This window comes from Paenibacillus sp. MER 99-2 (assembly GCF_023714095.1).
GTDB lineage: Bacteria > Bacillota > Bacilli > Paenibacillales > Paenibacillaceae > Paenibacillus.
This window is the reverse complement of record NZ_JAMAUZ010000001.1, coordinates 1,211,103-1,268,773: the sequence shown is the minus strand read 5'-3', so window position 1 is coordinate 1,268,773 and position 57,671 is coordinate 1,211,103. Positions and strand designations below refer to the sequence as shown.

The following is a 57,671-nucleotide window of genomic DNA, read 5'->3' as shown; positions in this document are numbered from 1 at the left end:
CATGGTACAGGTTCAAGTGCTCCATGAAGAATACAGGATCGTTGTCGCGGATGGAAGCGATCATCAGACCTTTTGCATCGTAAGGGTTAGATGGAACTACTACTTTAATACCCGGAGTTTGCGTGAGCAAACCTTCCAGAGAATCTGTATGCAATTCTGCCGCTTTTACACCGCCACCGAATGGTGTACGGAATACGATTGGAGAGTTGTATTTTCCACCGGAGCGGAAACGCATACGAGCAGCTTGAACTACCATTTGGTCAAGTGCTTCGAAGATGAAACCAACGAATTGGATTTCAGCTACCGGACGAAAGCCTTGAATACCCAAACCTACAGCCAAACCACCAATAGCGGACTCAGCCAGCGGAGTATCAAATACACGCTCTTCGCCAAACTCTTTTTGCAGACCTTCCGTTACACGGAAAACGCCGCCTACATTACCTACGTCTTCACCGAAAAGCAGAACGTTAGGATCACGTTTCAACTCAACGCGAAGCGCATCACGGATTGCTTCTTTCATGTTCAATTGTGCCATTTGCTTCATTTCCTCCTTAAACATTGACAGTTCACATTTGAATTCATACATGTATACCGAGACACCACAACTGGCGCCGGATGTTTATGCTTTATCGGAAAAAACTTATTGGAAATCAGCTTTTTGCTCTTCCAAGTGCTTAGGCGTTTGTTCGAACATGCTGTCGATCAAGCCTGAAATCGTCATTTTCTCGGTTTTTTCCGCTTTTTTGATCTCTTCATTTACTTTAGCTTTTGCTTCTTCTTTCACACGAGCTGTATCTTCTTCAGTCCAAAGACCTTTTTTCTCCAGATACTTAGCAAAACGTGCGATTGGATCTTTAACGCTCCACTCAGCTTCTTCTTCTTTTGTACGATACTTGGAAGCATCGTCAGAAAGGGAGTGAGGACGGAAACGATAAGTTACCGCTTCGATCAATGTAGCGCCTTCTCCGTTACGTCCACGTTCAGCAGCTTCCTGAACAGCTTTGATAACAGCGAAAATGTCCATACCGTCAACTTTAACACCTTTGATTCCTGCTGCTACCGCTTTATGAGCGATCGACAGAGCTGCTGTTTGTTTAGCAAAAGGAGTTGTGATGGCATAACCATTGTTTTGTACGAAGAAGATCACTGGCAATTTGTATACACCAGCGTAGTTCAGACCTTCATAGAAGTCACCTTCAGAAGAACCGCCATCACCTGTGTACGTAATAACAACTTGCTTTTGTTTCTTCAATTTGTAACCCATAGCGATACCCATTGCGTGCAGAATTTGTGCACCAATGATGATTTGTGGCATCAATACGTTAACGCCATCTGGAATTTGTCCACCATGTTGGTGTCCACGGGAGTACAAGAACGCTTGATAAAGAGGAAGTCCGTGCCACACGAGTTGCGGAATGTCGCGATAGCCTGGAGCAACAAAATCTTCTTTTTCAAGTGCATATTCACTACCAACCATTGTAGCTTCTTGACCAGATACTGGAGCATAGAAACCAAGACGACCTTGACGGCCCAGGTTTACTGCACGGTCATCCCAAGTACGGGTAAATACCATGCGGTACATAATTTCTTTTAATTGATCGTCGGAAAGCTTAGGCATCATGTCTTTGTTAACAATTTCGCCGTCAGGAGACAGCACGGACAGAGCTTCTACATCCTCCGTATATACTTCATAAGGAACCTTGCTCATTTTTTTCTTCACCTCAACAAAAAATTTGAATATCAAGTTCCGCTGTTATAATATTATTATACACCTGTTTCACTGCATACGTCAAAGATATCCGTAATTTTTTTATATTTTCTTTCGGATTGTATGTATAACAGGGATCTAATATTGGTATAACAGCATAGTACATGTTTGCGTTTTTTACCTAAACCCGCATAAGGTTAATCTTACCGTATTGCGCGGTCGAATGCAAAAATAAAACCGAGAAAGGTGACGTTTTATGACGGATTCTCGCTATTTGAAACGTACAATTGTGAAGGAAGAGATTGAAAGTCGTTATCTTGGAGAGAAGCGGACTCTACGAATTTACCTTCCCCCAGGCTACAATGAACTGCTTAGTTATCCTGTCGTATATTGTCAGGATGGCGAAGAATTTTTTAACTTTGGACGAATCGCTACAACAGCGAACCGCATTATCCTTGACGAGGGCGCTGAACCTTTCATTATCGTTGGCGTTCAGGTTGACGTATCTGTTAGGACACAGGAATACGCTCCCTTCGGAGATCGGTTTAAAGCTTATACCGCTTGCTTCGCTGAAGAGATTATTCCCTATGTAGAAGAGAAATATCCTGTGCGCCGCTCACCACAAGAACGTGTTCTAGCTGGTGACTCACTCGGTGGCAGTGTATCGTTGCATCTTGCCCTACTCTATCCCGATCTGTTCCATCGCGTTATTAGCTTGTCCGGAGCCTTCTATTCAGCTTCTCAAGAGATTTATGCCGCAGAAGAAAATCTGTCCTGGCTTTCCATATGGATGATTGTTGGTTTGCAAGAGACGGCGTTTGAAGCAGACACAGGAACTTATGACTTTGTTCAATTGAACCGAGATACTCGTGATCTATTGGAGAAACGTGGTGCCACCGTCTCCTACCGGGAGAAGGAAGGAAACCACCAATGGGGATTTTGGCAAAAGGAACTGCCAGAAGCACTGCTATATTTTCTGCAAGAAAATTAAATGTGTATCGAAATGAAACAGGCGGCTGAAATGCCGCTTTTGTTTTATTTATTAATGTTACCGCTTACATATGTTCTCTGTAAAAAAGCTGGATGTTGTTCTTAACCCAGCTCTACTATCATTCGTTACTTTACTTCGCACATTCGCCTGTTCAACAACTTAAGCCAACGCTTGTTCTGTAGTGATCCGCTCCAATAACACATCGCAGCCTGCATCAACCAATTGATACACTTCTTCAAAGTTACCAGTATGGTACGGATCAGGAACTTCACGAAGTGTTTCATGAGGAAGCAAATCCATGAACTTGATGATATCGGCATCTGCACCACCTGTAACGTTGCGTACGTTCGCTTCATTAGAGTTGTCCATGCAGACAATATAATCGAATTGCTCAAAGTCATTACTTGCGAACTGTCTTGCTGCCATATTCGCATATGAAATCTGAACGCTATCTAACAGTTTACGAGTCCCTTCATGAGGTGGTTTACCTACATGCCAGTTTCCCGTGCCTGCTGAATCAACCTTAATCTGCTGTGCTAATCCGCGCGCTTGAATTTTGTGGCGCAGCACAGCTTCAGCCATAGGTGATCGGCAAATATTGCCGAGACAAACGAATAAAACATGAATCATTACAATTAATCCCCCTTGCTTAACGTACGACTTAACACAGTCTGTGTTGTCTGTGGTTGGATGGTATCGGATGCAACAAGTGAACGGCGAGGCAGTTTCCATTTATAGTGTACAGAGCACATACGGAAAAACACAACCCCTGCGAAGCAGATTAGCAGCCCCATGTTGCTTGTAAACCAACCCATTCCAATCGTAAATCCAGCGGCCATCGCCCACACAGCGTATATCTCGTCACGTAACACGAGCGGCTTCCGTCCTGCGAGCAAGTCTCGAATAATCCCTCCACCAATACCGGTCATCACCGCAGCTACGATTACTGCACTCACGGGATGTCCCATTTTGGCAGCGTACAAGCCACCTTGAATCGCAAATGCCGCAAGTCCGATCGCATCAAACAGTGCTTCCGTGCGCTTCCAATGGCTAATCCATTGCAATGGAAGAATAAATGCAATCGCAACAGATACAAGCGCCAACATAATAAGTCCGCCCTGACTCCATAAGGTCGTTACTGGTACTCCGATCAACACATTACGGATAATTCCGCCGCCAAAGGCTGTAACAAGACCCAGTACCAATACCCCGAGGATATCATACTCCTCTTCCATCGCCACGAACGCACCGGACATCGCAAACGCAATCGTCCCTATAATACTGAATACTTCAAAAATGTGTAAGTCCAACCTGTTCAAACCTCACTTTTCAAGTCATCTCCATGTCGCTCTACCCATTGTAGCCGCGAGGACTAAAATTAAGCAACAACATTTTGTCCAATGTACGTGTATTTTGTTGAATTTTAATCTTTCAACCTATAATTCAATAAAAAACAAGCTCAATCTGTTCACATTACTGTAATGAAAACTTATAAATATCCGCATTTCTTTACAAAGCTTTTCAAATATATTGTCATCCGTGTCCGTTGTCTAGTACTCTCATATAACACATGCTTCTATAGACAGATGTCCAAATGAGATGTTGCCACCATCTATAGTAGAGTTTCGAAGTAACATGAAAAAATGATATACTTTCTTCATTAGAAGGAAGGATGAATAGAATGGCTATGAAACGTATTGTCATTTTTACCGGTGGGGAGCTATTTCCTGAGTTCCTAGAAGTAATTCATAAGGATGACATCATTATTGCAGCAGACCGCGGGGCATTATTCCTAATTGAACATGGGGTTACGCCACATGTAGCCGTTGGGGATTTTGACTCCATATCGGAAGAAGAACAACAATTAGTGCACAAAAAAAGCGGACGAATGATTACAGTAGATCCTGTACTTAAAGACTGGACAGATACAGAGATGGCTTTTGAAACAGCCCTGGACTTCGAGCCAACTCATATTCTAATGTTAGGTGCTACAGGGACTCGTATGGATCACACCTTGGCAAATGTACATATCATGGTTCGGGCAATGCAACATCATATCATCTGTTCTTTGCAAGACAAAAATAATTACATGATGTTAACGACATCTGAAGCTGTGGTCGAAGATCGTGGTTATGAGTATGTCTCTTTGTTACCTTTGACGCCTGAAGTAACGGGGATTTGCTTGGAAGGATTCCAGTACCCTCTTGATCAAGCTACCATTCGAATGGGAATGTCATTAGGGATAAGCAATAAATTATTGGGTAAGTCTGGAACTGTCTCTATTGATAGTGGATTATTGTTAATTATCCAGAGCAAAGATTAACGTTAGATCTTAAAAAAGTTACGTTCTTGTAATCTATGATTCAAATATAAATGAATTGAAATCAACGCAAAGACCCTTGATAGACAAGGGTCTTTTTCATTTTCTCCATCGTATTTATCCGTCAATGATTAATTTTTTGACATTTTTAATTGTTTTTTAATAATGAATCCCAATCCATTGCGACACAAGGGATTATACGTATCTATCCAATTTCTAGGCTGTTACAAACCTGTTATAGTAGCTCTAGCAACTTAACGAAAACGAATTTTGGAGGTACTCACATGAAAACAAACATCTTAGTCCAAAAAGCCGTAACCGTGGGGTTGTGCGCTACACTAGGTTTTGGAGCAGTACTTATGACTAACGCACCTGTTGCACAAGCAGCGAGCGCATCGGTATCAACTGGACAGCAAATTGTAAACTACGGTAAACAGTTCACTGGAACTCCATATAAATTTGGCGCTTCGACCACAACAACAAAGTATTTTGATTGCTCTTCTTTTATGAAGTATATTTTCAAGAAATATGGCGTTGACTTGCCACGTACTTCCGTGAAGCAATCCAAAGAAGGTACAGCTGTGTCTAAAGCAAATCTGCGTGTAGGCGACCTTGTTTTCTTCTCCAGCGGCAGCCGCTCTACTGGTTCTAACATTACTCATGTCGGCGTTTATGCAGGAAATGGGCAGATTCTCCACACTTACGGTTCCCCGGGTGTGACTCTGTCAGATCTGAACTCTGGCACTTGGGAAAGAACTTACATCAAAGCTCGTCGCGTACTTTAGAGCTTTGATTGAAAGTGTACGTTTGATTGCTAATGCTACGAACAACTTTGAAAGAACCGAATCCATGGATTCGGTTCTTTATGTTTGCTTCTTTTAGCTACTCGATTGATATCAAAAGGCATTAATGTTTATTGAATACATATGTCATAACTCATACTTGAACACGGTACTCAGATGTGAAGCATGTAACCTATTCCACGTACGGTATGAATCAATTTCTCGGATCTGCCTTTGTCCACTTTTACGCGAAGATGTTTAATATATACGTCCACTACATTCGTATCCATTGCAAATTCGTATCCCCATACTTCACTTAAAATCATGCTACGCGTACAAGCCTCATTAACATGACGAGCCAAATACTCCAACAATTCGTACTCTTTAGGTGTTAACATCAAATATTCCCCTGCACGGCTCACCCGCCGAGACCGCAAATTCACTTTTAGATCATGTACTACTATGACCTCTTCATCCATCTGGCCAACACTCACAAATAGCCTTAACAAATTACGAATGCGTGCCAGTAGGACATTCCAGTGAACAGGTTCTACAATTACATCATTCGCCCCAAGATCGAGCCAGCGCACAACTTCTTCATCCGAAGCCTGGTAAGTGAGTACCACTATAGGAATAGGCTTACTCTTTCGAGCTAGATACTCAATGCCTTCCAATAGTTCTTTCCCAGAATCCGCATCGCGCAAGAGAATGATCATACGGATTGAATCCAGTTGGGTATCTTGCTCTTGCTGCAATTGTTGCCAACCAAGCTCTGCAACGGTATATGAATTATTCAGGAGTACTTCTTTCATAGGTGCAGTCCGATCTGTGCTCCCCACCAGAAGGATGGATATTTGCATGTAGTATTCACCCGGCTTATCTCAAACTTCGCCATGTTATTTCTGCACACTCAAAAGTTAATCACAAATAAACACAAGATGCAGAACAGCATTTCGTTATTTGTTTATCATGCCGCATAACCAAGAAGTCCATTCCTATAGGAATGGACTGTGGCTGACAACCCTTGTATTGAGGCAGGATACCGCGTGCTGGGTGCTGCATACGGTACAAACTTAGTATTAATTGAAATGTTTAGTTCATATCGTTTAATGTTCTTTGGGTAAATTGACCACTTAGCCAAAGTAACGATGTACAAGTGTTCGTGCTTCTGCCGTATCTTTCGTTCCATGCACAAGAATACGCCCGTCCTGGAAAATAACCATGCGTTGTGCTCCCGTTGTGAACGAAACTAGGAAGGGATTGGCCTCAACTTGACCTTCATTAAGTCCACGTAAACGCTCAGCTGTACGCTCTAGATCAAGTTTCGTTGGGCGTGCAGTGCGAATCTGTACTGTATCTCTGCCGCATAATACGTCCGTCTTCTCCAAATTCGAAGCAGAGAGATATGGATATGTAGCTGTTTCGCCACAGGAAGCACATTGCTGCTTTTTGGCACCATCCACGTTAATCGAAATATATTCATTACGCCATAGATCAAAGGATAATAACTTTCGTCTTAATGCCTCTGGATGACCACTTAACCATTTCAGCGCTTCGGCTGTCTGATTCGCTGTTACCATCTGGACAGCCTGAGGAATAATTCCAGAAGTATCACAAGTATCGCCACCAAGCGGAACCTCTCCTAGCAGACAATTCAAACAAGGTGTCTCACCTGGTACAAATGTATACGTAATCCCATAACTGCCGACACATCCGCCATAGATCCACGGGATACGATATTTCTGGCACATATCATTGATCAATAATCTGGTATCAAAATTATCTGTTGCATCCATAATTAGATCAACATGTGGGATCAGAGTCTCTAGCTCATCTGCCCTTACATCCATCACGATTCCCTCAACTGTAACAGTTGAATTAATCGCTCTGAGATGTTTTTGTGCCGCAATCGCTTTGGGCATTCTCTCCAATGCATCCTGTTCAATATATAATTGCTGTCGTTGCAGGTTACTCCACTCTACATAGTCCCGATCTACAATCGTGACATGCCCTACACCAGAACGTACCAGTGTCTCCGCAATTCCAGTGCCGAGTGCACCTGCACCAACGATCAAAACTTTACCGTTACTTAGTTTGCGCTGTCCTTCCTTGCCAAGGGGAGCATAACGCTCTTGTCTGGAGTATCGATCTCCTTGGTCAGGTGAACACGTCTCATTCATCATGTATGAATCATTCCTTCCGCCGGACTACTCGCTGCTGCATAACGCTTTACCGGAATCATTCCTGCCTCATATGCCAGCCTTCCTGCCTCCACTCCGAGTCTCATGGCCTTGGCCATATCCACAGGGTAACCGGATCCAGACACGGCTGTATTCAACAACACAGCGTCTGCCCCCATTTCCATCGCACGAGCAGCATCACTGGGTGAACGAAGTCCAGCATCTACAACCACAGGTACAACTGCCTGTTCAATAATAACCTCAAGGTTGTATGGATTAATGATTCCCTTGCCTGATCCAATTGGTGAAGCCCCAGGCATAATAGCGTGTACACCAAGTAACTGGAGTCGTTTGGCTAAGATAACATCATCAGAAATATAAGGAAGAACCGTAAAGCCCTTATGTAGCAGCATCTCACAGGCTTTATACGTTTCAATCGGGTCTGGTAACAATGTAATTCCATCGCCGATTACTTCTACTTTTATCATATCACAAAGTCCGGAAGCACGGGCGAGTTCAGCAATTCGAACAGCCTCTTCCGCGGTAGAAGCGCCCGCTGTGTTAGGCAGCAAGGTATAGCGATCAAGATCTACCCTATCGAGAAAGTGCTTTTTGTTACGCTCCTCAAGATTAAGACGTCTCACGGCAAACGTAAGCACCTCTGTGCCTGAGGCTTCAATGGCCTGAGACTGTACCTCTAAATCGTCAAACTTACCTGTACCCAACAATAATCTAGACTGAAAGACATGCTCACCAATTTTCAACATCACTTAGCCCCCTCCTACAAAATGTACAATTTCGACCCGATCCCCATCTTTTAAATGGGTCGTCTCATGATGTTCGCGAGTAAGAATCTGGCGATTCAACTCAACAACGACAGTTTTCACATGAAGATCGAATGAGTGCAGCAGTTTATCTACACGGTTCAAGCGGTCTTCTATCTCCATCCGTTGACCATTGACGATAATATTCAATGCAGGATCCCCCTTTTATTGAAGCGTTCTGGACGACAACCTTGCACATTCAGCTCCTCTGAAGATTTACCTCCAATAAAATCTGCTAGTAGGCTACCCGTTACAGCACTTAACAGGATTCCATTGCGATGATGTCCAAAGGCTGCATATAAACCAGGCATGCTCTCACATGCGCCGAGGTATGGTAATCCATCGGGTGTTGAAGGCCTTACTCCGGCCCATGCCCGTACAAACTGAGCTTCTGCAATGCCAGGTACCCAGCTGGCAGCACGTTCAAGCAGTTTTTGTAACCCGGCAGCTGAAACATGTAGATCAGATTCCCCCTGTAAAACGGTCGCACCAATCCATACTTCTCCATTGGCCTTAGGTACGATATAAATGTCCTCTGCGTATACCGTTTTGTCTGGGGCAAGTTGTCCAGAATGATCTGAGAACTGCACTGCTGCAATTTCGCCTTTGACCGGCATAGTCGGCAATTGAAGCCCAGCCTGCTTCATTAACACTTCCCCTTGCAAACCATTAGCAACAATGACATTGCGACATGTCATCGTTCCAATTGAAGTTTCCACGCCTTGTACTCCGTTTGCATCCACTCGAAGATTAACATGATGCACGCCTTCAATAATCCGTGCTCCGAGTGCCTGAGCTGATTTTGCATAAGCTTGAGTCAAATTAACAGGTAGAACGTCACATTCCAGCGGTCGATAGTAGGCACCATAAATATTTTTGCTTAACCATGGAGCCTTTTGTTGTGCCTTGATAACATCCCACCAAATTTCAGACGTGATTGATCGTGGTGCTGTAGCAGTGGAATCGCTGTTTAAATCTTTTTCCAAACGCACAGGAGTAATAAAACCATTTTGTTGAAACCCAATATGCATCCCACTCAGGGAGCTCAGTTGTTCGCACTGCTCATGCAGAAGTTGTCTGCTCATGGTTGCCAAGTTCGCCATCATAGGTGAAGAAAAATGCTCACTATCTGCTGCAATCATTCCAGCCGCTGCACAAGATGCACCCTCTGCAATCCGCGCACGTTCAAGCAGAAGAACATCTTGTCCTCGTGCTGCAAGCTCATAAGCAATTGCACAACCAATCACGCCCCCACCAATCACAATTGTTTCTGCATGAAGCTTTCCGTGGATTCCAGCATTGGTTCTACTGCGAGACAATGTTTTACGTAAATCTCGGTTAATGCTTCGTCTCCGAACTCTCGCTCCATCGTTCACCATCTCATCTCCTTGCTCAAGATTAACCTTCCGATTCTACGATCGCCTGTCTTAGTACACGAATCGCATGCTTTGGATTCTCACTCGCCCAGATATGTGATATGACAGCAATGCCTCTTGCTCCAGCTCTGCGAAGGTCACGAACGTGCTCAACCCCAATGCCACCGATTGCAATTACTGGAATAGTTACATTAGTGCACACTTCAGCTAGCTGCTTCAGCCCTCTAGGCTGAATATCTGGTTTGCTATTGGAGTCATAGATATGACCGAAAAAAACATAGTCTACACCCCGTTGCTCAGCAGCCTTGGCTTCAGCTACAGAATGAACGGATACACCGATGCGAATCCGTTTTCGAATGTCACTAATAGATAACGCGCTTTTAGAGAAATCTTCCTGACCCCAATGCACACCTGCCAACCCTTCACCTTGACCCACTTCATGCACACCATTAATCACAATCCGATCAGACGGAACGCCTGATTGATGCAGTTGGTTTGTCCACTCCCTACGCTGTTTAGGTGGCTGTTGTTTTTCTCGAATATGAATATAGTCGACCCATGGCCATATATCCTTCGATACACTTACAAAGTTGTGCAAATTCCCTACGCCTTGAGAGATAACATGCAGCTCAAAAGAAGCTGTGACATTGGAGTCATGTTCTTCAGTAATTACCAAAAGATAACCTCCTCTCTTAAACAATGACATAACAAAAAGGCCACTCCCGTAGGGGAGTGGCTGCGAAATATATGCTTTGATTCGTTTAATAAGTGTTGAACAACACACAGAGGTTCTATTCATGCAATGAATACCCCATTGCAAAATCTCATAGAAACAACATGCTGTTCTCTTAGCTACAGGCATTCTCTCATTCATGCTGAGTGCTGTTCCTAATAAACGAAAACGCGCCACTTCCCTACGCTGGTATGATCCAGATCAGGTGCAAAGGGTCCGGAATCGCATTCTTCCATCTCAGCCGCATCGTGCGGCCCCCCTAGTGTTGATATGAAGTTGTAGCCTATATTACCATAGAGTCCTTTTTTTGTCACCGAGGATTTCAGATTCCCGTTTGACTACGTAGACTAATTTTGCTCAGACCAAGCTTCAACATCCCAGGTCTTCGTAACCCAATCCTCGTAGAAATCAGGTTCGTGAGATACGAGAAGCACTGTGCCCTTGAATTCTTGCAGGGCGCGCTTCAGTTCAGCTTTGGCTGTTACATCAAGGTGATTGGTCGGCTCATCAAACAAAATCCAGTTGCTTTCGCGCATTAACAATTTGCACAAGCGCACTTTCGCTTGTTCTCCACCACTGAGCATGTTAAGCGGACGAGTAATATGTTCGTTTTTTAATCCACAACGTGCCAGATGTCCCCTAACCTCATTCTGCGTCAGATGCGAAAATTCATTCCATACATCCTCGATTGGAGTGATATTCCCCGCTCGTACCTCCTGCTCAAAATAAGCGGTTTCCAGATAATCTCCCAAAAATGTTTTGCCACTGATTGGCGGAATTTTACCCAGAATCGTTTTGAGTAGTGTGGATTTACCCACACCGTTACAACCCACGATGGCGATCTTTTCGCCACGTTCAATGGTCATTGTCATTTTAGGTAATAAGGCATGAGAATATCCAATTTCAAAATCAACGCCCTCAAACACCGTTTTACTGCTGGCACGAGCATCTTTGAATTTGAAAGTAGGTTTGGCTGCCTCATCCGGACGATCAATCCGTTCAATTTTGCCCAATTGCTTCTCACGGCTCTTCGCACGACCTGATGTAGATGCACGTGCTTTATTCCGCTGGATGAAGTCTTCCTGCTTTTTGATATACTCCTGTTGCTTCTCATAAGCATCAATATGCTGAGCCTTCTGCATATCTGCCATCTCAAGAAACTTGTTGTAGTTCGCAGCATATCTTGTCAACTTGGCAAATTCCAAGTGATAGATCACGTTAACTACTTCATTCATGAACTCTGTATCATGGGAGATCAAGATAAAAGCATACGGGTAATCCTTCAAATACCGGGTCAGCCATTCGATATGCTCTACATCCAGGTAGTTCGTAGGTTCATCCAGCAGAAGCGCTGTCGGCTTCTCCAAGAGAAGCTTAGCCAGAAGTACCTTGGTACGCTGACCCCCACTAAGTGAAGCAACGTCACGATCAAGCCCGATAACGGACAGCCCCAGACCATTTGCCATCTCTTCTACCTTTACATCGATCAAATAAAAATCGCCCTGCTCCAACTGCTCTTGGATGTCGCCCATTTCCTCAAGCAACTGTTCCAATTGCTCAGGGTCAGCATCGGCCATCTGATCGGTAATTGCCATCATTTCTTTTTCCAACTCAAGCAGTGGCAAGAATGCATCCTTCAGCACATCCCGGATCGTTTTACCTGGCGTAAGCTTGGTATGCTGATCCAAATATCCATAACGAACTTTAGGTGTCCATTCTACTTTCCCACTATCTTTAAGCAATTTCCCAGTCAAAATATTCATTAGCGTGGATTTGCCTACACCATTTGCTCCAACAAGACCTACTCGCTCACCTGACAGTAAACGAAAAGATACATTTTTAAATAACGTGCGATCTCCAAAATTGTGACTCACGTTCTCAACTGACAATAAACTCATAAGATGAGGTTGCTCCTATCTATTTGACATTACTTAATCACTAATTTAGACATTGTACCAAAGACCTATTCTAGCACGTACCTGTCTTTTCTGAAAGTAATGTCTTCTTGCAAACTTTTTCACTTATGGAGCTTGTTCACTGACATAACAATTACGCTCAAAATAACCTTGCGCTGCAGCTTGTTTTCCGTCGCCAAAGACCTCTTCTGCTCTATAGCCATAGTTACATGTAGAAGGATAGTAATATTTGACTCCAGTTGATGGATCTACTCCTCCGACCACTGCCGTCTTCTTCACAAGTCTGCCTCCACCAATAGCATAATTATTAACTTTTTGATCCCCTACAGGTATACCTTGGATAAATGCCATAATACCTGTATCGTTAATCGAATTATACCAATCCTCCTGCGGGATTAACGGTAACGTAAACGTATAAGATATGCCATTTCTACGCGCGAATTCGTTATGACGATTAATAACATCAGCAAGATCTTCCTGAACACTGGTCACAATCCAACTTCGTCTCACTTGCTCAAATGTGTCGGTATCCTGTAACAATGGGATTTGCGTGTTAGATGCCAGTTCCTTCTGAAAACCTTCAATCCATTTCCCTTGGATAGCATCATAAGCGTATACATATCCATCCAATGTAAAGTTAATGCTGCTGCCGTTTGGATCTGCATATGTATATGGTTTCTTGGGACTCCAGACTTGCTTGTATGTAAGCTCGGTATTTCCTGTCATTTCCGCTTCCTTAGCCAAAATGTAGTATCCATCATAATCCAGTACAACAATTGCCGGTATGTAATCAAATAATGATCGAATAGCAGCCGGATCATCCTGAATTCCCATATTCAAGGCCATCGTTTGTGTAAATGTAAGCAAGGCTAATTCCTTATCCGCCTTCACAAATTTCGTAGAATCATAGCCTGCTTCATTATTTTGCTTTTCATTTTGATGCATTACTGCTCCTGCATCGAGCACAGCAGTCTGCAATGCAGACCTATACTTTTGGCTTAAAAGCTGTGCTTCCTCAGCATCCCGCGTATGAAGGGATACAATCCAGAATAGTGGCAAGAAGATAATTACAAATAAAATTGAAAAATCAGTAATCTTCATTTAAAACCATACCTCCATAGGTGGTGAGCACAGCAGGTGCAGTGGGTGTTCCATTCAACCATTCCCGGATCAACATACTGGATGTCCGATTGGTGCTTTGGACGGTTATCGTAATAAAATCGCCCATGACTAGCGTATATCTACGTCCGGGGTCGTCAGCAGTTAACCCACTTGCAGCAGGGAATAACCGATCTTTAATCTGTCGATTGTAATACCCATCCTCAACGGTTTCATACGTACCTGTGAACGTATTTTGATTCATTGGGTCGGTATAATGTGGTACATATTTTTTGTGTAAATGTTCAATCAGAATCTCATACGCATTACCTGTTCGCGCCAATTGTTCTTCCAATTCGCTGTACATAGCTGGTGAGATATACCCTTTGGTTCTAACCGCATCTACAAAATGTATAACGCTCTGATTCACGGTCATTCTCGCCAGATCATCCTGTCGGTCAGCCGTCTCAGCCGTTGGATAGATGTACAGCAGGATTACAGCTAACATAACTGCGAGTAGCTTGGATGCAGCATTAATCAATGAACGCTGACCTCCTTCCAGAATTGGATTTTCAACAGCACTCCCTGTTCATCTCTGACGAACTCTGGTCTATATGTGCTGCTGAGCTGAACGGGAATGGTCTTCTTTCTATTTATTAAGGGGTCTATCATATGTGCCTGTCCGTCCACTTCCACCATAATGGATGTCCCGGTCATTTGCCTTACGGTATGTAACACTTCAACACCGCTATATCTCTTTGGACTCGTTGTATGGAGCGTTGTGTTCATTCTTCCTTCCATCTCTACTGTAATTTGTGTCGTGTTGATAAGAGCATCAGTCATCGTTCTAATTAGTTGTTGCCCGTACAGGCAGGCTGTCACAAAAAGGACAGCTGCCGTACTGAACAACATAAGCTGTTGAGCGTTTCTGAACATCTATAACCCACTCCTGTTAGGATTGCTGGAAAATGAGTCCTCTGACCACATTCGATTTATCCTTCACGATAAGTGCTTTGAACTTCCCACTTGGATTCACATACTGATTCTCTTTTTCACTCATCGTTTGATTAATATTTCCTACCTTTTCATTCGTTTTGATCACTGAGCCATAACTCTCATTATTGAGGTCTTGGGAGATATTCAACTCATTACCATACCATTGTCCACCTTTGTTTTTACCTGTAATCACCTGAATGCCGAATTGGTCTTTGTCTGCGTATTTCCGCAATGCATTGGTAACCTGTGATCCACTAATTGTAGTACCGTCATATACTGTAAAGGCAGCCTGAGACAATTCTGTCTGGATATCGGCGAAATTGTTCTGTGCAGTCTTGGTAGCTTCCTGTGCTGAGATAAAGAGCAAAACTACGATAGTAATGAGCGCAATGGTCAAAAAGATCCCTGCTGCCACCTTTAAAGCGCTTGATGCATTATTCATGATAAATCCTCCAATTAATATAGAATTTGATTATAACGAAAGCCGTTTTAATGCTAATTCAGTTTTACTTTTTGAACACTTTATTGATCACAGCTTCTGAATCTGTTCATAATACATGTTCATTTGTAAGAAACTCATTCCAACAAGTGGGATGACAAGATATAGGAAAATTAGAGCATACATCGGAGTAAATCCGATCATTCGTCCCCAAGCTGCTTTGGCATCAATCATTTTGGTATATTCCTGCTTACGCTGTTCGAAATAGAAAGCCATCATACTATCCAAATCATCGAACGCTTCACGAATCGAAATTCTACCAAGAGCAAGTTGTAATTTATCAACCAGCCGCTGAAACTCAGGCAATCCGGCATCTGTCTTTAATTGCTCCAGTGCATCCTCTGGCCCATGTTCAAAATGCAGTAGACACTTTTGGAGCGGACGTTTGAAAATGACAGCAAATCGATTTAACCATTCCAGAATCTCCTCGACAGACATTCGATCCATCTCACGTAATATGGATATGACCGTCTGGAATTGATAAATCTCATGTCGCATATCCATACTGCGCATTTTACGCTGAAACAGCATTAACCAGATTGGTAGATAAAATCCTGCTATCCCGATGACAACAGCAATAATAACTTCCCACCAGTGCAAGAACTGCTTGTTATACGAATCCATCTTTTTCATAATTCTCGCAATGACCTCAGTCTGTGTATCATGATCTAGTTGAACAGGTGAGCTCTGTTGTAAGGTGCTAGCGATATCATCATAACTAGCCCAACGGTTCATTTTAATCTTCTGCATGACAGATCGATCCAGGGCTGCTTTTTCTTTGGCCTGCTCCAGCTCGGCTTCAGCCATCGCTCCAAACATCCGATCGTCTCGCACCGGGTCATACATAATGTGATTTCGTTCAACCTGATGCAACAATAACACGCACATTATACTTAGAATGAAACAGGTCACAAACAAAACTAACCTTCGAATGGCTAACCATTCATACTTTAACTCTGAGCTGCTCTCCCGCATAAGTCTTACCGTCTGGCTGTACTGAGTGCTTCCTGGTTTGGGGGCGAATAACATCGCCAATTTACGAATGAATATCTGGTTATACAACATGCGTGCAAACAAAGTTTGCTTTCTACCAGCTCGAAAGCGCGTTTCATCATACTGCTGTAACCTTTGTAATAACAAGTAAGCCAGGATGATGATGATGTATATTGATATTTTGGTGATAAACCCAAGCTTGCTGCGATAAAATTCATCCATCGTTGGAAAGCTGCCTCTCGCCCAACGTTCAATGGGAGCTGTGAACAACACAGGAGCAAGAGCAATGATGTTTAGACCTTTTAACAGATAATCTAACTTATCCCGGCGCAGTATTTCTAAATGAATTTCCTGGGTAAGATTGCTTAATCCCTTCAGATAGATGGAACCCTGTGCTCGATCCTTATCCCCAAACTCCATGACCATGTAGGATATCCCCGCAAAACCCTTAAGAAAACGATTCGGCGCAACTTCATAGTATCGTTCTAATGCTTCACTCGGATCAGGCGACGTCAGCGCTTCGTATATAAGCATCACTTGCTCAGCAGCTTCTCCGTTACCTAACTCGCCTGCTTCATAGAGTGCTTCCTCAATCATTCCATGCTGGTGATACCGATGACGAACATCTGCAAACAATTCAAGCATCTGTACCAATAGTCGTTTTTCGATTCGATTCAGATACATATCCAGGATTAGACTGTTTAATACAACACCGCAGAGCACAGACAAGATAATAAAAGCAACGCCTGGCTGCATGAGGAACAAAATTAGACTGACACTTCCGTACCCTCCGGCAATAATCAGAACAACCGTCATCGTCCTTCTTCTGAGAGCAGGTTCATCACCAACATGTCGGAATGAAATCCGCTTTTTTACTTGGACGATGTACGAGGATAGAAGTGGAACCTTCATCCCCCATCGATACAGTCGCAATAGGAATGATGTGAGCTTTAATGATCGATTACTAACAGGTGCCAACCCTGCGGCTACATTTTTATTGGATCCACCTCCTCTCTGTCGAAGTAAACTAAGGATAAGAAAAGTGACAATCATACCTGTGACACATATCCCTAATACGATGGTTAGTATGGATTTAATGGTCATAGTGGTCACCCCAATATTGTGCGATAAATCGGTCGAATTCCGCAGCATCCTGTAACGTCATCTGATCTCGCATATCCATAATGCTTCCGTCCGAAATGGGAGCTGTTACGACATAGCCGCCATTTTGATACTCCACGACATTTCGAAACGTAAATCCATTGCGTTCTTCAACGCTATCGCTCTGCTCTGCCCGAGGCAAACACTCCGTAATTCGTTCTATATATCGTCGTCCCTCGGCATCTTTTTTCATATGTACATCAAAATTAATGACACTTACTACCTGTTCCTCAGCAATATGCTCATGTTGAAACATCCCTGTTTTGAGCAGTGAATTTCGAAGTGAAAACACCAGATCGCGAAATGTCTTAGCATGATGCGTAAACAACGTGAACAAACTGGCTACCTGCGACATCTGAATCATCCATGCAGCAACCTCATCACTGGCAACCTCACCTAATATGTTGACTGTACCATCCGTTTTTTTCTGTAGATCGAGCCCTTGTTGACCTGAAATATGCTCAGTTTCACGGAAACTCAAAATGTTACGGCGGCTATAAATCCGTCTAAGCTGCAATTCAAACGCCATTTCCTGTACACGCAACGTATACGATGCATAGATATGTTTCACCATAGCCATCAACAAGGTTGTTTTACCCGAACCCTGTGCTCCGGTCACTGCAGTAATTCGGCTTCCTTTCATCAGATACTGCAGTATAGTTATAGGAAGCTCTGCATTCGTACCTGTGATCAGTTGTTCCAGCGAGGCATTAGGAATATCAAATTTCCTTACAAAGAATGCCCATGACTCTGCAAATGGCGGACGTACCACGACGACACGAGAACCATCCTTCATTTCGTTCACCTTGTAACCATTTGCCTCAGATAGCTGACCCGGATAATTATATTTATAAATATTTTGACATACCCTTTTCAGTTCACGGATGCTGCCAAAGGACAGAAAGGCTAGATGAATCGACTTCCCTTTATAGAAAATCCACACACTTTGCATACCGTTCAATGGAGCTTCCGTCTGAGGATCTTCAAGCCCGCCTTCCAACAAATCATTCCACGAACTAGGCTGGCGAAGTCGTACATCCTGCAGCGCATCAAGCATGCCACTAACTCCACCACTCACGCCGTCAATACGTTGATCTCGAATTTCATCTACAACCGAGAATCCTTTGTAGTGTTGGTAGATACGTTGCACAATGATATCTGTTTTCTCTCTGAATCCAAGCTCCCGATACTCGCATTCAAACACATATTGAATATCTTCCTCAGAGATATAAAATCCTCCCCCATCCTGGATGCCTTCTTCCATTCGCAGTTTACCCAGATCATACGTATCAATCAGACGGGATAACGCATCGATGCCGAATTGCTGCTGGTAGAGATAAAATACAATTTCGAATTGATCCTGACTTGTTAGAAGTTCAGGTTCTGCAAAAGGAATGACCTCATCCACATTCGACTTATTCAGCCCTATGCTTCGTGTTAACAGATCACTTATTAGATTTTTAACATAAGTTTTGTCACTGATACTACCGGAGACACACCCTTTCAGTGCCTTCCGCATTTCAGCTCGTTGATTGATCCTTCTCCGATACTCCTCTTCATGCAATCCAGCGTCAGCAAGCTGACCATGGCTTAGTTCATGAAGTGAGTTTTTCACCTTTTCGGTTAAACTTTCGATCGTGAAGCTGCCCGCTTCAGTCACGTCTGTACGTTGTTCTCGATGATACGCCCGGTATCTGAACCCTACATAACCAAGACCCGCAACGATAATTAAACCTATACCGATTATGTTCCAGAACATTTAGGGTCAGGCACCCCTTTCTAGCCTCTTCAGAGCCGTGCGCATCCCTGCGGCGTCCATTATTAGGCGAGCAAGTTCAGCCATACTTGCCGTAAAGCTTCCTTTTCGTACGTTTTTATTGTCACTTAGACCTTCCAAAAGTAAATATGTTGCTGCATCACGCCGGTTGACGGCATCCAAAAATCCGGTTGTATAAGGGAGAATAGAGATCGAGCCCTTGTAACGAAAACGTCTGCGGATGTTGCTTATCGAGGCTTTAGCGTTCGGATCATATTTGTTTAACACCAGGTGAACCTTCTGACCACTCAAGTAGTTCGGCAAAATATGTTCAAAAAACACCTCTAACTCTCTCATATTCTGAGATAGATTTACCACAACATAGTCGGTTTGCTCCAGCAATAAAGATTCGTTCACAGCTGAGCTACCCGCGTCCATGAGCACCAGATCATAATATTCATTTGCAACCTGAAGTAGGGTCTTTAACGTTTCTCTGTACTCCTTAGGCGACCTTTCCATCTGATTAATTCTACCGGTTAAGAGATCCAAACGCTCCTTAAGCAAGGGCTTAGTATAATCACACAGATTATGCTTATTCAGACTACCGCTGATGTACAAACGTTCAATTGCATCCCAACCCCCTTCCTCAAACCTAAATAGTGAATCAGCATCCTCAATCTCAGTTGGTGGAAGTGCAGCTTCAATACTGCTTCCAGTCGCGCCTGTGTTAACTAACAATATTCTTGTTCTATAGTGGAGTGCCATAGCATACGCACTTATTAAAGCATTTGAAGTCGTGCCAGTGCCCGCAAAAGGGCTCCAAAACGAAATGATACTCATGCCCTCATCCTTTCCGCTTCCTTCATCGTCCGACGGCTAAGGACACTTTCCCAACCCGTCAGCTGCTCTACCAGTCGGCATAATGATTTCTTGTAATTTCTCGATAATGGCGCAAGTAACACCCGGCGATGATGTTCGTTCTCTAATTTCACTGCTGCCGTCAATTCATCCCAAGGAAGAAGTAACGCATCCCCTGTCCAGACAAACGGACTTCCGTCCAGATACGCCCATAAATAACGCTCTTCAAGCTTACAGTCAACCGCATTGATTAAAATACGTTGAAATGAAAGCTCTGCTGGCAAAGACTGCTCCTCAAGAAGCTGCTTTAACCACAACTTGCCCCGTTCCAGATTGTATCGTTCGTAGTTGCTCACCCAGACACGGATGTCAGCATTTAACCACAGATCTCTGGATGCAAAATGAGAGGTTTCGATATCATAAATAATGTAATCATACGAATCCATCTTCTCTCCATTTGCTTCAAGATGAGTCTCGACCGCATTAGATGTCACAAAATGACTGGCGATATCGAACCCTTCGAACTCGGTAATTCGTAATGAATGCTGGACTTCCCCTGTCCAGTAGCCATACTTTTGCTGCAATGTCCCGTCCACTAGCAAGACACGCTTTCCTGAAGCAGCCAAAATTTTAGATAAATACAATAACAAGTCGTTTTTCTCGCATAGTCCTGCGAATATCCATGTTTGCAAATGAAACCACGGCTCCTTTCATAACTCTATAATTCGTTGTTAGGAGAAACATGTTTCTGATATGGCTTTTGATTTCTACTTTTGGTTCAGATTCCACTACTTATTCTCCGCCTGTCAGCAGACTCTTCTGTTCATCGTATTCTGTTACACCAGAAGTATAATTATTGTTTGTGGACGAGTTCGACGAATTGTCATTCCCTACACTACCTGATCCATCATTCCAGATGACATCATTAGCCGTACTGTTGGTTCCCGGTCTACTGTTATAAGAGACTGATGACTGAGCTACATCCTGTTCAACACCTTGCGAAGGTGCTGTCATCGAAGCTGCTAGAGAGCTCTCTAGCGAATTCCTAACCTGTCTTGATAACTCCTGTTCGGCTCGACGAACAATATTCGGATCACTTTCTAATAACTTCAACACCTCACTATTGGCGGGATATGTTGGGATCGCTGCTGTCTGGAACTGAGGTTCGACATACGTCAGCGCGTATATTGAAGCTTTATGTAAATAGGCATCCACGATTGCACTAGACAAGGTCAATATCTCCTCTTCTGTCATCGTGATCCATAACGTTGCTGCATTTAGACGCTCTACTTTCTTCTTGGATAATAGGATGTAATCCTGACCTGTCGGAAACTGGATCCGGATATCAATATTATCTCCTTTAGCCAGTGATGAAGGTAAGAGAACAACTTGCAGTTCACGGTTTCTCAAGTCGGGAGGTGCCGGTGTATCCTCATACACCATTTCCGTTGTAATGGCTGTTCCTTTTTTCAGTTCTATTTTGGCAACCTGACCATTCATCTGCTTTGTACTAGACCACAAGTTACGTGGAGCCTGTGCATCAGGAACGGCAATGAGCTTAATGTCCTCAGACATAATTTTCTCTCCGGCCTCCACATCACGAACCGTCACCCATCCCTGTGCCCCAGAATTCCATTGCTGTAATAATTCAGCTTCCTTTTGTTCATAAGCGGATAAATAATGGGACTCCATCTGAGTCCTCGTGTCACTCATCGTCTTCATGTTGTAGATTACGTATCCCCCGAACAACAAACCTACCACACCGGCTCCAGTAAGACTGGCATAGATGAGTTGACGACTTTGCTTTCTTAATTTAGACAAAAAGGGCTCTCCTCTCATAATCTCCTCGTAATTCTAACTTCAAATGGCCTTCAAATATCTACTCTCAAACTCCAGTTCTTCTTCGTGCAAAAAACGAGCGCTTCTTCGGCAACTGTCCAAGCATATGAGTAAAAAGATGAGCAAATACTTTATCCATATGTGGTTCTCGATCAAATGGATCAATGTTTAAGGGCAAACTGTATACACTGGACGTATCCAGTGATTTGCGAATACGCTGGACAGCATCCGCTGAAGCGAGTGGCAGACAGTATATCCATTTGTCTCTAGGAAAACGGTGATTCGAACGGACAAAGGCATTAATCTCGGCTTGTCTCCACTCTGCGCCTGAACCAATCACAATGGGTAGATCAGCTCTAAGAAATTCCTCAAGGCGATTCTGATCCTGACCACTTCCGAGATCCATAATGATGAATTGATAACTTCCACCCAGCAAAGACAAAATATCAGCTCGTCCGGATTGTTTCCAATAGTGCACACCATCAACTTCAAACTGTCTACCAGATGATGATGGCTTACCTGATTGAATAATCTGTTGAATTCGAGAAAAAGATTGAGAGCGTGGAGACATTTCAATCACAGCAACTTTGAAGTTTTGCCGTTCCAAGTAATGACTAATGGCGATAGCTGTATGGGTAACTCCAACGCCAGATGAAGCTCCGGTCAGAGCAATAACCCTTGTTCCTCCACTCATCGTCAGCGTTGTTTCTCCCCCCGTAGTTGCTATTCCGGGTCTACGAAGTAACTCTTTACGCACTTCCTCCGCAGACTGAAATCGTTCATCCGGGCTCAGCCTAAGCAATCGCCTCACGACAGGGATATATGTACGAGGAACATCGCTCCGAATCGCACTTTCAACGCCTTGAATCCACTCTGTATATGCACCAGAAGTCATTAAATATAACATTAATGCTCCTAAACCATATAAATCTGAGCGGGCATCCGTCTGTCCTGATCCGTATTGTTCAGGAGCAGCAAAACCAGCCGTTCCCAGCTTGACGGTATCCTCTACATGGTTAGACTTATAGCTCCGCGCAATGCCAAAGTCAATCAGCTTTACTTCATCATCCGAGATGATCATAATGTTCGATGGTTTCAGATCCCGATAAATTACAGCCGGATTCAGTCCATGTAGATAACTCAACACATCCAGAAGCTGTAATATGAATTCAGTCAATTGTTCCATCGGGATTTTGCCTTTGCACTTCTTAAAATACTCACTAAGCGTCTCACCCTCGATGTATTCCATGACCAGATACGTATATCCCTCTTCATCCGGAACGAAAAAATCAACAATTTGCGGAAGTCTAGGGTGACGAAGAGACGTTAACAGCGCCGCTTCAGCCTCCATACTTCCTTCATAGGACACGCTTGTTATGCTCTCTTTGATCGCCCAGAACTTACCTGGCAACTTCAAGTCTTCAGCCTTATATACATGACTCATCCCGCCTATACCCAAAACAGACACGATTCGGTATCTTCCGCCCAGCAGGCTTCCATGCTCCAGTCTGGCCGGATGTCTCATATGCCACACTCCTTTCTTACACAACAAAAAAGGGAAAGCTTCACCGAAGCTACGAACCAAAATCATTGGTTCATTCACTTCGGGATGCTTTCCCTTCAATTCGTTATGGTTAATATTGGTATCATTATAGTACATGCAATAATAGATTGTAAAGCAATAAATTTTAAGTTCGTTCACGTACTGGATCGTTTAAACTTAAAGTGCGTGTCCAAAAAGGACGGTTTTCAGTACCGAGAAGATGGAATGAAGATAGAAATGGAGTAGCGGAGCGTAGGCAAACTACGTGAGCAACGGACATTTCGGCTGAATTCCAACTTCGACGCAGAGATGCCGGCAGGCATCCCTCGTAATCAAAAGTGGACTTTTTGAACAACCTCTTAAATTCAAATTAACGCTCTAACGTTCAAGTTAATACTTAATCATGTAAAGTGTAATCTCTTCCCGATTGTGGAACAACTGTTTGGAGCGTTGAATCTGCATGCGTGAGCGCTCAAACGTATCTATTACTTCCTTAATGAGAGCAAGTGGCTTCTTATGCAGTAACTTCACTGTAACAACAGCAGTTCCGCCGGATTGTAGACTATACAGAAGATCAGATACGAGCCGGCTCATCAACTTGGGACTCCAACTCATATCACATACAAGCAGGTCAAATTCTCCATCACGGAAACGAACATCCCCTGCATTCTTCTTCAAAAATGTCAATCGAGGTGACTGCAGCAGGGTTGCATCCATTTTGGCAGGGTCAACAGCGGTTACTTCTAACCCACGTTCCAACAAAAAAGACGTCCAACCACCAGGTGCTGCTCCAATATCCAACGCTTTATGGAAGGATGTAAAGTCAATTCCAAACGTCTGCTCTGCTTCAAGTAGCTTAAACTTCGCACGGGAGATCTGCCCTTCTTCCTTCTGGAAGCGGATCGCTCCGCCACTCCAATCAGAGAGATTCTGTTCAGGCTTAGAAATTCCAGCATATAACGTGTCATTTGAAACAAACACAGAAATAACAAAATCCGCATCGCGAATTACCCATTCGCAGTTGAGCTCTTCCAGCTTATCGCTTAACAGTTGCTTCAACGAAGCAGCATTTTCCTCCCAGAAGGCTGACTCCGTTTTGCGAACCTGCAATACAACACGCTCACCCGTCAATTCGGATCGATTCAGTACAAAAGCAACGAACTTATCTACTGCCTGCTCTGCATTCTCTGTACTTTCCTGGAATTGAACAGGTTGAATATGCCGCAAAAACGTAGGGGACTCCTCTAGCAGCTTCTGTGAAACTTCTTCTTCAGCGACAGGCAGACCCGCCAGCAAAATTTCACCTGGTACAACGACTGTGCTCTTAACTGCACCAAAAGCACGGCGCAGCTCCTCCTGGGCATATGGAGCAAATCCATGATTGGCAGTGCATATAAATCGGGAAAAGTTTCCTTCTCCCCAAGACGACTGTGTACTCAAATTGTGTTACCCTCCAGAACGTACGTGTATCCAAGGACGTCCAGCATCCCACTGGATCTCGACCGGAATAACGTACGTATGCTTAATTGTTTCTTCTGTTAATACATCGTGTTTAGGTCCCGCTGCAGCGATACGGCCATCACGAATCAATGCCACATGTGTAAACAAGGGTACGATTTCTTCGACATGATGGGTCACATACACGACCGTTATATTACGCTTGCGTAGACGATCAATCTCTGCCAGCATTTTCTCTCTTTCGTAGAGATCCAAGCCTGCGCAGGGCTCGTCCATAATAAGTAATTTGGGATCTGCCATTAAAGATCGCGCCAGCATGACTTTTTTTCGTTCTCCCTGTGAGAGTGTTCCCAGTGCATGATTGGCTAGTTTAGCAAATCCCATCTCATCAAGAAGTTTCAGCGCTTTCTCTTTGACTTCATCTGGAATGGTCTGATAAAAACGTAAAAATGCATACGCACCTGTAGCCACGACTTCCCATACTGGATCTCGCGGCGTGAGCTTTTCAATCAAAGTTTGACTGATATAACCTATTTCCTTACGCACTTCTCTAACATCACATTGTCCGTATAGATTACCGAGCACTTCTATTCGTCCATGACTCGGGAACATATATCCATTCATCATTTCAAGCAGCGTTGTCTTGCCAGAGCCATTTCGACCTAGAATGACCCAATGCTCACCTTCTTGGATATGTAGATCTACGTTATCAAGAATCTGAAGATCTTCCCGTTTAAGTGAGACATGCTGCATCTTGATTATACTCATTTTAACACCGCCTTCCGAATTTCATTCAGCAAATGCTCTACTGAACTCATTCGATAGACCATTTTGGGCACATCCTGCTGTCCATCGAAGATCATTACGGCAGGCACACTCGAAATCTGAAATTGTTGCACAAGTTCAGGAATATCATGAATGTTCATCTCGAACAGAATATCAGCCGGTAACAGATGCTCGGCGATCTCCAGCATACGACGCGCAGCAGCACATGTACCGCACAGAGGCGTATATATGAATACAGCCTGTGGCATTCCTTCCCATACACCGCGCATTAACATTTTGGACGTAATAGGCTTCATACGCGATCGCCCTCTGAAGCCACTCGAAGCATAACCTCTCCTGTCATTGGCCCGTTATGAATGGTTACAGATTCCGGTTTGTTACTATATAACATTTCGTACATCTGCCTTTTGCCATACATGCTCGATGTGTGCAAATAGATCTCACGAGGATACAATCCTTCTCTCACAATAGAAGCCGCTACCTCTCCGCCGTTCGGTGAATCAGGACCCAACTCATAATCGAGAGATAGTATATCCACATCACCTTCTCGAAGAAGCATCAGACACTCTTCAGCATTCGTAGCTAATACAAAACCTTTCGGACAGGCTCTGTAATCATCCAAAAAAACATGCATACAATCGCTCCTCTCCCCTGATTATAACCAGGAACGCATGAGCGAAAGATCATCACGGTGCGTTCCATCTTCGCCTGATTCCGTCTCCAGAACAACAACAGCCTGTTGAAATTCAGACGAGCCTAGCAGCTCCTGCATCCCTTGTAGACCTATATATCCTTGCCCTATTCTGGCATGCCTATCTTTACAGGATGCAGATGCATACTTCGAATCATTAAAATGAACTGCCGCAAGCCATTCCCAGTATCCAAGCTGTCTGCCTTTTTCCAACATCGCCTCTTCATTTCCTCGCTCCCACATGCCTGAAGCAAAAGCATGGCAAGTGTCAAAACAAAAAGCAATATGTTCAGGAAATTGGCTAAGCTTGCGAATTTGTACTAATTCCTCCATCGTGGTTCCCATGGAACCGTGGTCACCTGCTTGATTCTCAAGCAGTATTTTAGCCTGCCCCTCCCAGCTTTGCAGAACTGTATCCAGGCATTGAATGAGATTTTGATAACCCTCTAAAGGGTTAGTACTCTTCATGTGACCAAAATGAACGACCGTTCCAACCGACCCACAGGCCTCGGCAATCTGCAGATCGTTACGGATCGATGAAATTATGGCATGAAACGCCGCCTCTCCACGGGTCATGCCTATTGCTGGATTCGTAGGATAAGGTGAATGCGCTATGGAGGCTATCCCCTGCTGCTCACACCATTCCCTGCACTGTTTCGCATCACTCTGGTCGAAATCCTTCAGGACAAGACTTCGAGGGTTTTTCGGAAAATATTGAAAAGCTGTCGCTCCAATCCGATGCGCCCTCTTGGCTGCTTGAAGAAACCCTCCCCGCGTGCTCACATGTGCACCGATTCCTTGTTTAGGCCTCATGCTGGCAATTCGGACAGAAAAATGCCTTCTTGCCCGTAATTTCTACTCGCTCAATTGTTCCCCCACAGCGCGGACAAGCTTCCCCTTCACGATCATATACTCGGCATTGTTCATCATAACTACCTGTCTTTGTATCTCCGTTCATTAAGGGCATTTCCATATAACCACCCTCTGAAGCAGCTTCCCTTAAAACGGATTGCATCGCGCGATACAAACGCTCCGTTAGTTCAGGCGAAGAAGAAATATTTTGCGTTTTGGAACTTGGTCTGAGCCCGGCTGCAAATGCAATTTCATCAGAGTAACAATTACCGATGCCTGCGATAATATGCTGATTAACCAAGGTAGTTTTGAGTGTACCCCTTCTTCCTTTCAGCAAATTCGCAAAACGCTCTGCATTCATACGGCGATCCAGTGGCTCTGGGCCAAGATCCGACATCGCTTCTTCTGTTTCTTTCGAAGTCATCAGGTGCAGATAACCTAAACGAAGGCCAATAAAGAACAACGTATATTCTCCAAATTGAATTTCGACTTGTGTAGAACGATCTGGACGCTCCGATTCCGTGCCCCAGTAGATCATTCCACCTAACATAAGATGAAGAACAAGCCGCTTCCCATTAGCTAAATGGAAGATGAGGTGCTTCGCTCTACGCTCGACAAAAATAACTCGATTTCCTACAAGCTCTTGTGAGAAAGTCTGAATTTCTTTATTAATGGATTTATCCCGATTAACAATCACACCTGTTATCGGTAGATCCAATATCTTTTCAGATAGTAATACTCTGTAATTTTCCATTTCCGGCAGTTCTGGCATGATAATATCTACCCCTTCTTGGATGCTTGGCCTGTCGTCTGCGACAGCCACTCAATCAGTTTATGCAAATCTTCAAACACATGATCAGGACGCGCCTTCGCCGCCTGAATATGTCCATCCATATTTTCACGTGTTGTAACACCGGTGAGTACCAGTAACGTTTCACACCCCGCTGCCACTCCTGCTGCAATATCTGTTCGCATATTGTCTCCAATTACAGCAACATCTTCCGCTCTTAGATTCAGGCGGTGAATGGCAGATCTCATAATAATGCTGGATGGTTTTCCGATCACCGTTGGCTGAACGCCGGTTGCTGCTTCAATGGCAGCGCCAATCGTTCCTGCGCCTGGCGTTAATCCATCGTCAGAAGGGAGCTGAAGATCCGGGTTGGTCATGATAAATTGAGCCCCAGCGTTAATCCACCGTAAGGCTTTCGTTAATTTAGCATAGGTAAACTCACGATCAATTCCCTGAATAACGTATTGTGGATCAACATCAGTAAGCTCAAGTCCTGCTCCATCAATAGCTCTTAACAATCCGTCTTCCCCAATACAAGCCACCTTGGCACCTGGAGATTCTTGGGCAACATACTCAGCTGCAGCCACCGCAGATGTACACACCTGAGAAGCTTTTGCAGGAATACCCATACCATTCAAGTGCTCCGCTACTCCCTCGGGTGTTCGTGAAGAGTTATTGGTCACATATAAATAAGGAATACCCTGTTCGTCTAATGTTCGAATGAGCTTGTCAGCTCCTTCGATACGATGCTTCCCATGATAGAGTGTGCCGTCCAGGTCAATTAAATAGGCCTTAACCACACATAACACGCCCTTTCTTTTATTCCATTAACATTTCATGTCCTTAACTATTGAACCTTAAATCCAACGTGAAGCTATGTATGCAGACCTAAACAGAGTGTTTTCCCACTGAGTCACAACACGTCGAACTGAATCGAACACGGACATATGACATCGCGCACCTTCTGTACAAGCTTGTCAATTCCTGCGCTTTCCCGGAAAATAATTTGATTTATTTCCCTGCTTATATTGCACATCCTACACGCTTTCTCGCCAGATTGCAAAAGGGACCTTGGGAGTAACTTTCCCGCAGTCCCGGTTGTTCAAGAATTCCTCATTCAGGCTTGATCAGTAGTGGATCAATCTGCTACAGAATTATAGTCCTTCCTTCCACGATGCAAGGGGAATCAGTTGATGCTCAATCGCAAGTAACGTATTCGGAAATAATGCCTGCGCCTCTTCCAAAAGTGGTCGTAGTTGTTCTTCATCTTTATAGCGAGAGCTAAAATGAGTCAAAATCAACTGCCCTACATTGGATGCTTTTGCCGCTTCAGCCGCTTCCTGAGCTGTGCTGTGATAGTACTCGTGGGCAGTATCGGCCAGATCATGCATAAATGTAGCTTCATGAACGAGCACATCCGCATTTTGAGCAAGTGTTCGCACATTAGCACACGGACGTGTATCTCCCAGAATTGTAATGACTTTCCCGCGTTTAGGCGCTCCCAGAACATCCTCCGGACGTACTAAGGTGTCATCTTCCAACGTAATCGTCTCACCACGTTTAAGCCGTCCAAAGAGCGGGCCTGGTTTCAATCCGTATTCCGCTAGCTTCGCAGAATCCAGGCTGCCCGGACGATCTTTTTCCGTTATTCGATACCCGTAGCTATCAATGCGGTGCTCCAGCAGCTCAGATTCAACAATGAAGCTGTCGTCTTCAAAAATCTGACCACCCATATGCTCCACGATCGTGAGCTCATAGTTGATACGAGATTGGCTTAACTCCATAGCGGTTGATACCATACGCTCTGTTCCTGGTGGTCCGTACAACGTCAGTGGCGTTGTCCCACCCTGATATGCTCTGCTCGACAATAAACCCGGAAGACCAAATACATGATCTCCGTGCAGATGCGTAATAAAAATTTTCTCCAATTTGCTCAATTTAAGCGGAGAGCTTAATATCTGGTGTTGTGTTCCTTCCCCGCAGTCAAACAACCATAGCGCTCTTCGCTCGTCTAACATTCGAAGTCCTATGGAAGTTACATTCCGCTGCAGCGTAGGTACACCAGCGTTAGTTCCCAGGAAATATAGTTCCACTCTGGATCGCACCTCTTTCTGCTGCCAGCAAAAAGCCTCCGACAATGCGGAGGGCTTTGCCTGACCATTTTATTATACTATGCCTTTTCTACATTAAAATACTTCGCTTGTGGATGACTGAATACCATTGCTGATACAGATGCTTCAGGTTCCATCATGAAACCTTCTGTCAGCTCCACACCAATATCCTCAGGCTGCATTAGCTTAAACAGCGGGCCTTGATCTTCCAAGTCTGGGCACGCAGGATATCCGAATGAAACCCGAATGCCTTGATAGCGAGCACCGTGACGTTGCTTCATAGTCATGGTTGCTGGATCTGGGAAGCCCCATATATCCCGCATCATATGGTGAACCCGTTCAGCTAAACCTTCAGCAACTTCAAGCGCTACGGATTGCAGAGCATGGGAGCGGAGATATTCTCCTTCTTCCTTCCACTTCGTTGACAATTCACGTACGCCATGTCCGGCAGTCACTACCAAGAAACCTACGTAATCCATTTGACCAGATTCCACGGGCTTCAAGAAGTCTGCGAGACACAAGTAAGGTTCTACTTTTTGACGTGGGAACGTAAATGTATGCAAGATATTACTTGTATCCTCAGGATCATAGATGATGACGCTGTTTCCACTCGATTGAGCAGGGAAGAATCGATACATCGCATGTGCCTGAATAATGCCGTCACGAACAGCTTCTTGCATAATTTCATCGACGACAGATTTCAGATCGGTTGCTTTCTGATCACCTGACGCAAGTAGTTGCTCTACCGAACCACGAAGGCCTAGATGGTGACCTAACAGCATCTGCATATTCACATAAGGCAGAATATGAGATAGCGGATAGTTACGAAGCGTATGTCTCTCCAGGTCTGGAGGTACTAACACGGGATGATCAATTGAAATATCAGAACGTTCTACCCGGGTAAGCTCTGGTAGTTGCTGAGTATTATCTGAATTCGCAGCATCTGCTTCTTTTTCAGCATCCATCTCCAACTGCATTACTTCACGCGTCTGAGGATTCATCAGCTTGTTCGCCAGATCCAGACCATCCATCGCGTCCTTCGCATACACAACCATTCCATTATACTCTGGACGGATACGGTTCTTCGTGAATTTACGAGTTAAGGCAGCTCCACCTACCATGATAGGTACATCGATACCTGCTGTACGTAAATCCTGAGCCGTGACGATCATCTGCTGTGCTGATTTAACCAGTAGACCGGACAATCCAATTGCATCGACTTTTTCCTCACGATACGCCTCGATTATACGTTCAGGTGGTACTTTTATACCCAAATTAATGATCCGGTAACCGTTGTTGGATAGAATGATCTCTACCAAGTTTTTACCGATATCGTGAACATCACCTTTAACGGTTGCCAAAATAATTTTACCTTTAACTGATGTCTCATTCTTCTCCATGAACTGCTCCAGATAGGCTACGGAAGCTTTCATTACCTCAGCACTTTGAAGTACTTCGGCTACAATGAGTTCATTATTGTTAAACAGTCGCCCTACTTCCTCCATACCCCGCATAAGCGGACCATTGATCACTTCGAGAGCAGAGTATTTGCCTAGAGCTTGTTCCAGATCAGGAATCAGCCCCTCCTTACTTCCTTCAACAACGTAAGAAGCTAGTCGTTCCTCAAGTGAGAGATTGGATATTTTCTCTTTTTTCTCTACCTTTTTATTACGGAACGCTGCAACGAAGGCTGCCAATGTGTCGTCATTCGTATTATATAGAAGCTCTTCGGAGAGTTTGCGCTCATGCTCTGGGATCGACGCATACCGTTCGAGCTTTTCTGTATTTACAATCGCATAATCAAGGCCTGCTTTCGTACATTCATACAGGAATACGGAGTTCAATACTTCACGACCAGCTTCTGGAAGTCCAAAGGAAATGTTACTAATCCCCAGAATCGTGTGAACCTCAGGCATTGCTTCCTTAATTACGCGAATCCCTTCAATCGTTTCCTTAGCCGACCCGATATACTGCTCATCCCCCGTACCAACAGGGAACACCAGTGTATCAAAAATCAAGTCTTCTGGATTAAGACCGTATTTGTTCACCAAGAGGTCGTAGGAACGTTTGGCTACACCAAGTTTATCTTCTCTGCTGATCGCTTGACCGCGCTCATCAATGGTGCCGACAACAACTGCTCCACCATACTTGTGGATGAGAGGTGTAACCAGTTCGAACTTTTCTTCGCCATCCTCAAGGTTAATGGAGTTAATTATCGCTTTACCCTGGGAGTACTGAAGCGCAAGATCGATTACTTGAGCATCCGTTGTGTCGATCATCAATGGTACTTTAACTTTCTTCACGACCAGTTCAAGGAACTTCTCCATATCTTCCGCTTCTTCACGATCCGGGTCTTGAACGCAGACATCGACGATATGAGCGCCGCTTTTCACTTGAGCCCGGGCAATCTCGGAAGCTTCTTCATACTTCCCTTCAACGATCAGTCGCTTGAATTTCCGTGATCCAAGCACGTTCGTTCGTTCACCCACCATGTAAGGACGATTGTCTTGTTCAACATAGACAGGATCGATGCCTGATAGTGCAGGCGGATGAGTTCCGTTCATTTGTCTTGGAGGATATTGGTCTAGCGTGTCTCGCATTGCTCGAATATGAGCAGGGGTTGTCCCACAACACCCACCAGCAATATTCAACCAGCCTTGTTCGGCAAAAGCCCCTATTTTTTGCGCAAGCGATTCAGGCGATTCATGGTAGTTACCATTCTCATCTGGAAGGCCGGCGTTAGGGTAACAACTTACAGCTACAGAAGCCATACCTGAAAGTGAACGAATATGGTCACGCATGAATTCCGGTCCAGTTGCACAGTTTAGTCCAACCGAAATTGGGTTAAGGTGTTCTAAGGATATATAAAAGGCTTCAATGTTCTGACCAGCAAGAGTTGTGCCCATAGGTTCAATCGTTCCCGAGATCATAAGAGGCAGTTTTACACCACTCTGATCAAAAGCCAGCTGAATTCCAATGCTGCCTGCTTTTACATTCAACGTATCCTGAGAAGTTTCAAGCAGTAGCGCATCAACGCCTCCCTCAATTAAAGCGAGAGCTTGCTCGAAATAGCTATCGATAAGTTCTTGGAACGTAGTACCACCTGTAACGGATAGCGTTTTGGTTGTCGGTCCCATTGCTCCCACAACATAACGTGGAGACTCAGGCGTTGAGAATTTGTCAACCGCAGCTTTGGCAATTCTTGCGGCTTCCAAGTTAATCTCGCGGGCACGATCCTGAATATCGTATTCAGCCAATACGACAGAGGTAGCTCCGAACGTATTGGTCTCAATCAAATCGGCTCCCGCCTCCAGATATTCTTCATGAATACGCTGGATAATGTCAGGTCTTGTAAGTACGAGCATCTCGTTACACCCGTCCAGATCTTCACCGCCAAAATCTGCGCCGGTAAGATCAACCTGTTGAATCATGGTCCCCATTGCACCGTCGAGGATTAATATTCGTTGTTTTATTGCATCGTGTAGACTAAGCTTATCCAATATCTTCACCCCCGCAAAACGTTAAATCTTAGTTTAACAGAAACTAACTTATTGTGAAAGATCGGTTTTAAACCGTGTTAAAGCGGTTTTTAGGCACACTGTGACAAAATGTGAATCGACAAAATTCGTTACAGCCGATATAATATCAATTAAACCAAGTGGAAAAGAGGGAAAGAACATGGCTGAAATTGTAATCCGAAATACGAACGAACGTATCACTGGAGACGAGAATGTTCGAAATTTCTTAGACAAATATGAAGTATTGTACGAAAAATGGGATGCGTCTAAATTGGACTCCGAGCTGCAAAACAACTTTGCACTTACGGATGATCAAAAAAGCGCCGTTCTCGAAACCTTTGACCATGAGATCAAGGACTTGGCTGCACGCCGCGGGTACCAGATTTGGGATGTAATCACATTATCTGAACAAACTCCAGACATTGAGGAGAAACTCGCTAAATTCGAAGAAATTCACACTCATGCTGAAGATGAGATCCGTGCAATCGTAGCGGGTAAAGGGATCTTTGTTATTAAAGCCACTGACGATGTAGGTTATTTTAATGTTGAGTTGTCTCCTGGAGACGTTATTTCTGTACCAGAAAGCACACCGCACTTCTTCACATTAATGGAGAACAAACAAATTATTGCCGTTCGTCTCTTTATCGAGAAAAATGGTTGGATTGCTGATCCGTATCCGGATCCTACATTCATTAAACAAGCTCAAAATTAATCACATACGAGATTGTGTGTGCTCAACAAACCCCCTGTTCCGCGGAACAGGGGGTTTTGTGTATGACGTCATTATACACCATTTGAATTTTTATATGAAATAGTGCGGATATTTGCTCTTAATCGTTTCCTGCTCCACCACAACGAGACGAAGATGTTGCTCCATCACTTCAACTGCTTGATCTGTTTTGCGTTCCGCAATAAGTTGATAAATTTCCTTATGCTGCGAAATGATATTGCTGGCGTTGGAGACCTCAGAGAGACGCAAAATCCGTAATCGATTAAAAGGAATGTTAAGCTGCTGAAGCATTTTCCAGGTTCTCATTTTCCCAGTAGCTTGAAATAGAATCTGATGAAATTCTTCGTCTAACTCAAACAATCTATAAAAATTGTTTTTGTCCGCGCTCACTTCCTGCATCGCAATATTGGTTTCCATTTTGAATTTGTATTCATCATCAAAGGAGGAACAAGCGAGCGTAACGATTTCTTTCTCAATCTTTTCTCTCATGAAACGCCCTTCTTCAACATGCTCCAAATTAATTTTGGAAACAATGGTTCCGCTCTGAGGAATGATATCCAGCAACTCCTCTTCGGCAAGCTTCATAAATGCTTCTCGTACTGGGGTTCTACTAACCTGCAATTCATCAGCAATTTCTTTCTCCGAAATCTTCGTTCCAGGCTCAAGCTCTAGATGAAAGATGCGTTCTTTGATGAGGTTGTATGAATAAGCTCGGGTCGAGCCTCTAATCTTCTGGTGAAGTGACATCGCTTAACCTCTTTCTATCAGCCGTATCCAACCATACTACCACAAATTGCCGTCCCACTAAAACTAGGTCAGTGTAACGGCAATCGGGTACATTATAGATTACATACTATTACTGATTATTTTCTTTGTACTTCTTGTACGTTTCATTAGAGATCTGAATATATTGCGACAAACCTTGTTTCTCTAATTCTTGTACAAACGTATCGAATTCTGAAATATCACGATCGCCAAGAATGAATTTCAGCGTATTCTGATCCGAGTAATCCTTCAAAGGCGTGCTTAACAATGTAACCTGTTCACGGTCAATGTCAGAGTATGGAATAGGTGGTTCTGCCGGAATGACTTCCTTCGTATCTTTCATAGCCTGTTGGAACTTCAACTCATCCTCGCTAAACATGGAATGAAGCAGATCTGTCGTTCCACCATAGGCAAATACACCACCTGAGAAGCCATAATCAATACGTAAATCCTTCGTTCCTTTTGGATTCAATCCGTTATAATTCACGTCGTCTGCCAATTTACGGACACCATCTTGTTTGGTATACGTCTCTCCTTCAACACCCCATTTAGCAAATTCCTGACCTTCGTCACTGTAATATAACCAGTCTATAAATTGCATTGTTGCTTTAAAGTAATCATTATCTTTAATTTTGCCTGAAATCATAACCCCGTTCTCAAGTCTAGAACCAGACATCAGTTGACCCTTCGGACCACCAGGCACGGTAATTTTGGCAATGGAGAAGTTCCCTTCACCTAATGTTTTATTCATGTCATTGCGATGTAGTACAAGGGTTTGCGAGTTACCGTTAATCATAAACGATTTACCAGAGACAAATTTTTGCGTAGCCTGATCATCATCTTGTGTAAAACTTTCTTTGTCCAAAAGTCCCTCAGACACCAACTTGTTAAAGTACGTCAGCATCTCCTTGTACTCTGGTGTTGTTGCAGTATACACAAACTCATCCTGATCTGCCTTATACGTCAAGCCGTTACCAAATCCCCATCCACCTTTTGTTCCAAAACCAGTGGCAGCGATGTTCAATGTGCTGTTGAATTCAAAACGATCGGAGAACGGAACGGAATCCGGATAAATTTCTTTAAGCTTTTTAGCTGCATCATATAACTCTTCCCATGTCGTAGGGATCGCAATATTATTTTTCTCAAACAGATCCGTTCTGACAATCAGTGTATAATCAGGCCAGACTTCTTCATGAAGACCTGGGAGTACATAATATTTTCCATCCTCTTGTCGCAATCCTTCAAGCTCATCTTCCAGTCCCCACTTCTCCACCTTATCCTTAAAGTTAGGCATCATATCAACATAATCACTCACAGGCAGAATCGCACCTGAGGATACAAAGGCTGACTCTTCACCAGGGTATGTTTTTGGAATTACCAAAGGCGCGTCACCAGAACTGATCAGAAGGGATCTTTTCTGAGGATAATCACTCATGGGAACAATCGTTGGATCCAATGTTACGCCCGTTAGCTCCGTTATTTTCTTGATTAATAGCCAATCCTTATTGTACGGATACGATGGATGATCACTATACAGAATTGGAAGTTTGAATGGTTCCGTGGCTTTAAATGTATCGCCGACATTATACGATTCCATCGCGCCTAACGTCTCAGCTTCTACTTTCCCTTCACTGCCACCTCCGCTACTACAGGCTGCCAGTACAACACTCATCATTGTTGCCAAAACCATCTTGCCTACAAGCTTACGTGGTCTGTGTTTCATTTCGTTACCCCCTGCGTGTGGTTTAAGTTCGGCCTTACAATCCAAATGAGAACTATATGCAATTGGGATTATTGTTTAACGGATCCCAACATGATACCGGTTACAAAATATCGCTGAACAAATGGATATATCGTGAGAATCGGTAAGATGGTAAGAACCATCGTAACGGATTTAATGTTTGCGGCAATTTGAGTTAAGTTATCGGCCGAGGCACCCGCTGAAGCGCCACCAGTTGCACCGGCAATCATATTACGCAAATAAATCGTGACGGGAAACAGTTCCTTTTTGTCGAGGTACAAGAATGCGGGAAACCAGGAATTCCAATGACCTACTGCATAAAATAGAACCATTGTTGCCATTACCGCTTTACTCAGCGGCAGTATGATTCTAAGCAAGATGCCATACGTATTCAGTCCATCAATGGCTGCGGCTTCCTCTAACTCCTCCGGCATATTTTCAAAGAATGATTTCATAATTAACATGTTATAGATACTAATTGCACCAGGAACCACAATCGCCCACATCGTGTTGTTGAAACCAAGATAATTGATCAACACATAGTTCGGGATCAACCCTCCGCTAAAGAACATGGTGAACACCGCAAACATGGTTAGAAATTTTCGTCCCATGAGTCTCTTTTTGGAGAGGGCATAGGCAAAGATCGTTGTCATGAACATTGAAATCAGCGTACCAACAACGGTGTAAATGATCGTATTTTTATAATTAGTCCAGAACATGCTGTCTGCGGAAATGGTTTTGTACGTTTCTACATTAAAGCCTCTAGGGAACAAGCTTACCTTGCCTGAGTTAATGTATGACTCACTGCTGAATGATTGCGCTACAACATTAAGGAACGGATATAGCGTAATGAATACAACAAAGATCAGAAAGATGGCGTTAAACACTTTGAACACTTTATAGGATTTAGATTCAATCATGCTGCCCCTCCTCTACCACAAGCTTCGCTGTGTCAGTCTGCGTGAGATTGCGTTAACCGAGAATACCAGTATCAATCCAATGATGGATTCAAATAGTCCAATCGCCGTTGCATAGCTGAAGTTACCTGTTCCCATGCCGACGCGGTATAGATAGGTAGAAATGACATCAGAAGTTTCATATATAAGCGGGTTATACAAGAGCAAAATCTTCTCAAAACCAACAGCTAAGAAATTACCCATGTTCAATATCAGCAAGGTAACAATTGTTGGTAAAATACCTGGGATTGTCACGTGAATCGTTTGTTTCCAACGGTTTGCGCCATCAATGCGTGCTGCTTCGTATAAGGAATCATCAATCGTTGTTAATGCCGCAAGATACAAAATCGCTCCCCAGCCCATGCCCTGCCAGATTTCAGAGGTAATATAGATCGTTCTAAACCACTCAGCTCTCTGCATGAACGGAATGCTCTCACCTGTAAAAAATGAGACTAGACTATTAATAGAACCATTCACTGAGGTCAATTGTAGAATCATACCTGCTACGATTACGATGGACAGAAAATGTGGAAGGTAGGAAGCCGTTTGCACAAATTTTTTGAAACGTTTGCTTTTCACTTCATTCAGCAAAAGAGCAAAAATGATTGGAACCGGAAAAGTAAATAGCAACGCGAGTCCACCTAACATTAACGTATTGCTAAACACTTTCCAGAAGGTTGGATCTTGTATGAACATTTGAAAGTACCTTAGGCCAACCCAAGTTTCTCCAAAGATACTCCCCCCTGGTACAAAACGTCTAAATGCAATAATATTGCCGATCATCGGTCCATATTTGAAAATGATAAGGTAAATAATGGGCAGAATTAACAATGAGTACAACTGCCAGTCCTTGCGGAACATTGCTCCCATTGTTCTAAGCTTGCTCTCTTTACGTAAAGATGTCATCGTTAGTGTGGCTTTAGCTGTTTCAGACTCCATGTGTCATTCACTCCGATCCCTATCTTGATAATGTAACTGAGAACTAATACTTCAATTGCAACTCCCACCTCTTCTTCCTGTTGAAGACATCTTACAGACCAACTTCACCCCCACTACGGAATAAACAAATCACGAATGTAAGCGATATCATTTTGTTGGATAAACGTTGCATCATTTAGACATTTTACCTGGAGAAGATCTGGTACTTTTCAGTTCTACACTCCTATTTGACTGAATCAAAATTATGTAAAGCGCTTACAAAATAAATGAAAATTAATACGGTATATTCAAACTTCACATTAAGACCAAAATTTGAAATAACCATACATTCAGTTTCCATATACTAGTCATACTAGTATGTTAGTTATATTCTAATGCAGGTAAAATATTATTTCAATAACTTTTACAAAAAAAATAAACATTGACTACGCTCTCCATAGCTGCTATTTTCTCCGAAAATATAAAAACATCAATGACCATGCTGGATGGGCTGCCATCTCAACATAAGTCATTGATGTTTGTAAATTACACCACACTGCAAATTTCTTTAAAATGTAGCAATGATCCGTTCCAATTCCGAAAGATGCTTAATCTCATGATCCGGTGTATAGGTTTCTGAGTTCTCTTTGTTCTCACGATTAATCCATACTGACTTAATCCCAGTAGATAGAGCACCTCGGATATCTGTCGTGAGCTTGTCTCCAACCATCATACTCTCTTCAGGTTGAACACCTAATTTGTCCAAAGCATGCTGGAAGATTGAAGGGTCAGGTTTACCTTTACCAAAAGAACCAGAAATAATGATTTCATCAAAGAAAGGCACGATCTCAGGAACGCCATCTAACTTCTCTTGTTGAAGAGCTGGACAACCATTCGTTAAAAGCAAAAGTTTGAACTTTCCTTTAAGATGACTTAACGTATCGATCGTTTCCTCATAGATATGAGGTCTAGATCTACGCTCTGCCCCAAACTGGGATGCCAATCTGTCCGCAAGATCTTGACGGTCTACACCCATTTTCAAGAGACCACGATACCATGAATCTCTACGATACGCAGGCGCAAGCTGCTCTAACTGACGGAACTCAGGTTGATCTCCACCTGTGAAGTTAGCCCATAGACCCTCAAATGGATTAATTCCAATCATCTTGGTGAACGCAAATGTCTCGTAGGATTCATACAGATTCCGTGCTTCATTACGAACAGCTTCTTCAAGTGCAGCCGGATCAACACCCGTCTCTGCCGCAGCTACAAGACAAGTTTCATGGAAAGCTTCTCTGACACTGCGCTCATCCCATAACAATGTATCATCTAGATCGAACAAAATTGCTTTTAACGTCATTACGGTCATCTTCCCCTTTATGCAGTAATTACTTTTTCTCGTAAGTTTCCACAGTAATCTGATGCGACTTGGCAAATCTCAGAAGACGCTCGGTAATCGCATCTGTATCGTAACGATTCAACAATTTAGTGAATACCCATCTCTTACCACGACCGTTGTGCTCAATGACAACTGTACCAGGCTCAATTCGGAACTTCACGATATCGTCAACACCGATTGACCGCTCACGGTTACCTTTAATCGTCGCAATCGTGCTGTTTCCAATCTTAAGGTAAGGACGACGGAGAAGAAAGATTACAGCCAAAAATACGTAAAGCAGCATGGTAACCCAATCCCAAGTTGTCATTGGAGCTTTAACAAGAAATGTACTCATAAATAGATACAGAAACGCAAGTCCAATCAAGAATATAGGGAACAACAGGCTGCGACCTTTAAAAATATCGACACCTGGTGTACCTGAAACTTGTTGACCATTCTTTTTGCGTTGATGATTCAACTGCTTAGAATTTTTGCGAACCGTTCTCTCGAACGAACGAGCCATGAGAATCCCCCTTATTTTGTCTTTGTATCGGCTTACATGACTGTAAACCAAAAGTTCCCCCTTATCTAAAAAAACAGCATTCTCAAAATAACAGTAAGAAACCTAAATATCGTAATGATATCATTAGGTTTCTCTAGTGTTTGAGTTTGCCTTGGCGGCCTTGATGTTTCTCATCATCCACAATTTCAATGGAATCTAACTGTTGTCTGAAATTGCTTCGGATGTTGTTCAAATAAATCTCTCTAAGTTTTGCACGCTCAGCAAGCTCTTCCTCTGATAAACCAGTAGATTTTTGTTTGCGAGCCAATTCGTTAATACGTGCTACTAGGCTATCTATATCCAATCTTGTCCCCTCCAAAATTACAAAGTCATATTAACTTTGACATGATCGGGACGGGTTGTCAAGGTCGGGGGCTGCTGGCTAGTTAGAATCTACTCTTTATTGGGAAATCTGGGGCAAAACCAACACTTGTCCAGCTTGAATTGTAGTCGATTGAAGTTGATTCACTTGTTTAATTGCTTCTATATATACACGCGTATCCATGCTTTCCGGTTTGTAATCTACAGAAATACTCCATAACGTATCTCCCTCAGAAACTGCGATTTTGCCACCGGGCAACAAATCGTTCTCATTCCCAGCAAATACTGTAAGCACTGTACTGCATCCAACAATTATAATGAAAGCCACCAAAGACAGTTTCAAAATCCAGGTTGGCATCTTCAGCTGTGCGAATGATTTCTGGAGATTACCTATGTTAGTCTTAACCGCTTCGGAATTTACTGGTTCATAAATACTTTGATAAGTTGAATATCTCATTAAAAATCGACCTCCAAACGTTTGTTCCTATCTGTTGAAAACAATATAACACGAACATTTGTTTTGTTCAACAACTTTTTCGGAACAATTGTTCGCTTTTTTCTCGCTTTATTTCCGACTTAAATCTTCCCTAGGTTATTCCCTAAGTCACAGGATTTATTATCTATGCTCGAAATTCCATCTTTTTGTAGCAAATTTCTTGATTTTATCCCATTTTATTTAGAACTTATGTTTGTACGAACGGAGGTTCTATGTTATAATTTTCCCAAACGTTACTAAATGGGGTTGATACGGTATGTCGAAGATATCCAGCAGGCAACAGGCTATTCTGGAGTTTATACGCAATGAAGTCCGGTTGAAGGGGTATCCTCCTTCCGTACGGGAAATTGGAGAAGCGGTTGGACTAGCTTCCAGCTCTACGGTTCACGGACATTTGGATCGTTTGGAGAAGAAAGGTCTCATTAGAAGAGACCCAACGAAACCAAGAGCTATCGAATTGTTAAGCCAAGAGGAATCAGAGCACTCCCACCAGTTCGCACACAGCGTTGCTCGCATTCCTGTTGTGGGTAAAGTAACTGCCGGTGTTCCAATCACAGCAACCGAGAACATTGAGGACTACTTCCCTCTTCCTACTCATTATGTAGGCGAACAAAAGGTATTTATGCTTTCTGTTGTTGGGGATAGTATGATTGAAGCAGGTATTGTTAATGGGGACTACGTGATTGTACGTCAGCAGCAAACTGCTGATAACGGTGATATCGTTGTTGCCATGACTGAGGACGACGAAGCTACAGTGAAAACCTTCTATAAGGAGAAGGATCATATTCGTCTTCAGCCGGAGAACGCCACATTTGAACCGCTTCGTTTGAAACATGTTAGCATCTTAGGTAAAGTTATAGGTCTTTTCCGCGATCTTCATTAATAAGATTTGATTTTCAGATTTCAATAATCACACATGAAATGAAATACACAAAGAGGTTGTCCTAATATTTAGGACAACCTCTTTTTTACGTTGCAACTTCCAAGATTATTACTGGGTACGTTTCATAATACTTTTGTGATGGGAGAACACATCAAAACTTTGCTGTCCATGGTACGAACCCATACCACTCTCCCCCACGCCCCCAAATGGCAGGTAATGTGAAGTCATATGCGATAACGTATCATTAATACAGCCTCCACCAAAGGACACTTGGTTCAGAACTTGCTCCTGTAATTGCTCATCTTGTGTGAAGAGATATAGTGCCAATGGTTTAGGCCGACGGACAATCTCATCTAACACGGGGTTAAGATCTTGATAAGTCATAACCGGAAGAATCGGACCAAAAATCTCCTCCTGCATTATGGCTGAACTCCAGTCCACATCACCCAATACAGTAGGCTCAATAAGCAGTTTATCACGCTCAGAACGACCACCAATCAACGCTTTACCATCCTCAAGGAATTTCGACACTCGATCAAAGTTACGGGCATTAACAATATGCGGGAAGTCCGGGTTCTTCATTACATCATTTCCGAATTTGTCCTGAATTTCATCTTGAATTAATGCAATCAATTCATCGTGCACTTGTTCATGTACAAACAAATAATCTGGTGCTACGCAGGTTTGTCCAGCATTGAGGTATTTACCACGTACAATACGTTGAGCCGTAAGCTTCAGATCCGCATCCTTGTGAACAATGACCGGACTTTTGCCCCCCAGTTCCAACGTAACCGGAGTTAGATGTTCAGCAGCAGCTTTCATGACAATACGCCCAACACCAGTGCTACCTGTAAAGAAAATATAATCAAAATGTTCATTCAACAGTTCTGTACTTGTCTCAACTTCACCTTCCATAACTGCAATGTACTCTCTAGGAAATACATCCTGAATCAGATCATTGATCAGACGAGAAACCGTTGGTGTTAATTCAGATGGCTTAATAACGGCACAGTTACCCGCTGCAATCGCTCCAATGAGTGGCCCAAATGCCAGTTGGAATGGATAGTTCCAAGGTGCAATAATTAGCGCAACTCCATACGGTTCTGCGTATATGGTACTTACTCCATCAGGTATCGCTGCAGCTGTAGGTACAGATTTAGGCGTAGCCCACTCCGCTAAATGCTCTAATGCAAAATCTAATTCACCCAGCACGATTCGAATCTCAGATCCGTATGCCTCAGCCTCAGATTTATTCAGATCAGCACGTAATGCATCTAATATGCGTTGCTGATATTTCTCAATTCCTGCTCTTAGTTGCTGAAGAGCATGGATGCGGTATTCAACGTTTTTAGTTTGACCTGTATTAAAAAATGTCCGTTGTTCGGAAACAAGTTGCTTTGCTTGATTCATATTAACATCTCCAATTAATGAGTTTTTTTAATTTTTAAAAATTAAATTGTTCAAAATATAAATGAATTATAACTCATTCATATGAAACTTTCAACATACTTAATACTGTTAAAACATTTGCACAATTATTGAATCACACAGTAAGGATTGAAGCCAATTATGATATTTACACTTATATACTTAACCCGTCTACCAAAAATTTATTTGTTTTTTGATGTCCATATTTGCTTAAATTAATAAAAAAGACCTATCAGCCACAGGCTGTAGGTTGAGTTATCATACACTATTGTACGTGTGGTCATTTCAATAGATCCACGTTCACAGTACCTGACATATTTTGCGCGGATGAAATATTCAGATAATACTCTCCAGTTGACCACGCCTCTTCACTAGAAAACGTATGGATCCCACCATCTGCTGGAACCGTGCCAGACATTGGCGCATGACCCGAGATCGTCCCCTGGTTTATGGTAAACGTAAACGGCTTCGAGCCTGAGTTTATAAAATCTATTTTTACCTGATTAAACTCTGTAGGAACACTAATCAGTTTGGTAGATGAAGTACCTGCGAGAGCCTCCCCCTTAAGAATATGTATGCTATGAGAAGTTGTATTGAATTGCTTTTCACTGACTGATTCTTTATTGAAACTCGAAATAGATGATCGTAGACCTACTATAATACCTATTACAACTATCATGGCTACTACTAATGGTAAAATGAATTTCATGAGTTCCCCCAAAAATCTAGAATTATACTTATTGTTACATATTAAAATATAACCTACATAAAATTATAAGTAAACTTTATAAAATATTGTAGGAATATACATTCATTATTTATAGTGGACTAATGCAGATAAAACAAAAAAGTCGCCGATTGGCGACATGATACAATCTGAATATCATTTTTTAACGTTTGACTTAAGTAACAAACTGAAGAGGGCTCCACCTATCGCTACGCTTGCGGCTAGTAAGAATGTATCTGCATAAGCTGTCATCGTTTCGGCAATAGGTTGTCTTGAACTTTCTACGCCCGATATTCTCGATCGGAGGGCAAGAAATTGCCCCAATCCAGCAATCGACAGAGGAATGATGAGGTTAGCGCTGGCTGATGTCAGAGGTGTAACACGATTGACGGATTCAGATGGAGCTGATTGCAAAATATACGTATTCAACGACATCATACATAGCCCCATTCCAATGCCAAGTAATCCAACAATACCTCCAATAACTAAACCGTTGGCTTCAGCAGAAATTTGCGACAGGATCATTAGAGCCAACCCTATGATTCCTAACCCCGAGCTTGCAAGTGGTCGAATCCCCACACGATCGAACAATCTTCCTCCTATTGGCATGAGTAGACCTGAAGTTACCGCCAACATGCTCATAACAATTCCAGCATCGAGAGGACTATAACCCCTGAAGTGTTGTAAATATTGTGGAATAAATACAATGGAACCATTTAGCGCGATGTATTGTATCCAACTTACAACCATTCCTCTTCGAAAGCGAGTTTCTCTGAAAGCACGGAGCTCTAATAAAGGGTTCGGATGTTTCGTTTCATGAAACCACAACCATACTAATAGAGAAACACCTACTAATCCCATTCCCCACACGATCCAGGTATCCAAATTCAAATTAATGCTTAACGCCAGTAACACAAATGATGTTGGAGCTATGAGCAGTCCAACAACATCTAAGCTTGTGCTGTTTGTTTCAGTCTTTTGTACCGAATCTTCCTTTAAAAGAAAACGTAGAATTAAACTAATCGTTATAAGGCCTATGGGGAGGTTAATCCAGAAAATCCAATGCCAACTGATAAATTCAAGCAGCCAACCGGACAGTATGGGTCCTGAGGCTGGTGCTATCAACATAGGTATACCTAACATCCCCATCACTTGGCCTTTTCGATCTGCTGGCGCCAAACGAAAGATCATTGCCATACCCATCGGTTGGATCATGCCTCCCCCTAAACCTTGCACAATTCTATAGATGATTAATTGATTAACATCCTGAGCCATAGCACATAATAACGATCCTAAAACAAACAAAATAACAGTATACAGAAAGGCTCTCCCTGAACCAAATCTGTCCGAAAACCAACCAGCCAATGGTATAGTCACTGACATAGCTAGCATGTATCCGGTAATAACCCATTGAAGGGTTTCAAAGGGTACATTAAATCCCTCACTCAAACTTGGAATAGCCACATTCATAGCTGTGCTATTGACCATAACCATCATCATGCCTGGAATAATAGCCAAGAGAGCAAGGATGAGTGCTCTGTTTTCTTTTTTAGGTATCGATTTATTCATGTTTCCTTCCCCCTTATTGAACATCGTGTTGAATAACTTTGTCTTGAGCCATTATAATGTCAAAGTAATCAATTACAATGACCATCAACTTTCGATATGTTCAATAATCAACACTCAGCATCATTGTGATTAATAAATACTGATTTTTTTGTATTTCAGGAGGAAGTCATGAACGCTAAAATGGATCGCCGAAGTATACGCACGCGCGAGATTCTTAGGGAATCTTTGTTTGATATGGCATCTAATAAACCGCTGGAGAACATTACGGTGAAAGAGCTCACTGATCAAGCAGGGTTAAATAGGGGTACATTTTATGTGCAGTATCAGGACATGAACGATTTTCTGGAACAGCTTAAAAATGAAATTTTAGAGGAATACCACAGTATCATTAAGAAACTAGGGTATCATAATGGAGGGCGAGAGCCATTTGTTGATCCACCTGTCGGATTTATTCGTCCTTTTGAATTTGTCCAACAACACGAACGTTTCTTTCGAATTTTCATGGGTTCAGTAGATTCAACAGGGTTCGCGAAGCAAATGTCCGAACTTATAAAAAATCAATTTCAATCCACTTATTTAATGAAGCATCGCCATCTCAAACCAACTGACATACCTGTCAAGCAGCTCTATTTATTCTCCTATTTGGCTTCAGCATATATTGGTTCGTTACAGCTTTGGATACAACGGGATTTTGATTTATCCCCGAGCGAAATGGCTATTTTATTTTCCAATATTTCCAGACTCGGGTCGGCTGGTTTGGAGTTCAAAGATTAACTTGTCTTTCGCAAGAATATTCAGCATCAAAAAATACCCAGTCGTTTGACCAGGTACGTTAATTAAAACTTAGTATAAACAATAACCCGCAAACCTTTTTGGTTAGCGGGTTATCTCTTTTAGCCCAGATCTTGTACAACAGTTCCTGAATAGTAGGCTCTCACATGTGATGGGCTAACTTGAACAATATTAGTTCTTCTGAGCATCCCGTAATAACCATCTGTATCAGAATAAAACTTGGTCGCAGGAATGTCAGCAGACGAAGGAAAATCTTGAGATATCGTCACATTCTTTTGTTTATTCATAATGGTAATATCAGAGGCTTGACTTGCCATTGCTGGTACAGAGATTGCCAAGAGAGAAAGGGACAAAACAGAAGCAGTTAATATTTTTTTCAAAGTCACAAGATCATCTCCTAGTGTTTTGTATGTATCACAAATACAATAATAGTATATTTTTACAATATTTTGTGTGACATTTGATACACTAACTCTCTGAAATACATAATCACTATACTTGAAATTTATATTAGCTCTGTAATCCAACTTATCTCTAATCTATCGATTTTCAGTAGTCTGTTCGATTATTTTCACCGTTTGAATCACTATGGTCAGCTCTACGATCAAGTGTTTGTCGGCATTCGAGGGGATATTCGGGGGAAACTTGCTTACACCGCACTAAAAAACTTTTGCCCACAAAAAGAAAAACCCCTCACGCCAAGTGGCGCAAGGGATTCGGGGATTAGTACAACGTGATATATTGATCGCGTTCCCATTGGTGGACTTGTGTACGGTACATGTCCCACTCAATTTCTTTCAGCTCGTAGAAGTGAGCCAGGGCGTGGTCGCCAAGAGCGTCACAGATGACTTCGCTGCGGATCAATTCGTTCAATGCTTCTTTCAGGTCAGCTGGCAAGCTAGGAATGCCTTCTTCCACACGCTCTTCTTCTGACATAATGTAGATGTTGCGGTCAATCGGAGCTGGTAAGGAAAGCTCACGTTTGATACCGTCCAAACCTGCTTTCAATAACACAGCCAAAGCAAGGTAAGGGTTAGCTGCCGGATCCGGGTTACGAACTTCAACACGTGTACTCAAACCACGTGAAGCTGGAATACGGATCATTGGACTACGGTTACTTGCAGACCATGCTACGTAACATGGTGCTTCGTAACCAGGTACAAGACGTTTGTAGGAGTTCACAGTCGGGTTAGTGATTGCTGCAAACGCACGTGCATGCTTCAGAGTTCCAGCCATGAAGTGACGTGCAGTTTTGCTCAGACCCAGTTCGTCCGACTCGTCAACAAATGCGTTTTCATTGCCTCGGAACAAGGATTGGTTACAGTGCATACCGGAACCGTTCATACCGAACAATGGTTTTGGCATAAATGTAGCATGTAATCCATGCTGACGTGCAATTGTTTTAACAACGAGTTTGAACGTTTGGATCTGGTCTGCCGCTTTCAATGCATCCGCATATTTGAAGTCGATCTCGTGTTGACCTGGAGCTACCTCGTGGTGAGAAGCTTCGATCTCAAAGCCCATTTCTTCAAGTGTGATTACGATGTCGCGACGACAGTTTTCGCCAAGATCTGTTGGCGCAAGGTCGAAATACCCACCTTGGTCATTCAGTTCGTTTGTTGGGTTTCCTTTTTCATCCGTCTTGAACAAGAAGAATTCTGGTTCAGGGCCAACGTTGAAAGAAGTGAATCCCATTTCTTCAGCTTCCTTCAGGTTACGTTTCAAGATGCCACGTGGATCACCTGGGAATGGGCTGCCATCTGGAAGATATACGTCACAGATTAAGCGCGCAACGCGATTGTCGGATACCCATGGGAAAATAAGCCAAGAGTCAAGATCCGGATAGAGGTACATGTCGGATTCTTCGATACGAACATAACCTTCGATGGAAGAACCATCAAACATCATTTTGTTATCCAAAGCCTTCGTCAACTGGCTTACAGGAATCTCAACGTTTTTGATTGCCCCCAGCAAGTCGGTGAATTGCAATCGAACGAATCGTACGTTTTCTTCTTTGGAGATGCGGAGAATGTCTTCTTTTGTATAACTCATGATTCCTCTCCCTTTCTTATCTGCGTATTTGGCTTGCTTGTTATATTTGTACATTAGAAAGTTCCACGGGTCAAGGAGTGATGCTTCCCTAATGAAGGATTTACTCTGACCCTCCCGGTTATACGAACTTACTTTTTATTAAAAAAACGGGAAAGCTCTCCTTGAATGAGAGATACTTGTCCAGGTCTCTTACCTGACACCAATTGTTGTTTTAACAAACGATGCAGTTGCGTATCCGACAATTCTCTGCGCTTCACTTCCGTATCGGCTGTGATCACAGTCGCTTCTTCGGATTCTTTAGATACTGGATTCATCACTTGCTTGATACCTGCAATGTTAACTCCTTTTTCAATCAGAGCCTTGATTTCTAGCAAACGTTCAACGTCATTAAATGAGAATAAACGCTGATTACCTGATGTTCTTGCTGGAACAATCAAGCTGTGCTGCTCATAATAACGAATCTGCCGTGCGGACAGATCCGTCAGTTTCATTACGATACCAATCGGGAATAAGGCCATATTTCTGCGAATTTCGTCACCCATGTTCATCAACCTTCCAGTCATCTATTCTTCACCTTATTGTACATTTAGATGTTACCAAGTGTCAATGACGTGTTAGATAAACTCACAATAATTTGCGATCTTTCATAGCTTGTAATGCCATCAAAACGCCATATTTAACGTGGGAGTATGTTAATCCACCTTGCATATAGCCAATAAAAGGCTCACGAATCGGTGCATCCGCCGATAATTCTAAGCTTCCGCCTTGAATGAATGTACCTGCAGCCATAATGACAGGATGTTCATATCCTGGCATATCCCATGGTTCAGGGACAACATGACTATCTACTGCTGCAGCGCGCTGAATTCCTTGTACAAAAGCAATTAAATGCTCTGCTGAGCTAAATTGTACAGCCTGAATCAGATCAGTACGCAGTTCATTCCATGCCGGTTTAGTCACAAAACCAGATGCTGCAAACATCGCTGCCGCAAAGATACTGCCTTTGATGGCTTGTCCAACAATAGTTGGCGCCATGTAAAGTCCCTGGTAGATTCCCCGAGTCGTCCCCAACATAGCACCAACTTCACCACCAATGCCAGGTGCGGTCAGACGATATGCTGCAAGCTTAACATACTCTTCTTTCCCACATATGTATCCACCGGTTTCAGCAATTCCTCCGCCAGGGTTCTTGATTAGCGATCCTGCCATAAGGTCTACACCCACTTGGGTTGGTTCCAGTTGCTCCGTGAATTCACCGTAACAGTTATCGACAAATACGATGACATCTTCCTTGATCGCCCTCACCTTTGCCACCATGTCTGAAATCTCGTCGATGCAGAAAGAAGAGCGCCAGTCATACCCACGGGAACGTTGAATGCCGATCACTTTTGTCGCGGGTGAAATGCACTTCTCTACCGCTTCCCAATCTACACGACCATCTTCAAGTAATGCCGTCTCTTGATATCCAATGCCAAAATCACGAAGAGAGCCCGTGCCATCACCCGGCTTGCCGATAACTTTATGCAATGTATCATAAGGCTTACCTGTGATGTACAATAGCTCGTCTCCTGGACGTAATACTCCGAATAGGGCTGTCGCAATGGTATGTGTACCTGACGCAAAATGAGGACGTACCAACGCAGCTTCTGCGCCGAATACGTCCGCATATACCTCGTCCAACACCTCACGACCACGATCATTATATGCATAGCCTGTAGAACCAGCAAAGTGAAAATCACTTACTTTTCTACGCTGAAAAGCATCAATCACTTTCCATTGATTATGATCTGTAATTTGATCTATCTTTTTCAATTGTTGCTCGATCTGAATTTCCACTTGTTGTTGAAGCTCAACAATTGTTGAATCAAAGCTTGCCATCGTACTTCATTCCCCTTCATTGCTCGAATCTGACGCTGAATCGCATGTATTGTGTCAACTTATCACATGAATGTGTCACGAATATTACGATTCGATGAAATCTTCAAGTAAATATCCGTATTTCTCATATTCACCCGTCTGCAGTTCTACCTGATAAATGACATCATTCTCTTCGAATGTAGTTTCCACTACATCTCCAACTTTATATAACACCGAGGTGAGATCCCCACGTTCCGCAGGAATACGGAATCTTTTGGTTTCCCCTGTTAATTCTTCCTGGATACGTTCACGAATTTTCAGAAGATCCGCTTCGTCTAGAGCACTTACTTTAATATGATCTTTATCCAAAGGTAACATTTCTAGTTGCTCAGGTGTGCATGCATCTTTTTTATTGTACAGAACTAGTTGTGGCTTGTCCCCAGAGCCAAGCTGTTGCAGGATATCGGCTACCGTTCTCATCTGATCATCACGCATTGCAGATGAAGCATCAACAACGTGAAGAATGAGATCGGCTTCATTGACCTCTTCCAACGTTGCACGGAACGCTGCAATTAGATCGTGCGGAAGGTTTTGGATAAATCCAACGGTATCGGTGAGTACAATCTCTTTGCCACTCGGAAGTTCCATTGTACGAGATGTCGGATCAAGGGTAGCAAACAACTGATCTTGGATATATACATCAGCTGAAGTTAATTGTTTAAGCAACGTGGATTTGCCCGCGTTGGTATAGCCAACTAGAGCAACCTGTACGATACCCGTCTTCTTACGCCGCTCACGGTGCAATTTACGGTGCCTTGTTACTTCTTCCAGATGCCGTTTAAGATCATCTATACGACCACGGATATGACGACGATCCGTCTCTAGCTTGCTTTCCCCTGGTCCCCGTGTCCCGATTCCTCCGCCAAGTCTTGATAGGTTTTTACCGTGTCCCGACAAGCGAGGTAATAAATAACTTAACTGAGCCAATTCAACTTGAATAATACCTTCGCGTGTGTTGGCACGTTGGGCGAATATGTCTAGAATCAATTGTGTGCGGTCAATAATTTTGAGGTCCAATGCTTCTTCCAGATTACGAACCTGAGCTCCAGACAACTCTTGGTCAAAAATAGCGGTGGTAGCTCCTAACTCCTCTGCTGCTGCACGAAGCTCTTCCACTTTACCTTTACCGATAAACCATTTTGTATCCCGTGTCTCCCGATTTTGAGAGAGCACACTTAATACTTCTACTCCAGCCGTCTCGGCGAGCTTCACAAGCTCTTCCAAGGAATACTCTGGATTAATACCAGATCGTTTAACTTCGTCCGTAATCAAACTAACCAAAATAGCGCGGTCTTTTTTAACTTGATCTGTATCATGTGTTCCACTTGTCATTAGTCATCTCACTCCTTATATCCACATCAACTCGTCCCATTCTAACAGGACGTTATGGCATCGCATACGTCAAGCCGAACCGGTTAACCCGGCCGGCTGATCCAAAATTATATTATCGCTTACTTTAGCAGAAACTTCAAATGTTCTAGGCAGCATTATTGGAAAATAATATGATTGTTGAGGCTGGCTTCCATCGTTTTGGAGGAGATATCTCTCGCGAGTAGATCCATTAGATTTTGTTTGGAGATATTACCTGGCCTGCCCATGAGTCTAACCGCTTGATGCCTGATCGCCTTTTCAATCACATTCCTAACATATCTCGCGTTGCTAAAATGATTACGAATGTCTTTTTCATATTGAATCAGCTCTTTTAATTTGATCATGGCATCAGATGTAATATTGTAGTCCTTCTCCGTTGCCATCTTCATCGCAATCAGCATCAATTCATCTGTAGAATAATCATCGAAGCTAATTTGTATAGGGAATCTTGAGGGCAGACCCGTATTAATTTCTAAAAAATCTCCCATTTCATTCGGATAGCCCGCGAGAATAATAATTAGATCCTCACTTTTATCTTCCATCACCTTAACAAGACAATCGATGGCCTCTTTCCCAAAATCCTTCTCCCCGCCACGGGCAAGACTATATGCCTCATCTATAAATAGAATGCCTCCCATAGCTTTCTTTACTAATTCTCTTGTTTTTAATGCAGTATGCCCAATATATTCACCGACTAAATCTGCTCGTTCCACCTCAACAAGATGCCCCTTACTTAACACACCCATCCGATTCAACATCTTGGAAATGATTCGCGCAACTGTAGTTTTCCCCGTTCCTGGATTGCCTTTAAAAATCATATGATAAACCTGCTTACTGCTTTTAAGTCCCTGCTCATCCCGGAATTTCTTCACCTGAATCAGCGCGTAAATTTCGTAAATAAGATCTTTTACTTTTTCCAAACCAATCATTTCCCGCATATCGCGAAAAATATCCGCCGCCGATTCATAATGATTACTGATTAATGCCATGTCCTCCGCTTGCTCGGATGTAATCTCTAAGAGATCTTGGCTTTTGAAAACAATATTAATGCGAGAATCATTTACAGTTATTTTTCTGGCGCTCTCGTCCACAGTAATCACCTCGTTAAGACAGTATATGCGATTACTCGATTACCTCATGCAACCAATTCTAAGTTATCTGACGGAAGATTGTAGGGCACTCTTAACTCTCATTTTCAAAAGCATAAAAAAAGAGGCATGGCTCCCTTCAAAAGGAACCACGCCCTAAGCTTTCAATTGTTTAAAGCATTGTTAAGCATTTAAATCTGAACGTTCTTTCTAAATTCTCCATTCTCGAACAGCGTTTGTCGATGCTTCAACGACAATTGAAAATACGGAAATACATGTGCATCAATTGCATGTAGTAACTCTTTAGCGGTCTTGTTTGCCAAGTCGTAATCTCCAGTCGTAATATGCTTGCGAGACAAGGCATCTTCGAGCTCATCCTCGTCCAGCAAAAACACCTCTCCGTCCTTTAACACAACAACATCCAAGTAGAGATCATCAAACCACGGTACCCCTTGATCCGTTATGCCTTGACTGCGACATGTATCAATGTACCATTCTACGATACGCTCCTGATCATCAAACATGGCTGTGACAACAAAGTGCTCTCCTTTGGGATAATACTGTAACCAAGAGTACCCTTTATCTGCGATACAGAACGTGCTCCCTCCATAGGTTTTCCATAGAGGTTCTTTGAGATCTTGTATCGTATACAACGTGATGTATCCTGTAAATATTTTGGATTGAACAAACCGGCATGTAAATTGTCGGTTCGTAATCCGGCGCCAGTTTGCGCGATCCCCGAATTTCCGTTTCATACGAACCCCTCTTTGCCGACCACAGGTTCGTGACCTGCTGTATTATTGGTGAACAATGTATACGCCCCATTGCCGGACTTCGAGCAGCAAGCTCTTGTTCGGCTTTGCGCAGGCGTATTACGAATAGTTACAGCTTACCATATTTGAGTTATACACTCAAAATTAAGCTGTGACTTACCTCAATCGTTACCGATTACTTAACAAAAAAACAAAAAAAGAACCCGCCTCCCGAGTTCATCGGGAAGCAGGTTCTTATGCATGAAAAGAATAGAATCAGCGTAGCGAATTATCCATCGCTTCCTGATTGAGTACTGGTTGGCGTATCAGACTCTTGAGTTGTGCCATCAGTACCTGGATCAGGAGTCACAACTTCACCTGGTGTCGTAACAGCCCCACCTGTAGAGCCATCGCCTGTGTTACCAGGGTCGGTCGTACCTTGATCTGGAGGAGTACCTCCATCCCCTGGCTGACCGCCACCTTGCCCCGATCCACCATTTCCGTTGCCATTGCCGTTATTACCGTTGTTGCCATTTCCATTGTTTCCGTTGTTACCATTTGGATTCCCGTTACCATTGTTGTCCCCAGGATTTCCGTTTCCATTTGATCCGTCTTCCGGATTGTCTACTCCAGGTTGCTCCGTGCCTGGATCCAGGCCTGGATCCGGCTCTGGTTCAATTTCTTCCGGTGGTGTTTCCTGTGCCTCTATCATCAGAGATACGGTATTGGTAGGAGCCGTTTCAACTCCAGTAGCCAAATCATAAGCAGTTACATAGTACTCATAGGTTAGTCCCGGAAGAGCACTTAAATCCTGTGTACTGGTTGCTCCAATGGAATCAATAAGATGTGTAAACTGTGCTTCAGATGTTTCCTTCCGGTAGATCCGATACTGTGTATTCGCATCCCCTGTTCCTGTCCAGTTGAGTGATACGATCTGTGATGTTGGATCATACGCCCCGCTCAGACCACTTACCGACAGTTGCGGTTGTTCTGGCTCTGGCTCCGGAATAGGTGTCTGTCCGCCTTGCGGCGCCTTGAACTCCTTGACCGGCACACCTTTTAACGCGTCACTCATTACTTTAGCGAAGAAAGCTGCTGAAAGTTTACTACTGTTCTTGAGCATGTGCGTCGCATCAGGGTTGTCGTAACCCATCCACACGGCGGCTGTCCATTCTGGCGTATATCCAACAAACCATACGTCACGGTTCGCACTATTACCTGCGATGCCACTTTGAACTGTCCCTGTTTTTCCTGCTACCGGTCGATCTAAGCGTGCAGAACGTCCAGTACCATCATTAACTACATTTTGCAGCATTTGAGTCAATTGATATGCATTCTGTTCACTCATGACACGAGTTGTGTCTGACTTATCATGTTTGTAGATCGCCTTATCTGTGCTGTCTTTAACCTCTTTAATCGAATAAGCCTGTTGGTATTCACCCAGATTTGCAAAGGCGCTATATGCCTGAGCCATTTCCAGAGTATTCGTACCTTTGCTCAGACCACCTAAGGCAATGGCAAGGTTCTTATCTTCATCTGCCATTTGAATACCGACACTCTTGGCGAAGTTTATACCCGTGTTCACTCCGATTTTGTCCAATAACCATACAGCAGGAATGTTCTCAGATTTAGTAATTGCATCCGTCATACTAATCGTCGATGAATATCCATGCAGGTTATTCGGACAGTAATTACCGAAGCATTGCTTCGCATTACTTAGAGCTGAGTTGGCATTATAATCGCCTGTCTCTAGCGCTGGTGCATATGAAACGATCGGTTTAAAAGCTGAACCAGGCTGCCTACGGCTCTGTGTTACCCGGCTATACCCTTTGGTTTGATAATCACGTCCACCCAGAAGTGCAACGAGACTGCCATTTTCATGGTTCATAATAACCATTGAGCCTTGAACCTTCTGATCGTCTTTACTTTCTTCAAATAAGCTATCATCTGCAAAGGCTGTCTCCATTGCGGTTTGAGCCTGAGCATCCATCGTTGTGTAAATTTTATATCCACCAATATTGAGATCATCTTCTGTTTTGCCAGTTACTCGCTCTGCTTCACGAAGAACATAGTCGATGAATGGCTGATACTTCTTCTCTTTCTCTGGTGGCGTATAGTCGTAATCAACTGCCTTCGCTTTGTCCATCTCAGCTTTACTAATGTAACCTTGCTCATACATGAGTTGTAGAACAACAGCACGACGCGCTTTGGAATCATTAGGATTACTCAGTGGATTGTAAGCTGATGGGCCTTTAGGCATGGCAGCCAGCGTTGCAATTTCCCACAAATCCAAATTATTCAAATCTTTTTTACCAAAATAAAATTCTGACGCCGCTTTGATGCCATAACGCTGATGACCGAAGAAAATCCGGTTCAGATACATCGTCAAAATTTCGTCTTTTGTATATTTGCGCTCCAGCGCCATTGCAATAGATACTTCCGTTGCTTTCCGGAAAAATGTTTTGTCACGCGACAAAAACATATTTTTGGCCAATTGTTGAGTTAATGTACTACCACCCTCAACCATTGAACGAGCCATGACGTCTTTTACCGCGGCACGTCCAATCGACCAGATATCTACACCCTGATGCTCATAGAAACGTTTATCTTCTGTTGCAACAAAGGCTTCTTTCAATAATTTCGGAATAGCATCACTATCCACCGGTTCTAATTTCTTGATGGATAATTCGCCCATTAGTTGACCATTGCGGTCATACACCTTGGACGTTTCGTTAATCGTGGTTTTGTCCATATTGGCCTCAAGCAGCTTCTGCCCACTCACCATAATAAACAAATACCCACCTAGTGCACAGAAAATGGCGATTGCCATTGTGAAAAACAGTGTCCATCCAACGCGTTTACCCGTAATTTTTTTCTTTTTAGAGGTCTTTGGTTTCGCTTTTTTGGTTGACTTAGTATTGTTATTGCGATTATTAGACCTCGACAACGGATCGTTTGGCATGTTACCTCCTGACTCCCTTTCGGTTGCGTAATTTCTATTCGTCTGTTGGCTAAGCTTATATTAAACTTATTTTGCCCGGAATGAAAAGAACAACCCTTATTCAGGTTGCTCTGCTTCAATTCCTATACATGTAGACGAAATGGTTGTTAAAAAGGTTTCGTAATTTTTTAAGCTTCGCCGTTGTTGTCTTGCTGCATCAGCGATACGCTGCGTTGCGGCGTGAACGTGGAGATGGCGTGCTTGTAGACCATTTGCTGGCGTCCGTCGCTGTCAATGACGATCGTAAAATTGTCAAATGCCTTGATCGTTCCGCGGATTTGGAAGCCGTTGGTCAGATAGACCGTAGCAGGAATGTTTTCTTTCCGCAGTTGGTTCAAGAACGTATCTTGGATGTTGATGGACTTGTTCATTAGCCGTACCCCCATTGGTTCATTTGAATTCGTGATTGAGTAATATTCAATATCGCTGAGTAGCTTTCGTGCTA

The 57,671-nt window shown here is 43.2% G+C and carries 56 protein-coding genes and 1 riboswitch (1 of these 57 only partly in view); of the genes, 6 read left to right on the top strand and 50 right to left on the bottom strand.

What is annotated here, in order from left to right:
* Positions 1-535, bottom strand: the 5' portion of a protein-coding gene (locus tag M3636_RS05785) for an alpha-ketoacid dehydrogenase subunit beta (RefSeq protein ID WP_251381527.1). Its footprint begins 443 nt before the window's first position; the window shows 535 of its 978 coding nt (coding positions 1-535); it begins with the start codon at positions 533-535; its stop codon lies beyond the left edge, outside the window.
* A gap of 105 nt (positions 536-640) precedes the next feature.
* Positions 641-1,708 carry a pyruvate dehydrogenase (acetyl-transferring) E1 component subunit alpha gene (pdhA, locus tag M3636_RS05780; protein ID WP_128101754.1) on the bottom strand — a complete coding sequence of 356 codons (1,068 nt, stop codon included), beginning with the start codon at positions 1,706-1,708 and terminating at the stop codon, positions 641-643.
* Between the two features lie 256 nt (positions 1,709-1,964).
* On the opposite strand from pdhA, the gene M3636_RS05775 reads away from it, so the two are divergent.
* Positions 1,965-2,699 carry an alpha/beta hydrolase gene (locus tag M3636_RS05775; protein WP_251381526.1) on the top strand — a complete coding sequence of 245 codons (735 nt, stop codon included), beginning with the start codon at positions 1,965-1,967 and terminating at the stop codon, positions 2,697-2,699.
* Between the two features lie 159 nt (positions 2,700-2,858).
* On the opposite strand, the gene M3636_RS05770 is transcribed toward M3636_RS05775, so the two are convergent.
* Together M3636_RS05770 and M3636_RS05765 are read right to left on the bottom strand one after the other, a co-directional pair.
* Complete coding sequence (locus M3636_RS05770; protein ID WP_251381525.1) at positions 2,859-3,329, bottom strand: low molecular weight protein-tyrosine-phosphatase; 471 nt, start codon at positions 3,327-3,329, stop codon at positions 2,859-2,861.
* A gap of 5 nt (positions 3,330-3,334) precedes the next feature.
* The gene (locus M3636_RS05765) at positions 3,335-4,009 is read right to left on the bottom strand and encodes a trimeric intracellular cation channel family protein (protein WP_251381524.1); all 675 of its coding nucleotides are present in this window, start codon (positions 4,007-4,009) and stop codon (positions 3,335-3,337) included.
* A 371-nt stretch (positions 4,010-4,380) separates the two neighbouring features.
* Between M3636_RS05765 and M3636_RS05760 the strand changes: the two genes are divergently transcribed.
* A complete protein-coding gene (locus M3636_RS05760; RefSeq protein WP_251381523.1) occupies positions 4,381-5,022 on the top strand; it encodes a thiamine diphosphokinase in 642 nt (213 codons plus the stop codon).
* Between the two features lie 281 nt (positions 5,023-5,303).
* The gene (locus M3636_RS05755) at positions 5,304-5,804 is read left to right on the top strand and encodes a C40 family peptidase (RefSeq protein ID WP_128101752.1); all 501 of its coding nucleotides are present in this window, start codon (positions 5,304-5,306) and stop codon (positions 5,802-5,804) included.
* 170 nt (positions 5,805-5,974) lie between these two features.
* On the opposite strand, the gene M3636_RS05750 is transcribed toward M3636_RS05755, so the two are convergent.
* The 26 genes from M3636_RS05750 to metH all read right to left on the bottom strand — a co-directional run bounded on the left by M3636_RS05750 (position 5,975) and on the right by metH (position 33,701).
* Positions 5,975-6,661 carry a winged helix-turn-helix domain-containing protein gene (locus M3636_RS05750; RefSeq protein ID WP_251381522.1) on the bottom strand — a complete coding sequence of 229 codons (687 nt, stop codon included), beginning with the start codon at positions 6,659-6,661 and terminating at the stop codon, positions 5,975-5,977.
* A gap of 273 nt (positions 6,662-6,934) precedes the next feature.
* Positions 6,935-7,984: a ThiF family adenylyltransferase gene (locus M3636_RS05745; RefSeq protein ID WP_128101750.1), complete on the bottom strand. Its 1,050-nt coding sequence runs from the start codon at positions 7,982-7,984 to the stop codon at positions 6,935-6,937.
* Positions 7,981-8,748, bottom strand: a complete 768-nt coding sequence (locus M3636_RS05740; RefSeq protein WP_251381521.1) for a thiazole synthase — start codon at positions 8,746-8,748, stop codon at positions 7,981-7,983. Before M3636_RS05740 ends, M3636_RS05745 begins: the two co-directional genes overlap by 4 nt.
* 3 nt (positions 8,749-8,751) lie before the next feature.
* Complete coding sequence (gene thiS / locus M3636_RS05735) at positions 8,752-8,955, bottom strand: sulfur carrier protein ThiS (protein ID WP_056690049.1); 204 nt, start codon at positions 8,953-8,955, stop codon at positions 8,752-8,754.
* Entirely contained in the window at positions 8,952-10,184 is a 1,233-nt protein-coding gene (gene thiO, locus M3636_RS05730; RefSeq protein ID WP_251381520.1) for a glycine oxidase ThiO, read from the bottom strand. The genes thiS and thiO overlap by 4 nt, the downstream gene beginning before the upstream one ends.
* Positions 10,185-10,203: 19 nt before the next feature.
* Entirely contained in the window at positions 10,204-10,857 is a 654-nt protein-coding gene (locus tag M3636_RS05725; RefSeq protein WP_251381519.1) for a thiamine phosphate synthase, read from the bottom strand.
* Between the two features lie 218 nt (positions 10,858-11,075).
* A riboswitch (TPP riboswitch) is annotated at positions 11,076-11,185 on the bottom strand.
* A gap of 76 nt (positions 11,186-11,261) precedes the next feature.
* A complete protein-coding gene (gene abc-f, locus M3636_RS05720) occupies positions 11,262-12,812 on the bottom strand; it encodes a ribosomal protection-like ABC-F family protein (protein ID WP_145410300.1) in 1,551 nt (516 codons plus the stop codon).
* Between the two features lie 123 nt (positions 12,813-12,935).
* Entirely contained in the window at positions 12,936-13,931 is a 996-nt protein-coding gene (locus M3636_RS05715) for a hypothetical protein (protein WP_251381518.1), read from the bottom strand.
* Positions 13,918-14,469 carry a hypothetical protein gene (locus M3636_RS05710; RefSeq protein ID WP_128101745.1) on the bottom strand — a complete coding sequence of 184 codons (552 nt, stop codon included), beginning with the start codon at positions 14,467-14,469 and terminating at the stop codon, positions 13,918-13,920. Before M3636_RS05710 ends, M3636_RS05715 begins: the two co-directional genes overlap by 14 nt.
* Positions 14,466-14,864, bottom strand: coding sequence for a hypothetical protein (locus M3636_RS05705; protein WP_128101744.1), 399 nt, complete (start codon positions 14,862-14,864; stop codon positions 14,466-14,468). The genes M3636_RS05710 and M3636_RS05705 overlap by 4 nt, the downstream gene beginning before the upstream one ends.
* Positions 14,865-14,880: 16 nt before the next feature.
* Positions 14,881-15,366: a hypothetical protein gene (locus M3636_RS05700; protein ID WP_056690030.1), complete on the bottom strand. Its 486-nt coding sequence runs from the start codon at positions 15,364-15,366 to the stop codon at positions 14,881-14,883.
* 87 nt (positions 15,367-15,453) lie between these two features.
* A complete protein-coding gene (locus tag M3636_RS05695) occupies positions 15,454-17,520 on the bottom strand; it encodes a hypothetical protein (protein ID WP_483311501.1) in 2,067 nt (688 codons plus the stop codon).
* Positions 17,510-19,336, bottom strand: coding sequence for an ATPase, T2SS/T4P/T4SS family (locus M3636_RS05690; RefSeq protein WP_145410306.1), 1,827 nt, complete (start codon positions 19,334-19,336; stop codon positions 17,510-17,512). Before M3636_RS05690 ends, M3636_RS05695 begins: the two co-directional genes overlap by 11 nt.
* Positions 19,337-19,342: 6 nt before the next feature.
* The gene (locus M3636_RS05685) at positions 19,343-20,173 is read right to left on the bottom strand and encodes a CpaE/TadZ family protein (protein ID WP_251381516.1); all 831 of its coding nucleotides are present in this window, start codon (positions 20,171-20,173) and stop codon (positions 19,343-19,345) included.
* Positions 20,170-20,883, bottom strand: coding sequence for a hypothetical protein (locus tag M3636_RS05680; protein WP_251381515.1), 714 nt, complete (start codon positions 20,881-20,883; stop codon positions 20,170-20,172). The genes M3636_RS05685 and M3636_RS05680 overlap by 4 nt, the downstream gene beginning before the upstream one ends.
* 100 nt (positions 20,884-20,983) lie before the next feature.
* Positions 20,984-22,012, bottom strand: a complete 1,029-nt coding sequence (locus M3636_RS05675; RefSeq protein ID WP_128101738.1) for an SAF domain-containing protein — start codon at positions 22,010-22,012, stop codon at positions 20,984-20,986.
* Between the two features lie 64 nt (positions 22,013-22,076).
* On the bottom strand, positions 22,077-23,555 hold the full coding sequence (locus M3636_RS05670; RefSeq protein WP_251381514.1) for a serine/threonine protein kinase: 1,479 nt from the start codon (positions 23,553-23,555) through the stop codon (positions 22,077-22,079).
* Positions 23,556-23,963: 408 nt separating this feature from the next.
* The gene (locus M3636_RS05665; RefSeq protein WP_251381513.1) at positions 23,964-25,013 is read right to left on the bottom strand and encodes a 23S rRNA (cytidine(2498)-2'-O)-methyltransferase RlmM; all 1,050 of its coding nucleotides are present in this window, start codon (positions 25,011-25,013) and stop codon (positions 23,964-23,966) included.
* Between the two features lie 6 nt (positions 25,014-25,019).
* Positions 25,020-25,799 (bottom strand): ABC transporter ATP-binding protein, encoded by a 780-nt coding sequence (locus tag M3636_RS05660; RefSeq protein WP_285858525.1) that lies wholly within the window; start codon positions 25,797-25,799, stop codon positions 25,020-25,022.
* The gene (locus M3636_RS05655; RefSeq protein WP_251381512.1) at positions 25,796-26,113 is read right to left on the bottom strand and encodes a thioredoxin family protein; all 318 of its coding nucleotides are present in this window, start codon (positions 26,111-26,113) and stop codon (positions 25,796-25,798) included. The genes M3636_RS05660 and M3636_RS05655 overlap by 4 nt, the downstream gene beginning before the upstream one ends.
* Positions 26,110-26,451, bottom strand: a complete 342-nt coding sequence (locus M3636_RS05650) for a cyclic-phosphate processing receiver domain-containing protein (protein ID WP_128101733.1) — start codon at positions 26,449-26,451, stop codon at positions 26,110-26,112. Before M3636_RS05650 ends, M3636_RS05655 begins: the two co-directional genes overlap by 4 nt.
* Before the next feature lie 21 nt (positions 26,452-26,472).
* Positions 26,473-27,321 (bottom strand): deoxyribonuclease IV, encoded by an 849-nt coding sequence (locus M3636_RS05645; protein ID WP_251381511.1) that lies wholly within the window; start codon positions 27,319-27,321, stop codon positions 26,473-26,475.
* Positions 27,311-28,132, bottom strand: coding sequence for an Fpg/Nei family DNA glycosylase (locus M3636_RS05640; RefSeq protein ID WP_251381510.1), 822 nt, complete (start codon positions 28,130-28,132; stop codon positions 27,311-27,313). The genes M3636_RS05645 and M3636_RS05640 overlap by 11 nt, the downstream gene beginning before the upstream one ends.
* A gap of 8 nt (positions 28,133-28,140) precedes the next feature.
* Entirely contained in the window at positions 28,141-28,950 is an 810-nt protein-coding gene (locus tag M3636_RS05635; protein WP_128101731.1) for a TIGR01457 family HAD-type hydrolase, read from the bottom strand.
* 354 nt (positions 28,951-29,304) lie between these two features.
* On the bottom strand, positions 29,305-30,243 hold the full coding sequence (rnz, locus tag M3636_RS05630; RefSeq protein WP_251381509.1) for a ribonuclease Z: 939 nt from the start codon (positions 30,241-30,243) through the stop codon (positions 29,305-29,307).
* Positions 30,244-30,320: 77 nt separating this feature from the next.
* Positions 30,321-33,701: a methionine synthase gene (gene metH, locus M3636_RS05625; RefSeq protein WP_483311510.1), complete on the bottom strand. Its 3,381-nt coding sequence runs from the start codon at positions 33,699-33,701 to the stop codon at positions 30,321-30,323.
* A gap of 238 nt (positions 33,702-33,939) precedes the next feature.
* Here metH and M3636_RS05620 point away from each other — a divergent pair, with 238 nt between their 5' ends.
* Positions 33,940-34,491: an acireductone dioxygenase gene (locus M3636_RS05620; protein ID WP_056689982.1), complete on the top strand. Its 552-nt coding sequence runs from the start codon at positions 33,940-33,942 to the stop codon at positions 34,489-34,491.
* 90 nt (positions 34,492-34,581) lie between these two features.
* Here the strand turns inward: M3636_RS05620 and M3636_RS05615 are convergent, their stop codons facing one another.
* From M3636_RS05615 to yneA, 8 genes are all read right to left on the bottom strand, one after another.
* Complete coding sequence (locus M3636_RS05615) at positions 34,582-35,256, bottom strand: GntR family transcriptional regulator (protein WP_145410323.1); 675 nt, start codon at positions 35,254-35,256, stop codon at positions 34,582-34,584.
* Positions 35,257-35,365: 109 nt separating this feature from the next.
* Positions 35,366-36,997, bottom strand: coding sequence for an ABC transporter substrate-binding protein (locus M3636_RS05610; RefSeq protein ID WP_145410325.1), 1,632 nt, complete (start codon positions 36,995-36,997; stop codon positions 35,366-35,368).
* Between the two features lie 68 nt (positions 36,998-37,065).
* A complete protein-coding gene (locus tag M3636_RS05605; RefSeq protein WP_128101727.1) occupies positions 37,066-37,935 on the bottom strand; it encodes a carbohydrate ABC transporter permease in 870 nt (289 codons plus the stop codon).
* Positions 37,936-37,947: 12 nt separating this feature from the next.
* The gene (locus tag M3636_RS05600) at positions 37,948-38,877 is read right to left on the bottom strand and encodes an ABC transporter permease (protein ID WP_128104436.1); all 930 of its coding nucleotides are present in this window, start codon (positions 38,875-38,877) and stop codon (positions 37,948-37,950) included.
* 580 nt (positions 38,878-39,457) lie between these two features.
* A complete protein-coding gene (locus M3636_RS05595) occupies positions 39,458-40,249 on the bottom strand; it encodes an HAD family hydrolase (protein WP_128101726.1) in 792 nt (263 codons plus the stop codon).
* A gap of 28 nt (positions 40,250-40,277) precedes the next feature.
* A complete protein-coding gene (locus M3636_RS05590) occupies positions 40,278-40,790 on the bottom strand; it encodes a hypothetical protein (protein ID WP_128101725.1) in 513 nt (170 codons plus the stop codon).
* 133 nt (positions 40,791-40,923) lie between these two features.
* Positions 40,924-41,133: a DUF896 domain-containing protein gene (locus tag M3636_RS05585; RefSeq protein ID WP_251381507.1), complete on the bottom strand. Its 210-nt coding sequence runs from the start codon at positions 41,131-41,133 to the stop codon at positions 40,924-40,926.
* A gap of 96 nt (positions 41,134-41,229) precedes the next feature.
* Complete coding sequence (gene yneA, locus M3636_RS05580; protein WP_251381506.1) at positions 41,230-41,607, bottom strand: cell division suppressor protein YneA; 378 nt, start codon at positions 41,605-41,607, stop codon at positions 41,230-41,232.
* 295 nt (positions 41,608-41,902) lie between these two features.
* Between yneA and lexA the strand changes: the two genes are divergently transcribed.
* Positions 41,903-42,529, top strand: a complete 627-nt coding sequence (gene lexA, locus M3636_RS05575; protein WP_128101723.1) for a transcriptional repressor LexA — start codon at positions 41,903-41,905, stop codon at positions 42,527-42,529.
* Positions 42,530-42,637: 108 nt separating this feature from the next.
* Here lexA and M3636_RS05570 read toward each other — a convergent pair whose 3' ends face one another.
* The 3 genes from M3636_RS05570 to M3636_RS05560 form a co-directional block, all read right to left on the bottom strand.
* Positions 42,638-43,939, bottom strand: a complete 1,302-nt coding sequence (locus M3636_RS05570; protein ID WP_251381505.1) for an aldehyde dehydrogenase — start codon at positions 43,937-43,939, stop codon at positions 42,638-42,640.
* Between the two features lie 298 nt (positions 43,940-44,237).
* Positions 44,238-44,666 (bottom strand): hypothetical protein, encoded by a 429-nt coding sequence (locus M3636_RS05565; RefSeq protein WP_251381504.1) that lies wholly within the window; start codon positions 44,664-44,666, stop codon positions 44,238-44,240.
* Positions 44,667-44,840: 174 nt separating this feature from the next.
* Entirely contained in the window at positions 44,841-46,253 is a 1,413-nt protein-coding gene (locus M3636_RS05560) for an MDR family MFS transporter (RefSeq protein ID WP_251381503.1), read from the bottom strand.
* A 168-nt stretch (positions 46,254-46,421) separates the two neighbouring features.
* Between M3636_RS05560 and M3636_RS05555 the strand changes: the two genes are divergently transcribed.
* Positions 46,422-47,027 (top strand): TetR/AcrR family transcriptional regulator, encoded by a 606-nt coding sequence (locus tag M3636_RS05555; RefSeq protein WP_251381502.1) that lies wholly within the window; start codon positions 46,422-46,424, stop codon positions 47,025-47,027.
* 119 nt (positions 47,028-47,146) lie between these two features.
* On the opposite strand, the gene M3636_RS05550 is transcribed toward M3636_RS05555, so the two are convergent.
* The 9 genes from M3636_RS05550 to hfq form a co-directional block, all read right to left on the bottom strand.
* A complete protein-coding gene (locus M3636_RS05550) occupies positions 47,147-47,431 on the bottom strand; it encodes a hypothetical protein (RefSeq protein ID WP_251381501.1) in 285 nt (94 codons plus the stop codon).
* A 337-nt stretch (positions 47,432-47,768) separates the two neighbouring features.
* Positions 47,769-49,097 carry a type I glutamate--ammonia ligase gene (glnA, locus tag M3636_RS05545; protein ID WP_128101718.1) on the bottom strand — a complete coding sequence of 443 codons (1,329 nt, stop codon included), beginning with the start codon at positions 49,095-49,097 and terminating at the stop codon, positions 47,769-47,771.
* 128 nt (positions 49,098-49,225) lie between these two features.
* A complete protein-coding gene (locus tag M3636_RS05540) occupies positions 49,226-49,639 on the bottom strand; it encodes a MerR family transcriptional regulator (RefSeq protein WP_095286436.1) in 414 nt (137 codons plus the stop codon).
* 82 nt (positions 49,640-49,721) lie between these two features.
* Complete coding sequence (locus M3636_RS05535; protein WP_128101717.1) at positions 49,722-50,975, bottom strand: methionine gamma-lyase family protein; 1,254 nt, start codon at positions 50,973-50,975, stop codon at positions 49,722-49,724.
* Between the two features lie 84 nt (positions 50,976-51,059).
* The gene (gene hflX / locus M3636_RS05530) at positions 51,060-52,346 is read right to left on the bottom strand and encodes a GTPase HflX (protein ID WP_128101716.1); all 1,287 of its coding nucleotides are present in this window, start codon (positions 52,344-52,346) and stop codon (positions 51,060-51,062) included.
* A 155-nt stretch (positions 52,347-52,501) separates the two neighbouring features.
* On the bottom strand, positions 52,502-53,476 hold the full coding sequence (locus M3636_RS05525) for an AAA family ATPase (RefSeq protein ID WP_251381500.1): 975 nt from the start codon (positions 53,474-53,476) through the stop codon (positions 52,502-52,504).
* Between the two features lie 188 nt (positions 53,477-53,664).
* A complete protein-coding gene (locus M3636_RS05520) occupies positions 53,665-54,228 on the bottom strand; it encodes a ribonuclease FAU-1 family protein (RefSeq protein WP_056689934.1) in 564 nt (187 codons plus the stop codon).
* A gap of 286 nt (positions 54,229-54,514) precedes the next feature.
* Positions 54,515-57,187, bottom strand: coding sequence for a transglycosylase domain-containing protein (locus tag M3636_RS05515; protein ID WP_251381499.1), 2,673 nt, complete (start codon positions 57,185-57,187; stop codon positions 54,515-54,517).
* Between the two features lie 167 nt (positions 57,188-57,354).
* Positions 57,355-57,597 carry an RNA chaperone Hfq gene (gene hfq / locus M3636_RS05510; RefSeq protein WP_056689929.1) on the bottom strand — a complete coding sequence of 81 codons (243 nt, stop codon included), beginning with the start codon at positions 57,595-57,597 and terminating at the stop codon, positions 57,355-57,357.
* Positions 57,598-57,671: the final 74 nt, after the last annotated feature.

Coding starts and splice junctions, on each gene's coding strand:
- abc-f (WP_145410300.1), bottom strand. CDS start 12,812: ATGAGTTTATTGTCAGTTGAGAACGTGAGTCACAATTTTGGAGATCGC.
- thiO (WP_251381520.1), bottom strand. CDS start 10,184: ATGGTGAACGATGGAGCGAGAGTTCGGAGACGAAGCATTAACCGAGAT.
- M3636_RS05535 (WP_128101717.1), bottom strand. CDS start 50,975: ATGGCAAGCTTTGATTCAACAATTGTTGAGCTTCAACAACAAGTGGAA.
- hflX (WP_128101716.1), bottom strand. CDS start 52,346: ATGACAAGTGGAACACATGATACAGATCAAGTTAAAAAAGACCGCGCT.
- M3636_RS05655 (WP_251381512.1), bottom strand. CDS start 26,113: ATGAAGCCTATTACGTCCAAAATGTTAATGCGCGGTGTATGGGAAGGA.
- M3636_RS05670 (WP_251381514.1), bottom strand. CDS start 23,555: ATGAGACATCCGGCCAGACTGGAGCATGGAAGCCTGCTGGGCGGAAGA.
- glnA (WP_128101718.1), bottom strand. CDS start 49,097: ATGAGTTATACAAAAGAAGACATTCTCCGCATCTCCAAAGAAGAAAAC.
- M3636_RS05590 (WP_128101725.1), bottom strand. CDS start 40,790: ATGGCTCGTTCGTTCGAGAGAACGGTTCGCAAAAATTCTAAGCAGTTG.
- M3636_RS05715 (WP_251381518.1), bottom strand. CDS start 13,931: ATGAAGATTACTGATTTTTCAATTTTATTTGTAATTATCTTCTTGCCA.
- metH (WP_483311510.1), bottom strand. CDS start 33,701: ATGGGGACCATGATTCAACAGGTTGATCTTACCGGCGCAGATTTTGGC.
- M3636_RS05770 (WP_251381525.1), bottom strand. CDS start 3,329: ATGATTCATGTTTTATTCGTTTGTCTCGGCAATATTTGCCGATCACCT.
- M3636_RS05775 (WP_251381526.1), top strand. CDS start 1,965: ATGACGGATTCTCGCTATTTGAAACGTACAATTGTGAAGGAAGAGATT.
- M3636_RS05685 (WP_251381516.1), bottom strand. CDS start 20,173: ATGAGTATCATTTCGTTTTGGAGCCCTTTTGCGGGCACTGGCACGACT.
- M3636_RS05760 (WP_251381523.1), top strand. CDS start 4,381: ATGGCTATGAAACGTATTGTCATTTTTACCGGTGGGGAGCTATTTCCT.
- M3636_RS05750 (WP_251381522.1), bottom strand. CDS start 6,661: ATGCAAATATCCATCCTTCTGGTGGGGAGCACAGATCGGACTGCACCT.
- M3636_RS05560 (WP_251381503.1), bottom strand. CDS start 46,253: ATGAATAAATCGATACCTAAAAAAGAAAACAGAGCACTCATCCTTGCT.
- M3636_RS05745 (WP_128101750.1), bottom strand. CDS start 7,984: ATGATGAATGAGACGTGTTCACCTGACCAAGGAGATCGATACTCCAGA.
- M3636_RS05520 (WP_056689934.1), bottom strand. CDS start 54,228: ATGAAACGGAAATTCGGGGATCGCGCAAACTGGCGCCGGATTACGAAC.
- M3636_RS05570 (WP_251381505.1), bottom strand. CDS start 43,939: ATGAATCAAGCAAAGCAACTTGTTTCCGAACAACGGACATTTTTTAAT.
- M3636_RS05615 (WP_145410323.1), bottom strand. CDS start 35,256: ATGTCACTTCACCAGAAGATTAGAGGCTCGACCCGAGCTTATTCATAC.
- lexA (WP_128101723.1), top strand. CDS start 41,903: ATGTCGAAGATATCCAGCAGGCAACAGGCTATTCTGGAGTTTATACGC.
- M3636_RS05740 (WP_251381521.1), bottom strand. CDS start 8,748: ATGTTGAAAATTGGTGAGCATGTCTTTCAGTCTAGATTATTGTTGGGT.
- M3636_RS05755 (WP_128101752.1), top strand. CDS start 5,304: ATGAAAACAAACATCTTAGTCCAAAAAGCCGTAACCGTGGGGTTGTGC.
- M3636_RS05515 (WP_251381499.1), bottom strand. CDS start 57,187: ATGCCAAACGATCCGTTGTCGAGGTCTAATAATCGCAATAACAATACT.
- yneA (WP_251381506.1), bottom strand. CDS start 41,607: ATGAGATATTCAACTTATCAAAGTATTTATGAACCAGTAAATTCCGAA.
- M3636_RS05700 (WP_056690030.1), bottom strand. CDS start 15,366: ATGAATAATGCATCAAGCGCTTTAAAGGTGGCAGCAGGGATCTTTTTG.
- M3636_RS05695 (WP_483311501.1), bottom strand. CDS start 17,520: ATGACCATTAAATCCATACTAACCATCGTATTAGGGATATGTGTCACA.
- M3636_RS05595 (WP_128101726.1), bottom strand. CDS start 40,249: ATGACGTTAAAAGCAATTTTGTTCGATCTAGATGATACATTGTTATGG.
- M3636_RS05605 (WP_128101727.1), bottom strand. CDS start 37,935: ATGATTGAATCTAAATCCTATAAAGTGTTCAAAGTGTTTAACGCCATC.
- M3636_RS05555 (WP_251381502.1), top strand. CDS start 46,422: ATGAACGCTAAAATGGATCGCCGAAGTATACGCACGCGCGAGATTCTT.
- M3636_RS05600 (WP_128104436.1), bottom strand. CDS start 38,877: ATGACATCTTTACGTAAAGAGAGCAAGCTTAGAACAATGGGAGCAATG.
- M3636_RS05620 (WP_056689982.1), top strand. CDS start 33,940: ATGGCTGAAATTGTAATCCGAAATACGAACGAACGTATCACTGGAGAC.
- M3636_RS05540 (WP_095286436.1), bottom strand. CDS start 49,639: ATGGGTGACGAAATTCGCAGAAATATGGCCTTATTCCCGATTGGTATC.
- M3636_RS05610 (WP_145410325.1), bottom strand. CDS start 36,997: ATGAAACACAGACCACGTAAGCTTGTAGGCAAGATGGTTTTGGCAACA.
- M3636_RS05650 (WP_128101733.1), bottom strand. CDS start 26,451: ATGCATGTTTTTTTGGATGATTACAGAGCCTGTCCGAAAGGTTTTGTA.
- pdhA (WP_128101754.1), bottom strand. CDS start 1,708: ATGAGCAAGGTTCCTTATGAAGTATATACGGAGGATGTAGAAGCTCTG.
- M3636_RS05640 (WP_251381510.1), bottom strand. CDS start 28,132: ATGCCAGAACTGCCGGAAATGGAAAATTACAGAGTATTACTATCTGAA.
- M3636_RS05660 (WP_285858525.1), bottom strand. CDS start 25,799: ATGAGTATAATCAAGATGCAGCATGTCTCACTTAAACGGGAAGATCTT.
- M3636_RS05565 (WP_251381504.1), bottom strand. CDS start 44,666: ATGAAATTCATTTTACCATTAGTAGTAGCCATGATAGTTGTAATAGGT.
- M3636_RS05690 (WP_145410306.1), bottom strand. CDS start 19,336: ATGTTCTGGAACATAATCGGTATAGGTTTAATTATCGTTGCGGGTCTT.
- M3636_RS05705 (WP_128101744.1), bottom strand. CDS start 14,864: ATGTTCAGAAACGCTCAACAGCTTATGTTGTTCAGTACGGCAGCTGTC.
- hfq (WP_056689929.1), bottom strand. CDS start 57,597: ATGAACAAGTCCATCAACATCCAAGATACGTTCTTGAACCAACTGCGG.
- M3636_RS05645 (WP_251381511.1), bottom strand. CDS start 27,321: ATGAGGCCTAAACAAGGAATCGGTGCACATGTGAGCACGCGGGGAGGG.